The 56941-nt window shown below is 59.8% G+C and carries 55 protein-coding genes and 1 tRNA gene (2 of these 56 only partly in view); 29 read left to right on the top strand and 27 right to left on the bottom strand.

Annotated features, from left to right (window positions below):
- Positions 1-550 carry the end of a DNA topoisomerase IV subunit A gene (gene parC, locus BCF11_RS21870; RefSeq protein ID WP_098496609.1) on the top strand. The gene continues 1772 nt to the left of window position 1, outside the view, so only the last 550 of its 2322 coding nucleotides appear in the window; the start codon falls outside the window, past its left edge; its stop codon occupies positions 548-550.
- Positions 551-709: 159 nt separating this feature from the next.
- On the opposite strand, the gene BCF11_RS21865 is transcribed toward parC, so the two are convergent.
- The 6 genes from BCF11_RS21865 to BCF11_RS21840 form a co-directional block, all read right to left on the bottom strand.
- Complete coding sequence (locus BCF11_RS21865; protein ID WP_098497639.1) at positions 710-1738, bottom strand: low specificity L-threonine aldolase; 1029 nt, start codon at positions 1736-1738, stop codon at positions 710-712.
- Positions 1739-1788: 50 nt separating this feature from the next.
- Positions 1789-2982 carry a PLP-dependent aminotransferase family protein gene (locus BCF11_RS21860; protein ID WP_098496608.1) on the bottom strand — a complete coding sequence of 398 codons (1194 nt, stop codon included), beginning with the start codon at positions 2980-2982 and terminating at the stop codon, positions 1789-1791.
- Between the two features lie 164 nt (positions 2983-3146).
- Positions 3147-3605 (bottom strand): RidA family protein, encoded by a 459-nt coding sequence (locus BCF11_RS21855; protein ID WP_038488171.1) that lies wholly within the window; start codon positions 3603-3605, stop codon positions 3147-3149.
- A gap of 186 nt (positions 3606-3791) precedes the next feature.
- Positions 3792-4670, bottom strand: coding sequence for a DMT family transporter (locus BCF11_RS21850; RefSeq protein WP_098496607.1), 879 nt, complete (start codon positions 4668-4670; stop codon positions 3792-3794).
- Positions 4671-4723: 53 nt separating this feature from the next.
- On the bottom strand, positions 4724-5317 hold the full coding sequence (locus BCF11_RS21845; RefSeq protein ID WP_098497638.1) for a LysE family translocator: 594 nt from the start codon (positions 5315-5317) through the stop codon (positions 4724-4726).
- Positions 5317-5637, bottom strand: coding sequence for a DUF2917 domain-containing protein (locus tag BCF11_RS21840; protein WP_098496606.1), 321 nt, complete (start codon positions 5635-5637; stop codon positions 5317-5319). Before BCF11_RS21840 ends, BCF11_RS21845 begins: the two co-directional genes overlap by 1 nt.
- A gap of 137 nt (positions 5638-5774) precedes the next feature.
- Between BCF11_RS21840 and BCF11_RS21835 the strand changes: the two genes are divergently transcribed.
- The gene (locus BCF11_RS21835) at positions 5775-7250 is read left to right on the top strand and encodes a PLP-dependent aminotransferase family protein (protein WP_199110989.1); all 1476 of its coding nucleotides are present in this window, start codon (positions 5775-5777) and stop codon (positions 7248-7250) included.
- Between the two features lie 192 nt (positions 7251-7442).
- On the top strand, positions 7443-9356 hold the full coding sequence (gene htpG / locus BCF11_RS21830) for a molecular chaperone HtpG (RefSeq protein WP_098496604.1): 1914 nt from the start codon (positions 7443-7445) through the stop codon (positions 9354-9356).
- 103 nt (positions 9357-9459) lie between these two features.
- Here htpG and BCF11_RS21825 read toward each other — a convergent pair whose 3' ends face one another.
- A complete protein-coding gene (locus BCF11_RS21825; RefSeq protein ID WP_233212588.1) occupies positions 9460-12348 on the bottom strand; it encodes a VIT domain-containing protein in 2889 nt (962 codons plus the stop codon).
- A gap of 277 nt (positions 12349-12625) precedes the next feature.
- On the opposite strand from BCF11_RS21825, the gene BCF11_RS21820 reads away from it, so the two are divergent.
- Positions 12626-13225, top strand: a complete 600-nt coding sequence (locus BCF11_RS21820; RefSeq protein WP_098496602.1) for a sigma-70 family RNA polymerase sigma factor — start codon at positions 12626-12628, stop codon at positions 13223-13225.
- Positions 13222-14253 (top strand): hypothetical protein, encoded by a 1032-nt coding sequence (locus BCF11_RS21815; protein ID WP_098496601.1) that lies wholly within the window; start codon positions 13222-13224, stop codon positions 14251-14253. The genes BCF11_RS21820 and BCF11_RS21815 overlap by 4 nt, the downstream gene beginning before the upstream one ends.
- 37 nt (positions 14254-14290) lie before the next feature.
- On the opposite strand, the gene BCF11_RS21810 is transcribed toward BCF11_RS21815, so the two are convergent.
- The 4 genes from BCF11_RS21810 to kbl form a co-directional block, all read right to left on the bottom strand.
- Positions 14291-14701 (bottom strand): type II toxin-antitoxin system VapC family toxin, encoded by a 411-nt coding sequence (locus BCF11_RS21810; protein WP_098496600.1) that lies wholly within the window; start codon positions 14699-14701, stop codon positions 14291-14293.
- A 15-nt stretch (positions 14702-14716) separates the two neighbouring features.
- Positions 14717-14935, bottom strand: coding sequence for a DNA-binding protein (locus BCF11_RS21805; protein ID WP_098496599.1), 219 nt, complete (start codon positions 14933-14935; stop codon positions 14717-14719).
- Between the two features lie 308 nt (positions 14936-15243).
- A complete protein-coding gene (locus BCF11_RS21800; RefSeq protein ID WP_098496598.1) occupies positions 15244-16209 on the bottom strand; it encodes an NAD-dependent epimerase/dehydratase family protein in 966 nt (321 codons plus the stop codon).
- 23 nt (positions 16210-16232) lie between these two features.
- The gene (gene kbl, locus BCF11_RS21795) at positions 16233-17462 is read right to left on the bottom strand and encodes a glycine C-acetyltransferase (protein WP_098496597.1); all 1230 of its coding nucleotides are present in this window, start codon (positions 17460-17462) and stop codon (positions 16233-16235) included.
- A gap of 144 nt (positions 17463-17606) precedes the next feature.
- Between kbl and BCF11_RS21790 the strand changes: the two genes are divergently transcribed.
- Positions 17607-18188 (top strand): helix-turn-helix domain-containing protein, encoded by a 582-nt coding sequence (locus BCF11_RS21790; protein ID WP_098496596.1) that lies wholly within the window; start codon positions 17607-17609, stop codon positions 18186-18188.
- Between the two features lie 124 nt (positions 18189-18312).
- Here the strand turns inward: BCF11_RS21790 and BCF11_RS21785 are convergent, their stop codons facing one another.
- Together BCF11_RS21785 and BCF11_RS21780 are read right to left on the bottom strand one after the other, a co-directional pair.
- Positions 18313-18768: a glycine zipper 2TM domain-containing protein gene (locus BCF11_RS21785; RefSeq protein ID WP_098496595.1), complete on the bottom strand. Its 456-nt coding sequence runs from the start codon at positions 18766-18768 to the stop codon at positions 18313-18315.
- A gap of 237 nt (positions 18769-19005) precedes the next feature.
- The gene (locus BCF11_RS21780; RefSeq protein WP_098496594.1) at positions 19006-19755 is read right to left on the bottom strand and encodes an SDR family oxidoreductase; all 750 of its coding nucleotides are present in this window, start codon (positions 19753-19755) and stop codon (positions 19006-19008) included.
- 189 nt (positions 19756-19944) lie between these two features.
- On the opposite strand from BCF11_RS21780, the gene BCF11_RS21775 reads away from it, so the two are divergent.
- The 6 genes from BCF11_RS21775 (at position 19945) to BCF11_RS21750 (ending at position 26637) form a co-directional block, all read left to right on the top strand.
- Entirely contained in the window at positions 19945-20433 is a 489-nt protein-coding gene (locus BCF11_RS21775) for a DNA-deoxyinosine glycosylase (RefSeq protein WP_098496593.1), read from the top strand.
- 213 nt (positions 20434-20646) lie between these two features.
- Complete coding sequence (locus BCF11_RS21770) at positions 20647-20955, top strand: hypothetical protein (RefSeq protein ID WP_143751406.1); 309 nt, start codon at positions 20647-20649, stop codon at positions 20953-20955.
- 143 nt (positions 20956-21098) lie between these two features.
- Entirely contained in the window at positions 21099-21935 is an 837-nt protein-coding gene (locus tag BCF11_RS21765) for a spermidine synthase (RefSeq protein ID WP_098497637.1), read from the top strand.
- A gap of 73 nt (positions 21936-22008) precedes the next feature.
- On the top strand, positions 22009-23790 hold the full coding sequence (locus BCF11_RS21760) for a GspE/PulE family protein (RefSeq protein WP_369827810.1): 1782 nt from the start codon (positions 22009-22011) through the stop codon (positions 23788-23790).
- A gap of 504 nt (positions 23791-24294) precedes the next feature.
- Positions 24295-25317: a substrate-binding domain-containing protein gene (locus tag BCF11_RS21755; RefSeq protein WP_158229254.1), complete on the top strand. Its 1023-nt coding sequence runs from the start codon at positions 24295-24297 to the stop codon at positions 25315-25317.
- A 99-nt stretch (positions 25318-25416) separates the two neighbouring features.
- The gene (locus tag BCF11_RS21750; protein ID WP_098496589.1) at positions 25417-26637 is read left to right on the top strand and encodes a 6-phosphofructokinase; all 1221 of its coding nucleotides are present in this window, start codon (positions 25417-25419) and stop codon (positions 26635-26637) included.
- Between the two features lie 72 nt (positions 26638-26709).
- On the opposite strand, the gene BCF11_RS21745 is transcribed toward BCF11_RS21750, so the two are convergent.
- A complete protein-coding gene (locus tag BCF11_RS21745; RefSeq protein WP_098496588.1) occupies positions 26710-27732 on the bottom strand; it encodes a class I fructose-bisphosphate aldolase in 1023 nt (340 codons plus the stop codon).
- A gap of 252 nt (positions 27733-27984) precedes the next feature.
- On the opposite strand from BCF11_RS21745, the gene BCF11_RS21740 reads away from it, so the two are divergent.
- A complete protein-coding gene (locus BCF11_RS21740) occupies positions 27985-28203 on the top strand; it encodes a glycine zipper 2TM domain-containing protein (RefSeq protein WP_098496587.1) in 219 nt (72 codons plus the stop codon).
- Between the two features lie 115 nt (positions 28204-28318).
- Here BCF11_RS21740 and BCF11_RS21735 read toward each other — a convergent pair whose 3' ends face one another.
- Positions 28319-29011, bottom strand: a complete 693-nt coding sequence (locus BCF11_RS21735) for a Crp/Fnr family transcriptional regulator (RefSeq protein ID WP_098496586.1) — start codon at positions 29009-29011, stop codon at positions 28319-28321.
- 320 nt (positions 29012-29331) lie between these two features.
- Between BCF11_RS21735 and BCF11_RS21730 the strand changes: the two genes are divergently transcribed.
- Positions 29332-31206 (top strand): C13 family peptidase, encoded by a 1875-nt coding sequence (locus BCF11_RS21730; protein WP_098496585.1) that lies wholly within the window; start codon positions 29332-29334, stop codon positions 31204-31206.
- A 64-nt stretch (positions 31207-31270) separates the two neighbouring features.
- Here the strand turns inward: BCF11_RS21730 and BCF11_RS21725 are convergent, their stop codons facing one another.
- From BCF11_RS21725 to BCF11_RS21710, 4 genes are all read right to left on the bottom strand, one after another.
- Positions 31271-31744 (bottom strand): VOC family protein, encoded by a 474-nt coding sequence (locus BCF11_RS21725; RefSeq protein WP_098496584.1) that lies wholly within the window; start codon positions 31742-31744, stop codon positions 31271-31273.
- Between the two features lie 70 nt (positions 31745-31814).
- A complete protein-coding gene (locus BCF11_RS21720; RefSeq protein ID WP_098496583.1) occupies positions 31815-32258 on the bottom strand; it encodes a VOC family protein in 444 nt (147 codons plus the stop codon).
- A gap of 30 nt (positions 32259-32288) precedes the next feature.
- Complete coding sequence (locus tag BCF11_RS21715; RefSeq protein ID WP_098496582.1) at positions 32289-32651, bottom strand: YciI family protein; 363 nt, start codon at positions 32649-32651, stop codon at positions 32289-32291.
- A gap of 151 nt (positions 32652-32802) precedes the next feature.
- On the bottom strand, positions 32803-34050 hold the full coding sequence (locus BCF11_RS21710; RefSeq protein ID WP_233212587.1) for an RNA polymerase sigma factor: 1248 nt from the start codon (positions 34048-34050) through the stop codon (positions 32803-32805).
- Between the two features lie 196 nt (positions 34051-34246).
- On the opposite strand from BCF11_RS21710, the gene BCF11_RS21705 reads away from it, so the two are divergent.
- Both BCF11_RS21705 and BCF11_RS21700 read left to right on the top strand, forming a co-directional pair.
- Positions 34247-34813, top strand: a complete 567-nt coding sequence (locus tag BCF11_RS21705; RefSeq protein ID WP_098496580.1) for a helix-turn-helix domain-containing protein — start codon at positions 34247-34249, stop codon at positions 34811-34813.
- Positions 34814-34826: 13 nt separating this feature from the next.
- Entirely contained in the window at positions 34827-35378 is a 552-nt protein-coding gene (locus BCF11_RS21700) for a GNAT family N-acetyltransferase (RefSeq protein ID WP_098496579.1), read from the top strand.
- On the opposite strand, the gene BCF11_RS21695 is transcribed toward BCF11_RS21700, so the two are convergent.
- Entirely contained in the window at positions 35375-36556 is a 1182-nt protein-coding gene (locus tag BCF11_RS21695; RefSeq protein ID WP_098496578.1) for an acyltransferase, read from the bottom strand. The two genes, BCF11_RS21700 and BCF11_RS21695, sit on opposite strands and share 4 nt — an antisense overlap.
- Before the next feature lie 93 nt (positions 36557-36649).
- Here BCF11_RS21695 and BCF11_RS21690 point away from each other — a divergent pair, with 93 nt between their 5' ends.
- From BCF11_RS21690 to BCF11_RS21680, 3 genes are read left to right on the top strand one after another with little or no spacing between them, the layout of a single operon-like run.
- Positions 36650-37024 (top strand): hypothetical protein, encoded by a 375-nt coding sequence (locus tag BCF11_RS21690; protein ID WP_098496577.1) that lies wholly within the window; start codon positions 36650-36652, stop codon positions 37022-37024.
- Positions 37025-37051: 27 nt separating this feature from the next.
- A complete protein-coding gene (locus tag BCF11_RS21685) occupies positions 37052-37375 on the top strand; it encodes a helix-turn-helix transcriptional regulator (protein ID WP_233212586.1) in 324 nt (107 codons plus the stop codon).
- The gene (locus tag BCF11_RS21680) at positions 37372-38568 is read left to right on the top strand and encodes a type II toxin-antitoxin system HipA family toxin (protein WP_098496576.1); all 1197 of its coding nucleotides are present in this window, start codon (positions 37372-37374) and stop codon (positions 38566-38568) included. The genes BCF11_RS21685 and BCF11_RS21680 overlap by 4 nt, the downstream gene beginning before the upstream one ends.
- Before the next feature lie 200 nt (positions 38569-38768).
- On the opposite strand, the gene BCF11_RS21675 is transcribed toward BCF11_RS21680, so the two are convergent.
- The 3 genes from BCF11_RS21675 to BCF11_RS21665 all read right to left on the bottom strand — a co-directional run bounded on the left by BCF11_RS21675 (position 38769) and on the right by BCF11_RS21665 (position 40500).
- A tRNA-Lys gene (locus BCF11_RS21675) sits at positions 38769-38844 on the bottom strand.
- 173 nt (positions 38845-39017) lie between these two features.
- Entirely contained in the window at positions 39018-39494 is a 477-nt protein-coding gene (locus BCF11_RS21670) for a transposase (RefSeq protein ID WP_098496575.1), read from the bottom strand.
- A gap of 382 nt (positions 39495-39876) precedes the next feature.
- A complete protein-coding gene (locus BCF11_RS21665; RefSeq protein WP_098496574.1) occupies positions 39877-40500 on the bottom strand; it encodes a TetR/AcrR family transcriptional regulator in 624 nt (207 codons plus the stop codon).
- Between the two features lie 449 nt (positions 40501-40949).
- Here BCF11_RS21665 and BCF11_RS21660 point away from each other — a divergent pair, with 449 nt between their 5' ends.
- From BCF11_RS21660 to BCF11_RS21645, 4 genes are all read left to right on the top strand, one after another.
- On the top strand, positions 40950-42161 hold the full coding sequence (locus tag BCF11_RS21660) for an efflux RND transporter periplasmic adaptor subunit (protein ID WP_098496573.1): 1212 nt from the start codon (positions 40950-40952) through the stop codon (positions 42159-42161).
- A 60-nt stretch (positions 42162-42221) separates the two neighbouring features.
- Positions 42222-45455: an efflux RND transporter permease subunit gene (locus BCF11_RS21655; RefSeq protein ID WP_098496572.1), complete on the top strand. Its 3234-nt coding sequence runs from the start codon at positions 42222-42224 to the stop codon at positions 45453-45455.
- 2 nt (positions 45456-45457) lie between these two features.
- Complete coding sequence (locus BCF11_RS21650) at positions 45458-46954, top strand: efflux transporter outer membrane subunit (RefSeq protein WP_098496571.1); 1497 nt, start codon at positions 45458-45460, stop codon at positions 46952-46954.
- A gap of 132 nt (positions 46955-47086) precedes the next feature.
- Entirely contained in the window at positions 47087-47551 is a 465-nt protein-coding gene (locus BCF11_RS21645) for a nuclear transport factor 2 family protein (RefSeq protein WP_098496570.1), read from the top strand.
- A 26-nt stretch (positions 47552-47577) separates the two neighbouring features.
- On the opposite strand, the gene BCF11_RS21640 is transcribed toward BCF11_RS21645, so the two are convergent.
- Positions 47578-48822 carry an MFS transporter gene (locus BCF11_RS21640; RefSeq protein WP_233212585.1) on the bottom strand — a complete coding sequence of 415 codons (1245 nt, stop codon included), beginning with the start codon at positions 48820-48822 and terminating at the stop codon, positions 47578-47580.
- A 310-nt stretch (positions 48823-49132) separates the two neighbouring features.
- Here BCF11_RS21640 and BCF11_RS21635 point away from each other — a divergent pair, with 310 nt between their 5' ends.
- The 3 genes from BCF11_RS21635 to BCF11_RS27730 all read left to right on the top strand — a co-directional run bounded on the left by BCF11_RS21635 (position 49133) and on the right by BCF11_RS27730 (position 51445).
- Positions 49133-49732 carry a TetR/AcrR family transcriptional regulator gene (locus tag BCF11_RS21635; RefSeq protein ID WP_098496569.1) on the top strand — a complete coding sequence of 200 codons (600 nt, stop codon included), beginning with the start codon at positions 49133-49135 and terminating at the stop codon, positions 49730-49732.
- Positions 49733-49897: 165 nt separating this feature from the next.
- Positions 49898-51013, top strand: a complete 1116-nt coding sequence (locus BCF11_RS21630) for an alkene reductase (RefSeq protein WP_098496568.1) — start codon at positions 49898-49900, stop codon at positions 51011-51013.
- A 78-nt stretch (positions 51014-51091) separates the two neighbouring features.
- On the top strand, positions 51092-51445 hold the full coding sequence (locus tag BCF11_RS27730) for a hypothetical protein (RefSeq protein WP_143751405.1): 354 nt from the start codon (positions 51092-51094) through the stop codon (positions 51443-51445).
- Positions 51446-51646: 201 nt separating this feature from the next.
- Here the strand turns inward: BCF11_RS27730 and BCF11_RS21620 are convergent, their stop codons facing one another.
- Positions 51647-51979, bottom strand: coding sequence for a hypothetical protein (locus tag BCF11_RS21620; RefSeq protein WP_143751404.1), 333 nt, complete (start codon positions 51977-51979; stop codon positions 51647-51649).
- A 9-nt stretch (positions 51980-51988) separates the two neighbouring features.
- The gene (locus BCF11_RS21615) at positions 51989-53215 is read right to left on the bottom strand and encodes a molybdopterin-dependent oxidoreductase (RefSeq protein WP_098496566.1); all 1227 of its coding nucleotides are present in this window, start codon (positions 53213-53215) and stop codon (positions 51989-51991) included.
- 206 nt (positions 53216-53421) lie between these two features.
- On the opposite strand from BCF11_RS21615, the gene BCF11_RS21610 reads away from it, so the two are divergent.
- Complete coding sequence (locus tag BCF11_RS21610; protein ID WP_098496565.1) at positions 53422-54609, top strand: acyl-CoA dehydrogenase; 1188 nt, start codon at positions 53422-53424, stop codon at positions 54607-54609.
- Positions 54610-54621: 12 nt separating this feature from the next.
- On the opposite strand, the gene BCF11_RS21605 is transcribed toward BCF11_RS21610, so the two are convergent.
- Entirely contained in the window at positions 54622-55944 is a 1323-nt protein-coding gene (locus BCF11_RS21605; protein ID WP_098496564.1) for an Nramp family divalent metal transporter, read from the bottom strand.
- Positions 55945-56255: 311 nt separating this feature from the next.
- Here BCF11_RS21605 and BCF11_RS21600 point away from each other — a divergent pair, with 311 nt between their 5' ends.
- On the top strand, positions 56256-56549 hold the full coding sequence (locus BCF11_RS21600) for a hypothetical protein (protein WP_098496563.1): 294 nt from the start codon (positions 56256-56258) through the stop codon (positions 56547-56549).
- Positions 56549-56941: the 5' end (the start) of a PA domain-containing protein gene (locus BCF11_RS21595; RefSeq protein WP_098496562.1), read on the top strand. It continues 1281 nt past the right edge of the window; the window shows 393 of its 1674 coding nt (coding positions 1-393); its start codon is at positions 56549-56551; its stop codon lies off the right edge, out of view. Before BCF11_RS21600 ends, BCF11_RS21595 begins: the two co-directional genes overlap by 1 nt.

The raw sequence follows: 56941 nt of genomic DNA, 5'->3' as shown, positions 1-56941 counted from the left end.
CTTGCCTAATGCACGCGGCGACGGCGTCCCGATCACTACCCTGATCGACCTCGCCAACGGCAGCAGCATCCTGCACTACTTCGCCGGTCCGCTGGACACCGTTTTGCTGCTGGCTAGCGCCGGCGGTTACGGCTTCACCGCCAAGCTCGGCGACATGCTGAGCCGGGTCAAAGCCGGCAAAGCCTACGTCACGCTGGACGAAGGTGATCTCCCGCTGCCGCCGCAAGCGCTGGGCAGTACGGCCAGCGCGATCGCCTGCCTGTCGGAAAAAGGCCGTTTACTGGTGTTCGGGCTGGATGAATGCAAGTCGCTCAGCAACGGCGGCCGCGGCGTGATCCTGATGGAGCTGGAGGCCAACGAAAAACTACTGGCGGCACAGCCGATCAGCCAGCGCGGCGTACTGGTAACCGGCGTCGGCCGCGGCGGCAAAGCCCAGCAGGTAGCATTGTCGGCATCGGGTCTGGCGCCGCACATCGGCAAGCGGGCGCGCAAAGGGAAAATGCTGGAGTCGAAACTGAAACCGGCAACCCTCACGCCAGTGGCGCCATAGCCCAATCCTGACAAGGCAGCCGATTTCAGGCTGCCACACAAATAAAATGGGGTCAGAATAAAATGGGGTCAGAGAATAAAATGGGGTCAGAGTCGAATTATTAAATTCGACTCTGACCCCATTTTATTTGTGCGTGATATCGAGATTTGGATTAGATACTCAGACGCACAAGCTGCGCAGTTCAGCGGCAAACCGCTCTACCGTCTCTTGCTGCGTGTCCCAGGCGCACATCAGGCGGCAGCCGCCGGCGCCGATGAACTGATAGAACTTCCAGCCGCGCGCCCGCATGGCCTTGGCGGCGTGATCCGGCAGCTCGGCAAAGACGGCATTCGCCTGCGGTGCAAACAGCACTTTTATTCCGGCGATATCCAGCAAACGCTGGTGCAGCAGCGCGGCCATGGCGTTGGCATGGCGCGCATTCCGCAGCCAGACGTCGTTGTCGAGCAAGCCCAGCCACGGTGCGGATATGAACCGCATCTTGGAAGCCAGCTGGCCGGCCTGCTTGACGCGATAGGCGAAATCCTCGGCCAGCTTCTTATCGAAGAACACCACCACCTCGCCCACCGGCAAACCGTTCTTGGTGCCGCCGAAGCACAGCACGTCGACGCCGGCGCGCCAGGTGATTTCTGAGGGATGCACATCGAGGGATGCCACGGCATTGGCAAAACGCGCGCCGTCCATATGCACCCGCAGCTGGCGGCGCTTGGCGATCGCGGCGATGGCGCGCACTTCTTCAACCGTGTAGACGGTGCCGACTTCAGTCGATTGCGTAATGCTGACCACTTTCGGCCGCGGATAGTGGATATCGGCGCGCTTGGTCACCAGCGCCTCGATCGCATCCGGCGTCAGCTTGCCGTTTTCGCCCTTGGCCGTCAGCAGCTTCGAGCCGTTGGAAAAGAACTCAGGGCCGCCGCATTCATCGGTTTCGATATGCGCCAGCTCATGGCAGATCACTGAGTGATAAGACTGGCACAAGGACGCCAGCGCCAGCGAGTTGGCGGCAGTGCCGTTGAACACGAAGAAGACGTCGCAATCGGTCTGGAACAGATCGCGCATGCGGTCGCATACGCGCTGGGTCCAGCTGTCGTCGCCATATGAAGGCTCGTGGCCGCTACCGTTGCTCTTGAGCAGATATTCAAGCGCTTCGGGGCAGATGCCGGCCTGGTTATCGGAGGCAAAATGCTGCAAAGACGGCTGCAAAGACGACGACACGAGCGGTTCCATAGGCAATCGGGTTCCTAGAGTTTCGAAGCAATCAGCTTGCCCAGTTTCTCGATGCCGTCGCGGATCTTGGCTGGCGGCACGGTGACGAAGCTCAGGCGCAGGGTATGCTGTTCCGGCGTATTGCCATAGAACGGGCCGCCCGGCACGAAGGCCACGTGCTGCTCCACTGCTTCCGCCAGCAGCTTGGTGCTGTCGATATGCTTAGGCAGGGTCACCCAGATGAACATGCCGCCTTCCGGCCGGGTCCAGCTGACGCCGCTCGGGAAATAGGTTTGCAACGCATCCAGCATGGCGTCGCACTGGTCCGAATACAGCTTGCGGATGGTCGGGATATGCTGGTCGAGGAAACCGTCCTTGATGGTTTCGTACACCACCATCTGCGTCAGCTGCGAAGTGTGCAGATCGGTGGCTTGCTTGGCCTGTTCCATCTTCTCGATCAACGCGCGCGGAGCGACGACGTAACCGAGGCGTATGCCTGGCGTCAGGATCTTGGAGAAGGAGCCCATGTAGATCACGCCGCCCGGATTCATGCTGAGCATCTTCGGCAGCGGCTCGGCGCGATAGCTGAGGGCGCCGTAGGGATCGTCTTCGATCAGCGGCAAGCCGAGCTGGGCGCAGATATTCACCAAGGCCTGGCGGCGCTCGACCGACAAGGTGCGGCCGGTAGGATTCTGGAAATTCGGCAAGGCGTACAGCATGCGCGCGTCTTGCCCCAGGGTCGCTACGCTTTCCGGGATCAAGCCGCCGTCATCGCTAGGCAGCGAAACGAATTCCGGACCGTACAGCGAAAACGCCTGCAAGGCGCCCAGGTAGCTTGGGGTTTCAACCAGCACTTTGCTGCCTTCGTCGATCAGCACCTTGCCTAGCAGGTCCAGGCCTTGCTGCGAACCGGAGGTCATCATGACCTGGTTGGCCATGATCTTGGCGCCGTCGGTCGACAGTGAATTAGCCACCCACTCGCGCAACGGACCATAACCGTCGGTCGGCCCGTATTGCAGCGCGACCTTGCCCTGATTCGACAACACCTTGTCGAAAGCGATCTTCAGGCGCTCGACCGGGAAAGTCGCCGGCGACGGCAGGCCACCGGCGAAGGAAATGATTTCCGGACGCATGGTGATCTTGAGGATTTCACGGATAGCCGAGCTTTGCAGCTTCTGTGCACGTTCCGAGAAACGCCATTGCAGCGGGGTTGGGTTTTCGATTTTCATACAATTCTCTTCAAGTGATCTTATTTTAAAAGGCTGCTGTCGATCGCCGCGACTTGTGAACTGTCATAGCCGGATCCGATTCGCAACAGCTCAAGGTTTTTATGATCTGCCGTCTCCTGGGCCGGTAGCGGTAAATGCGGTTAGCGCTACCAGAACTGCGAGGTTTATTCGATTTCAGCAATCATTTCGATTTCTACGCAGGCGCCCAACGGCAGCTGTGCCACACCGAATGCGGAACGGGCATGCTTGCCCTGCTCGCCAAACACTTCGCCGATCAGTTCGGAGGCACCGTTGGTGACCAGATGCTGCTCCGTAAAGTCAGGCGTCGAATTCACCAGGCTCATCAGCTTGACGACCCGTTTGACGCGCAACAGATCGCCGCCGCAAGCGGCTTGCAAGGTAGCGATCAGGTCAACCGCAATGCCGCGTGCGGCTTGCTTGGCTTCTTCGGTCGTGATGTCCTTGCCGAGCTGCCCGACCCAGATCTTGCCGTCTTTCTTGGACAGATGGCCGGACAGGTAGACCGTATTGCCGCTTTGGGCATACATCACATAGGCAGCCGCAGGCGCAGCGACCGCAGGCAAAGTGATATTCAGGGCTTGCAACTTTTCATATACAGACATCAGATACTCCGAAAAATATAATCATTTGCCAACGCTTGTGACGCCAGCAGCAATGACAGGGTAAATGGGATAACGCCGGGCCATGGCCATTCTTCCAGGCCCGGGAAGCCAACAATTATCTCACCCCAGCGCCGAGTTGGCGACCAGTGCGGCGTTATATTTTGCCATCCTATTTTTGCGGGAATATCAGGCCGGCTGACGCCGTACCGCCGTTTTGCGGCCAAAGCCAACGACCACCAGCACTGCCAGGGCAAACAACATGTTGCTGGCTACCAGAGCCTCTCCCAGCAGCAGAGCAGCTCCCAGCAGGGTCATAAACGGCTGCAATAGTTGCACCTGACCAACACGAGCGATGCCACCCAGGGCCAGCCCCTTGTACCAGAAGAAGAAGCCGATAAACATGGAGAATAGCGAGACGTAGGCAAAGCCGAGCCAGGCCCTGGGCGAGGCGTTCACGCCGTAGCGCCAGCCCAGCCAGACGGTGATCGGCAGCAGGACGGGCAACGACAGCAGCAAGGCCCAGGCGATCACCTGCTGGCCGCCCATGGTTTGCGACAGGCGCCCGCCTTCGGCATAACCCATGGCGGCGGCCACTACGGCCGCCAACAGCGCCAGGTCAGCCAACTGCAGGCCGCCGCCACCTTGACTGAGTGCAAAAACAATAACAATGCCGCTACCCGCCAAGGCTGCGATCCAGAAATCGGCCGATGGCCGCTCGCCAAAGCGCAATGCGCCGAACATCGCGGTCGCCAGAGGCAAGATGCCGAGCACGATGGCGCCGTGCGAAGCCGGCACGTAGCGCATCGCCACCGAAGAGAACAAAGGAAAGCCGACCACCACGCCGAGCGCCGTCAGCGCCAGCGCTTTCCATTGCGCGCCGCGCGGCCGGGCGGCCTTCAGCTTCCACAGCAGCGGTATCGAACATAAGGCCGCTACCACCGCCCGACCGAAGGCGACCAGCACCGGATTCAGCTCGGCCACTGCCATCCGCGTGAACGGCAAGGTCAGGCTGAATATCGCCACCCCGGCCAGCCCCAGCCACATGCCCTTCGATTCATCTGTCATGTCGCCAGTCTTCCATTATTTATTGATTGAATTGAATCGGAGTAGTCCCGCCCTCACAGCCAGATCGAGACCGCTGAATAGATGGTCAGCAGCACCATTACCGCGCAAAACACGCGCTGCCACAGCGGTTGCGCCAGATACCGCCGCAACCCCGAACCGGCAGCGGCCCAGACGCTGACGCATGGCAGGTTGATCACCGAGAAAATCAGGCAATACAGGCCAATCGACAGCCAGATCGGCTGCAGCGGCGGCAGGAACGCCGAGGCGCTGGTGATGGCCATGATCCAGGCCTTGGGATTGGCAGCCTGAAAAGCCGCCGCGCCAAGGAAAGTCATCGGCTTATGTCCGCTCTCCAGCTCGGACTTGAAGGACATCTTGCGCAGTTTCCAAGCCAGGTACAGCAGATAAGCCGAGCCGAGGGTTTTGAGAATCACGTGGATAGACGGCAAAGCCAGCACCAGGCTGCCGATACCGGCCGCGCACAGCACCAGCATCACGCCAAAACCGAAGGTAACGCCCAGCATGTGCGGAATCGTGCGGTTGAAGCCGAACATGATGCCGGACGAGGTCAGCATGATGTTGTTCGGCCCCGGCGTGATCGACGACACGAAAGCAAAGACAGCGAGCGGCAGCAAGGAGGCCAGCATCATGACACGCTGGTGGCTGGATGGAAGCCAGGGCCGCGCAAGCGTGCCAGCAGCGCTCGCAGGATGCTTGGCGTACCGCGTTGCGGCAAGCCGCTCAGGCTGATGCGGCTGTTGCCTGGATCCGCCTCGACCACCACCATCCGCCCCGGCAGCAAGGTCAGCGAACGGCCGGCGTGCAGCCAATGATCTTCCGGCTGCCCTTCGAAAGTCACCCAGACGCGGCCGCTGACCACCTTCAGGATCACGTGCTGTTCGGTCACGCCGGACAGCACGCTGCCGCCCGACAAGGTATGAGACTGTTGTTTGAATAGTGTTTGCATGGCGCACTCTCTTCCGGATTTGCAGCATTAAGGATTTAGGTCTATGCTAAGCCAATAAACCAATACAGTACCAATACAGTTAAACAAGTAGTTTCTGACATTGTCCCGGCTGAATTACCAATACAGTAACCATCACAGTGACCAACACAGTCCCGCCCCGCAAGCTGAGCAACAGCCAGCTGCCCCAGCTACCATCTGCCCCGCAACTGCTGTCGCGCGACAGCGATACCTCGCTGGTCGAGCAGATTGTGCGCAGCATCGAAACCCGCATCAGCGACCGCCTGCTGCGCAGCGGCGCCCGCATGCCGTCGATCCGCCAGTTCGCCGACAGCCACAGCGTGTCGCGCTTCACGGTGGTGGAAGCCTACGACCGGCTGGTGGCCAAGGGCTGCCTGGAATCGCGCCGCGGCTCCGGCTTTTACGTGCGCGAACGCTCGCCGCTGCTGGCCGAGCGCGGCAGTAATGCCGCTAGCGACAAGCAGCCGCAACTGATCGACGTGGTCTGGTTGGTGCGCAATATGCATCAGCAGGCGCCGAACAAGAAAATGCCCGGCTCCGGCATGTTTCCCAGCGAATGGCTGGATGCCGACCTGATCGCCAACGCCCTGCGCAGCATCAGCCGGCAGAATCCGGCGCAATTGCTTTCCTATGGGATTCCGCAAGGCTTCTTGCCGCTGCGCCAGCAACTGCAGCTGAAAATGGCTGAGCTGGAAATCGCCGCCACGCCGGAACAGTTCGTCACCACCACCGGCGTCACCCAGGCGCTGGACTTGGTGGCGCGCCACTTTACCCAGCCCGGCGACGTCATCCTGGTGGACGACCCTTCCTGGTTCCTGATGTTCGCTTCCTTTGCGGCGCTGGGCGCCAAGGTGGTCGGCGTGCCGCGTCTGGCCGACGGCCCCGACATGGCCAAGCTGGCAGAACTGGTGGCGCTGCACAAGCCCAAGCTGTATGTGCTGGTGTCGGTGCTGCACAATCCGACCTCGACCTCGCTGTCGGCAGCCAAGGCGTTCCAGATCCTCAAGCTGGCCGAAGAACACGACTTCATGATTGTCGAAGACGATATTTATTGCGACATGCATCCGGGCTCGGCGATCCAGCCCGCGACCCGCATTGCATCGCTCGACCAGCTCAACCGCGTGATCTACATGGGCGGATTTTCGAAGACGCTGTCGCCCAACCTGCGCTCTGGCTTCATCGCCACCTCGGCCGAACTGGCCCAGCATTTTGCCGACCGCAAGATGCTGACCAACCTGACCAGCGCCGAAGTGGGCGAACGGGTGGTCTATAAAATCCTGTCCGAAGGCCACTATCGCAAGCATCTCGACCGCCTGCGCAACAAGCTCGACAGCGTGCGCGACCGCACCATACGGCAGATGGAAAGGATAGGCATGACGGTCGACATCAGTACCCCCGCCGGCATCTTTGTCTGGGCCGACACTGGTCACGACACCAATGTAATGGCGGAAAAGGCCTTGGCCGAGGGCTTCCTGCTGGCGCCCGGCGCCCTGTTCTCGCCCAGCCAGCTACCCTCCTCGCGCATGCGGATCAACGTGGCGGCAATGTCGGACCCGGCCATCTGGCGCTTCCTGGAACAGGAATGTGGCAAATGAGTGTGACAAATAAGTGTGACAAATAAGCAAGTCAAGTAGCTCCCACGCAATCCGCTCTTGTAAAATCCGGATTGCTCCCCATTTTTTGACCAATACAGAGGACTAAAGCGGCGCTATGCTGGCCGCTTTGCCGTTTTTATCGCGCTCGTATCATTTTCACATCACTTTTTCTACGTTTATATAGAGGAAACAATGGCCGTATCCGAAAAGCAAACCCTTGGTTTTCAGGCAGAAGTAAAGCAGCTGCTGCAATTGATGATCCACTCGTTGTACTCCAACAAGGAAATTTTCCTGCGCGAGCTGGTTTCCAATGCATCCGATGCCGCCGACAAGCTGCGCTTTGAAGCGATCAACAACGGCGCCTTGTTCGAGAACGATCCAGAGCTGAAGATCAAGGTCGCATTCGACAAGGCTGCGCGCACCATCACGATTTCAGACAACGGCATCGGCATGAGCCGCGATGAAGCTATCTCGCACCTCGGCACCATCGCCAAGTCCGGCACCAAGGAATTCTTCTCGAAACTGTCCGGCGACCAGCAAAAGGATGCAGCGCTGATCGGCCAGTTCGGCGTCGGCTTCTACTCTGCTTTCATCATCGCCGACAAGATCACGGTTGATACCCGCCGTGCAGGCGCCAGCGCCACCGAAGGCGTGCGCTGGGAATCCACCGGCGCCGGCGATTTCAGCATCGAAGCGATCGACAAGGCCTCACGCGGCACCGACATCACCTTGCATCTGCGCGAAGGCGAAGACGAGTACCTGTCGGCCTGGAAGCTGAAATCCATCATCCGCAAGTACTCCGACCATATCTCGCTGCCGATCGTGATGCAGAAAGAAGAATGGGACGAAGAAAAGAAAGAAACCGTGGTGAAGGACGAGTTCGAAACCGTCAACCAGGCCAGTGCACTGTGGGCCCGCAGCAAGTCCGATATCACGGAAGAACAGTACGTCGAGTTCTACAAGCATGTCTCGCACGATTTTGAAGCGCCGCTGACCTACACCCACAACCGGGTCGAAGGCCGCAGCGAATACACCCAGCTGCTGTACGTGCCGAGCCGCGCCCCGTTCGACCTGTGGGACCGCAACAAGCGCGGCGGCATCAAGCTGTACGTCAAGCGCGTCTTCATCATGGACGATGCCGAGCAGCTGATGCCGGTCTACCTGCGCTTCGTCAAGGGCGTGATCGATTCCAGCGACTTGCCGCTCAACGTCTCGCGTGAAATCCTGCAGGAATCGCGCGACGTACGCGTGATCCGTGAAGGCTCCACCAAGCGCGTGCTGGGCTTGCTGGAAGAACTGGCCAACAGCGACGACCAGGCGCAAAAAGACAAGTACGCCAGCTTCTGGAAGGAATTCGGCCAGGTCTTGAAGGAAGGCATAGGCGAAGATGCGACCAACAAGGACCGCATCGCCAAGCTGCTGCGCTTTGCTTCCACCAGCAATGACGGCGATGTCCAGACCGTGTCTTTCGCCGACTACATTGGCCGCATGAAAGAAGGCCAGGACAAGATCTATTACGCCACCGGTGAAACCTTTGCCGCCGCCAAGAACAGCCCGCACCTGGAAATCTTCCGCAAGAAAGGCGTGGAAGTCCTGCTGCTGACCGACCGCGTCGACGAATGGATGCTGTCCTTCCTGCAGGATTTCGAAGGCAAGGAACTGGCGTCGGTAGCCAAGGGCGGCCTCGATCTCGGCACCCTGGAAGACGAAGCCGAGAAGAAGCAGCACGAAGAAACCGAAACCCAGTTCAAGGATCTGGTCGAAAAGATGAAAACTGCCCTGGCCGACAAAGCCAAGGATGTGCGCGTCACCTTCCGCCTGACCGATTCGCCAGCCTGCCTGGTGGCCGATGAAAACGAACTGTCGGGCAACCTGTTGCGCATGCTCAAGGCTGCCGGCCAGGAAGCGCCGGATTCCAAGCCTATCCTTGAAATCAATCCGGACCACCCACTGGTGCAGCGCCTGAAGTACGAAGAAGCCAAGTTCGGCGACTGGTCGCACATCCTGTTCGACCAGGCCCTGCTGGCGGAAGGCGGCGCCCTGACGGATCCGGCCGGCTTCGTCAAGCGCTTGAATGAAATGCTGCTGGGCATGACCGGCAAGTAATACCAGGACTAGACCGGTTTGCCGCCCGCGCCACCGGGCAATGAATAAAGGGCTGCAAGACAGATTGTCTTGCAGCCCTTTTCTTTGCGGCCGGCGACCTGCCTTACGGCGCCACTTCGAATTCGCCGACGAAGACCGTATCCTGCCGGTCCTTCAGGCGCAGCGTCACCATCTGCTCCTTCTGCTGGGAGGTGCCGAAAGCGGTCGTCAGCTTGACCTGCAAGGTCGTGTCGCCGGCAATCAGCTGCTGGCTGTTGCCATAGTAATTGGCTTCGATCTTGTACTTACCCGGCTTCGCCTTGCGCAGCGAAAATTCCTCCGGGCCGTATCCCTGCGTGAAATCGCGCGACATGCGGCCGCCCTGATGCGTCAGCGGATAACCGTAGAAGCATTTCTCGCCATTTGGATCGGTCACCCACAGATCCATATCGGAATTATCCGCATCCCAGGTCATCACAATGCGCAAATCGAGCGGCATGTTTTTCAGAAAACGTGGATCGATCCGGCTGGTGTCGAGCGGAACGCCGGCGGTCGCCACGATCTGGTTCAGTTCAGCCAGGACGATGGTTTCGATTTCCGGAAAGCGTACATCCCATGGCCGCAACACTACTTCGTACAACTGTTCGATAGCTTGCTGGTACTGCTTGTTGGCGGCATAAGCCAGGCCGAGATCGCGGAACGATTGCGGCTCTTCCTCGGCCAGCTGTTTTACCTTTTCAAAGACCGGGATGGCCAGCACCGGCGCTCCGGCCTGCAGCAGGCGGTAGCCCAATATGCGCAACACGGCGCGGTTTTCCAGATCCATCTCCGCCAGGTTGGACAATACACGCAGAGCCAGGTCGCGCTGCCCTTTCTCCAGCAGGATATCGGCGGCATCGAGGAAGAAGGCGCTGCTGTTTGCGTAACCCGGCTTTTCGTCAAGATAGATGGCATACACCTTGTCCGCCGTCGCCGCCTTGAGACGGTCGATATAGGGCGCATTGGCGCTCCATTTCTGCAGCGCTACGCTGATCTCCGGCGTTGCGGGCGCGGCATCGCTTGTTACCGCGGATTTTGCCGAGTAATTTGCACTTCCCTCAGAGAAGCGCTGGCGGCTGGCAACCGAGGCCGGAGACGGCGTCGGCGGTGGTTCCGCTGCGGCGGGAGGCGCTATTACCGGCGCTGCCGGAGCTGCCGCTACCGAAACAGGAGCAGGCGCCGCCAATTCCTGGGTAGGCATGGCCGGCGGCGCAATGATCGCACGTACCCGGCCGGCGCTGCCGAGGACATCAGGCATGGCTTTTTTAGGCTTCGGCACGTCGCCTTTAGAGAAATCCTTCTCCCACCAGGCAATCTTGCCCTGAAACTGCTGCAGCACATTTTCCATATGCCGGCTACGCGTCTGCCTGAGATCGCCGTCACGCAGTTTCTTCAGCTGGTTGAATGCTGCCTGATATTCCTGCGGCGGGGCGACGTCATAGCGTACGTAATCGTCAAGGCGTTCAAGCACGATCAGCGAGGTCTCGCGGGTCGCCAGGCCGAATTGCTGTCCGATGCGGCGGATCTCGGCGCGATGCAGGTCGCGGTTCGCTTCCAGTTCATGCAAGCGATATCCGGCCCACAGATAGGCTGCCAGCGGATGCGCGGGTGCCGCTGCCGCAACCGGAATCGTCGTCGTTGCCAGCCGGCCGTTTTGCCGCGTGGTGAGCGTGAGCTGGGCATCGGGGTCGCGCAAGCGCCCGGCAATGCGGAGGATGCCGTTTTTGGCATCACGCGATTCGATCTGCAGATCGCTGGCGCCCGCCGCGGTCAATGTTTCTACATGGGTCGCTTCGGTCAGCAAGGCTTGCGCCGCTGCCGCCACCGATTGCGCTGAAATCTGTATCAAACGGCCGCCGGTGTTTTCCGCCCAGGCGGACAGCAGGCTGGCATCCGCCGCCAATGCCGAGTTCAAGGCATACAGGCGCTGGGCTGCCGCAAGCTTGGGGAAAGCTGCATTGCCGTAATTGCTCAGGCCATCGCTCACCAGCAGGTATTCACCGACGCCGGCCTCCGGCTGCCAGTCGCCCAGCGCGCTGGCGCCGTCATAGGCAGTGTTTTGCAAGGCCTGGCGCAAGGCGTTCCAGTTGCCGTTAGCAACGTGGAATGACTGGCCCTGCTCCGGCCTGTCGCGCAAGCGGGTCAAACGTACTTCTGCGTTGCCGGCCGCCTTGAAATAGCGATCGAGAACGGCAAATTCAGCGTCATGGTCGCGTCCGGCTCCCGAACCCGAACTGTCCCACAGCAAACCGATCACCTTAGGCAGGCTACGCGCGGTACGTGCCTCAGCCACCGGAATTTCAGTGACAAACCAGGTGCCGTCATCGCGCACCTGGGTGTAAGTCTGCGACTTCTCATTGGCAGGTATCAGCAGACTGAGCATGCCGGCCGCGGCAAATCCGCTTTTATTTACATGCATCTGGTACTGTTCGCCAGTCCGTACCAGGCCGATGGCGCCCAGCGTGCCGCTGAGCTGCGGCGTGGCAGCGGCGCCATGCACGTTCAGCGCCAGATCGAAGTCGCGCATGCGGTCACCGTAAGCCAGCGGCAAACGGTACAGCCAGTTCCGGCCCTGGCGCGCCAGCGGCTCCACATATTTGATTTCCACGGTGCGCGTGCCGTTGGCCGGAATCGGGTAGATCCTCAGCTTGAAATTGTTGCCCTGGGTGGCTTCCAGCAAGCCGGGATCGACCTGGCGCCGTTCGATTGCTTCGAATATCTGGCGTCCCTTGGCTTTTTCTACCGGCACGGCGGGCCGCTGCCGCCCTTCTATATCCAGCGAGAATGCGATGATCTGCTGGTCGTCCAGCAAAGGAAATTGCAACTGTCCCTCAAGCAAGCGCCGGTTGGGATTGAAGAACACCATCTGCACCGTAGTCTGCGCCATGCCGCCGCTGATCTCGCCGCTGACGTGCAGGCTTTGCAGCACGATCGGCTCTTCGGCGCCATTAGCGATAATCAATCTCGGCGGCATCACCGTCCTTGCTTCTGCGGCGGGAAGCAACAGGAGCAGCGCGCAAAGTGCGCCAAACAAGCCTCGTAACATATTATTCTCCGTTTATGCCGATACGCTGGCTTGTGATATGAAACGGAGCGGCTTCGGATACGGGGTTAAATTTGCAAAAAAAATTTCTGATCCAGTACGAATTGGCTGACAGGCAAGCATTCATCGGCTTATTGCTTTCTTGCACGGCAGGCGTCACAATCGCCGCTACCGCCCTGCCGGGCAAAGAAGCAACCACCAATCCGCCATGCCCGCTGAACCCTCCGATGAATCGCTGATGCTCAATTACCGTGACGGCGATCTTGGCGCGTTCAGGGAGCTGTACCGGCGCCATAGCCAAGGCTTATACAGGTTCATCGCCTGGCGCTCGCCGCGCCGCGACTGGGTCGATGAGATCGCGCAAGACAGCTGGGCCGGCCTGCATCATGCACGCGCCCGCTATCAGCCGGAATCGCTGTTCCGGACTTATCTGTTCCAGATTGCGCGCAATCGTCTGATTGATCTGCTGCGCCAGCAGCAGACTTTGCTGGCCAGCGAGATCGGCCAGGGAGATGAAGGGCAAGCGAAGTTCGACTACCTGGCCGAAACAGCGCAGGAAACGCTGTCGCCCGAAGCCGCGCTGGAAAACCGCCAACGCATCGCCAGGCTGCACGCGGCGATACGGCTGCTGCCCGGGGAACAAAAAGAGGCTTTGATTTTGCAGCAATTTAACGGAATGAGTCTTGCAGAGATCGCCCTGATCGTCGCTGTGCCGGAAGAAACCATCAAGAGCCGGCTGCGCTACGCCATGCGCAAGCTGCGGCAGCACCTGACACAAGACCTGGATTCCAGCGAGGAGGCGGCATGACTTCCGAAGACAGCAATCGTCTGGACGACGCTGAATTTGAGGCCTTCCTGCAAGGCGAAGGCGAACTGGCGCGCCAATTGCAGGGACTGCCCCAGCCATCTCCTTCGGCTGCGCTGGACGCCGCCATCCTGGCGCAGGCCGACGCCTTGGCCAAAGCCGAGGCGCCTGTGCAGCAGGCCGCCAACGACGCGTTATCGGGTAAAGCCGCAAAGCCCGGCAAGCCACATTTCTTGATACGCTGGTCCACCCAGCTGGCAATGGCCGCCTGCACGGTGCTGGCGGTTCTGGTGACGCTGCGCTGGCAGGCGGAGCCGGCAGTGCAAGCGTACGATGCAGCACCCCAGGCTGAACCGGCAGCGCAGCCTGCTGCGCCAATTGCGGCGCCACCACCAGCAGCAGTTGAAATGGAACCGCAGGCAAAGCCGGAATTGCCGCGGCCAAAAGCCGCCAGTCACAAGGCGCCGTCTCCAACAACAACGACAGCTGAAGCGAAATCGTCGGTGCCGGTCAATATTCAGGATATGCAAGCTACATCTGCATATGCTCCGGCACCTACACCTGCGCCACCTCCCGCTCCAACAAGACAAAACTATGCAGGTTCACCATCGCAGCCGGCAAGCCCGGAAAACTCCGCGTCGAGAGTACGGGCAATCATCATGCCGGCCGCCCCGGTTGCCGCGGTTCCTGCACCGGTAGTTCCGGCACCCGAGTCAAACTATTCGCCTCCCCCGGCACCGGCAGTTGCCGCCCCCGCACCGGTGTACTCGCCCGCCCCAGCTCCGGCGCTTGCTTCCGGCGCCGTTGCAACGACATTACCAACGCAATCGGAATTGGCGCCCGTCGTCGCATCGTCAGGGAAATCAGAATCACCGGCAAGAGCTGAAGCCTGGCTGTCAGCGATCGATGAAATGCTGAAGGCCGGCCTGCGCCAGGATGCATTGGAAGAATGGGAGAAATTCAAGCGCGCCTATCCGGACTATCCGGTACCGGAAAAATTGCGCACGCAAATCAGGTTATTGCAGAAATAGGGACGAAGCTGAGCATGTATGCCGAGCTCGCCGACCTTCAGGAAAATGGATTTATCAGACCTACGCCTGTATCAATGAAATCGCTGGTGTTGCGCGTAACGACTGTCATATCGTGGATCAAGGCGATTGCGGCAATTTGCTTGTCGATGGGATGTTGATTGCCAGCCGACATCAGCGCCCCCCACACCTGGGCACAGTCGCTGTCAAAAGACAGGATGCGATCCGCATATTCCGTCGTCAGCGTCTGCAGCCATGCCTCCAGTACTTTAGCCTGCGCTGAATCGCCGCGGCGCTTGACGCTTTCAACGCCGCGGCGTATCTCGCCCAAGCATTGGACCGGCAGATAAATCGCATCGGGATCGACCGATCGCCAGAACTCCTGCGTTCCACGGTTGGCCTTTTCCCCTTTGCGGGACTCGCTGATTACATTGGTATCCAACAGATACACGCTTTACTCCTGAATTTACTCTTGAATGTTGCGTGCATCGAAGTCCTTGTCTTCCCCGACATTCGGCATGCTCAATAAAAAGTCCAGCAGCGAACGCCGCTTCGGACGCTGCAGCGCCGCCCGCAAGATTTCCCGGTGCTCGGCTTCGGCGCTACGTCCATGCGACGCCGCCTGTTGCTTGAGCGCCAGAGTAAGTTCTTCTTCCACGTTTCTCACCACCAGGTTTGTAGCCATTGCAGCTCTCCAGGATTGATTGCAATGCTATCACTCTAGCGAAATTCTGCAATCAATGCAAGCATCCTGCCCGGCCAATAGTTAATTTTTTGAAAATAATACATCTTTACCGGACAGCACATCCATGCGCTAGGGAAAAACTGGTTGAATTCTTATAAAAAAAGGCTGGGAGACAAATTGTCTCCCAGCCTTTTCAACTGACTTGGCCTGTCTTACCGACCGCTCATGCCCGAAGACGCTTCACTCCAGCGTTTTCCGGAAAATGCCTGATCTAAACAATTGAAACGAAAGCCACCTTAATCAAAACCTCAGGCAACCTGCTTTTCCTGGCTCACCGATTTGCGCCCGACCAGGTGCTTCAACATGTCGTCAACCATCTCGCTCAGGCTATACGCAGGACGCCATGCCCAGTCTTCACGCGCACTGGAATCGTCGATCGAGCGCGGCCACGCATCAGCGATCGCCTGGCGGAAATCCGGCTTGTAAGCGGCCTGGAAAGATGGGCAGCGCTGCTGGATAATGGCCACCAGCTCACGCGGCGAAAAGCTCCATGCCGCCAGATTGTATGAACCGGCCGTCTTGAGATTTTCTTTCGGTGCACTCATCAGCTCGATGGTGGCGCGCACTGCGTCAGGCATGTACATCATCGGCAATGTGCTTTCTTCACCCAGGAAACTGGTGAAAGCGCCGCCATCAGCCGCCGCGAACAACGCCTGGATGGCGTAATCGGTAGTGCCACCGCCGGGTTCCGCCGAGTAGCTGATCAGACCCGGATAGCGCAGGCTGCGGATATCCATGCCGTACTTCTCGGCATACCAGGTGCACCAATGCTCGCCCGCCAGCTTCGAGATGCCGTAGACAGTCTTCGGATCCATGGGACCGATCTGCGGCGCATTGTCGCGCGGGGTCGAAGGGCCAAATGCTGCAATCGAGCTAGGCCAGAACACCTTGGACAGCTTGGCTTGGCGCGCCACTTCCAGCACGTTCAGCAAGCCCGTCATGTTGAGATTCCAGGCCCACTCGGGGTGCTCTTCGCCTTTTGCCGAGAGCGCTGCCGCCAGGTGGTAGATTTCACCGATGTCGTGCCGGCTGACCACCTCGGCCAGACGCTTCGCATCCGTGACGTCCAGTGTTTCATACGCCAGCTCCGGATGCTTGCCGGCGGGCTGGATATCGCTCGTGACAACCTGCTTGGCGCCATGCAATTTGACGAGCGCCGTCGCTAGTTCGGTGCCGATCTGCCCGTTTGCGCCGATTACCAATACTTTTTTCATCTTAGTCTCTTTACCGTTCTTCTTTAGTTCTTCACCAGGCCGAGCTCGTCGCCGGCTTGCCGGAAAATGGCCACTGCGCGCTGCAAGGTTGCTTCATCGTGGACGGCCGACATCTGCACCCGGATCCGCGCCTGGCCTTGCGGCACCACCGGATAGAAGAAGCCGACCGCATATACGCCCAGCTCATACAGGCGGCGCGACAATTTTTGCGCGACCACGGCGTCGTACACCATCAGTGGCACGATCGGATGGGTGCCCGGCTTGATTTCAAAGCCGGCGTCAGTGATCGCCTTGCGGAAGTAGACAGTGTTGCGCTCCAGGCGGTCGCGCAGTTCAGTCGATGCTTCCAGCAGATCGAGCGCGGCGATCGAGGCGCCGACAATCGCCGGCATCAAGGTATTCGAGAACAGGTAAGGCCGCGAGCGTTGCCGCAACAGGTCGATCACCTCGCGCCGCCCGGCTGTAAAGCCGCCGCTGGCGCCGCCCAGGGCTTTGCCCAGCGTGCCGGTAATGACGTCGACCTTGCCGAAGATGCCGCGCGCTTCATGCGTGCCGCGTCCTTTTGCGCCCATGAAGCCGGTGGCGTGGCAATCGTCGACGCCCAGCAGCGCGCCGTACTTGTCGCACAACTGACGGATGACATCCAGCTGCGCCACCGTGCCGTCCATCGAAAACACGCCATCGGTAAACACCATGGAAAAACGGGCGTTGTCGGCCTTGGCCTGCTTCAGGCAGCGCTCCAGGTCTTCCATGTCGTTATGCGCATAGCGATAGCGCTTCGCCTTGCACAAGCGCACGCCGTCGATGATCGAAGCATGGTTGAGGGCGTCGCTGATGATCGCGTCCTGCTCGCCCAGCAAAGGTTCGAACAAGCCGCCGTTGGCATCGAAGGCAGCCGCATACAGGATGCAATCCTCGGTGCCGAGGAAGGCTGACAGGCGCTGCTCCAGTTGGCGGTGGATATCCTGCGTGCCGCAGATGAAGCGCACCGAGCTCAGGCCGAAGCCGTGCGAATCCAAGGCATCATGCGCGGCCTTGATCAAGGCCGGATGGGAAGACAATCCCAGGTAGTTGTTGGCGCACAAATTGATCAGTTCGCCGCTTTCGGTGCTGATCTTGCCGCCCTGCGGGCCAAGGATCAGGCGCTCCGACTTCAGCAGGCCGGCAGCTTCGATTGCGCTCAATTCGTCGCGCAGGTGGCTGTAGAACTGCGGAGCGCCATGGTTTTGGGTATTCTCTTGCGTCACGGTCATTGCGAGCCTCGATCTTATATAATATATTGTTTTAATTCGATATATCGAACACAAATTCCACGATAATGCACAATAACCAGACTGTCAACCGGATGCACAGCAATTCAGCGAAAAAAAACAGCGGGAATAACATGGTAAATAAGCATGGCAGATAAGATGCTGGAAGACGCGCCGCCAAAAGTCGGCGATACACTGGTCAGGCTGCGCCAGGCCGACGGTCTGTCGCTGGACGCCCTGTCCAAGCGCGCCGGCGTATCGAAGTCGATGCTGTCGCAAATCGAGCGCAACCAGGCCAATCCGACGGTCGCCGTGGTGTGGCGGCTGGCCAATGCGCTGGGTGTGCCTATCTCTTTGCTGGTGGATGGCAATCAGGTAGTACCGGCCTCGATTGAAACCGTGGCCAGCCACGCCACGCCATCGCTGCGTTCACGGGACGGCCATTGCGAGTTGCGCATCCTCGGCCCGATCGAGCTGGCCGGCCAGTTCGAGTGGTATGAACTGTCGCTGCAGCCGGGCGGTTGCCTCGATTCAGAAGCGCATGAGCCGGCTTCGCGCGAACACCTGACAGTCCTGTCCGGTACATTGGAAGTCCAGAGTGGCAGCAACCTGAGTAAAATCAAGGTTGGCGAAACGGCAAGATATGCCGCCGACCGCCCTCATTACATCAAGAATGTCGGCAAAAGCACCGCCACCGCCTTGCTGGTGGTGATCCATAACGGACCATAAGCGCCCAGCCGTTCAATCGTTCAATAAAAAATGGCTGATAAAAAAGGGGTGAAACAGCGATCGCGATCGCTGTTTCACCCCTTGGCTTTTGCAGCGGCAGCCAGGCTACCAGCCACTTCGGCAATTAATGCGTAACGCGGGTGACGCCGCCGGAAGACAGCAGGCGAACGCGGTCGCCGACGTTAAAGCGCTCGTCGGCATCCTGGGTAATCGCACGCAATTCGCCGTTGCTCAGGCGCACGGTAATTTCCAGGCCTGGACGCTGGTTCAGATTGTTTTCCACCTGGTTGCCGACGATGCCGCCCAGCACGGCGCCGACGACGCCGGCGGCCAGCGAGCCATTGCCCTTGCCGATGGTCGAGCCGGCCGCAACCGCGCCGAGCGCGCCGCCAGCCAGGGTACCGGCGCCGTTGCCGCCGCGATTTTTGTCGATGGTCACCGGACGCACTGAATCCACTACCGCCATGCGCACCGATTGCTCGCCCTGCGCCTGGCCGCTGCTATACACGTTTGCAGAGTTCGGGGTCACGGCGCAACCGCCCAATGCCACCAAGGCGGCGACAATAATCAGATTCTTCATTCTTGATAACTCCATCGTAAATTGCTCATACATTAAAATTGCCGCACCCGGATAACTCGGTCAGCGCACCAGCAGAGGGGTTGCCAAATCAATTATAGTGCAACACGGAAACTTTTTACATGCGCGATACTTGTCACACTTATTCGCCAGTAACGCGCATTCTAGCAATGTTTTCAAAACCGCCGTTTTTTTGCTAAAAAGACCAGCTTGCTTGCCTGTTTAACCATTGATCAGATCTCAGCGGCCGCCGGAGACGTCAATAAAGGTCCCGGTGCAATACGACGCTTCCTCCGATAACAGCCACAGCACTGCGCGCGCCACCTCGTCGGCGCTGCCGCCGCGCCGCATCGGCACGCTGTCTTTGACCCGCTCGACCCGGCCCGGCTCGCCGCCGCTGGCATGTATCTCAGTGTAAATGACGCCGGGACGGACGGCGTTGACGCGGATGCCCTGGTCGGCCACTTCCTTCGCCAGGCCAATGGTCATGGCGTCGATCGCACCCTTGGAGGCGGCGTAATCGACATATTCACCCGGACCGCCCAGCTTGGCCGCCATCGACGACAGATTGACGATGGCGCCGCCCTGGCCGCCGAAGCGGGTCGACATACGCCGCACCGCTTCGCGCGCGCACAGGAAACTGCCGATGACATTGGTGTTCAGCACCCGCTGCAAACGCGCCACGTCCATTTCTTCCACGCGCATCTGGCGCTCCAGAATGCCGGCGTTGTTGACCAGCGCCGTCACTTTGCCCAGCTGACCGTCGACGGTCTGGAACAGGGCCATGACATCGGCTTCGACGGCGACATCGCCGGCCACCGCCAGCGCTTCGCCGCCGCTGCCGCGGATAGCCGCCACCACCGACTCGGCAGCGCTGCGGCTGTGGACATAGTTGACGCAAACAGCATAGCCGCGCGCAGCGGCCAATAACGCGGTGGCGGCGCCGATGCCGCGGCCGCCGCCGGTAACGATCATGACTGGTTTCGACATGCTTGCTTCCTCATTTTTTACGCTTCAAGGCAGGGGCAGCGCACTTGCCCTCCCGGCCCGCCGATTACCGCCAATCCAGGCACATTATAATCAGGCTGCGATTAAGGGCATTTGACTAACGAGCAATGCCAAAGTTGCACATTTCAGATCAATATCACGAAAATATCAGAGCGGATTTTGCAAGAAAAAATGAATCGCAAGCGCAGCTTCCCACCGGTCGTCGATCAGCAAGTCCACACGCTGATCCTCGGCAGCCTGCCTGGCGTCCAGTCGCTGGCCCACAGCCAGTATTACGCCCATCCGCAAAACCGTTTCTGGAAACTGCTGGCGGAAGTCGTCGGCATCGATTTGCCGGCGCTGCCCTATGCCGAGCGGCTGCCGGTGCTGCTGGCGCATGGCATCGGCTTGTGGGACGTGGTCGCCGAAGCGCGCCGCGACGGCAGCCTGGACAGCAATATCCGCGATCACGCGCATAACGACCTGACCGGCCTGATCGCCACGCTGCCGCAATTGCACACTATCGCTTTCAACGGCGGCACCGCCGCCAGACTGGGATTGAAGGCATTGGGAGAACTGGCCAGCCGTTATCGCATCATCCTGCTGCCTTCCAGCAGCCCGGCCTATACCCGGCCTTACGCGGAAAAACTGGCGGCCTGGATCGTGCTGCAAGAGCGCTGACAGCCGATTACAAAATACTCACACTTTCGCCACAAATCGACAAACCTTGAGCGGCGCCGGCTCCCTAGAATGAGCGACTCCCATCTCTCAAGGAATGAACATGTCGTCACTGCCGAAGAATTTTTTACGCTATACCGTCGCACTGGCTTTGCTGGCGTCGCTGTCGGCATGCGTTTCTCTTGGCCTCAGTCTTTAAGCCGGAGCAGAAGCCATATGAAGACACTCCCTCTGCCGCGGCGCTTGCCACATCGTTACCTGCTCGCGCTGAGCCTGCCTGTGCTGCTGGCGCTCGGCGCCTGCGTCACCGCCGAAAGCATACCCGGCCCTGATGGCCGCGACGCCTTCCTGGTCGAATGCAGCGATGCCGAACAATCCTGGCGCGCCTGCTACAAGAAAGCCGCCGAACTGTGCGGCCGTGACGGCTATTTCGTCTACGACCAGGAGCGCGGCCCAAGCTCCGGCCCCGGCCGCGATAGCCGCAAAAAATCAATGTTCATAGGCTGCCGCTACACCTACGAATAACAGCAACGATCAGGAGAAGCAGGAGTTGGCGGGCGGGAGCAGCAAGCGGAGTTCAACAATATTTAGGCCAAATCTGCCGCTGTGGCGCGGTATCATTGCTGCACATCCTTTTCTACCTGCTTTTTGCCCAATTAATTCACCTGATGCTGATCAAACGCAAATCCATAGAAGCCGACGCCAACCGCATGGAAGGCCCGCGCAAGCGCGCCGCCGTTGCAAAAAAAGACACTCCCAAACCTGTCCGCAAACCGAAATTCGCCCCCGTCACCCTGTCGGAGCAGGACGGGGTGCGCTATCTGCACTTCGGCACTGAATGGGTGCAAGGCGCCATGCGGCTGCGCAAGCCGGACTGGCCGGAGCTGGAGTACGCCCAGCAAATGATGGCGTGGATGCTGTTCAATCCGGCGCCGCAGCACATTGTCCAGCTGGGTCTGGGCACTGCGGCGCTGACCAAGTTCAGCTACCGCCAGTTTCCTGAGGCGCGGGTTACCGCGATCGAGCTGAATCCTTCGGTGCTGGCGATCTGCGCTTCCATGTTCAAGCTGCCGCCGGAAGATGAGCGGCTGTCGGTGGTCGAGATGGACGCCATGGATTTCGTCCTCGACCCGGTGAACCACGACAGCATCGACGCCCTGCAGGTCGACCTCTACGACGCCACAGCGCGCGGACCGGTGCTGGACACGCCCGAGTTCTACAGCGCCTGCGCGGCTTGCCTGAAGGACGGCGGCATCATGACCGTCAACCTGTTCGGCGACCATCCGAGCTATGCCAAGAACCTGAAGGCCATGCGGTTCGCCTTCGACGACGTCTGGTGCCTGCCGGAAGTCCACGAGGGCAACGTCATCGCCATCGCATTCAAACAAGCGCCGCCAGCCGATTTCAGCGCCTGGTACGAACGCGCTGCGGAAATTACCGCAGCGACCAAGCTGCCCGCCAAATCCTGGGTCAACGGCCTCAAGGCTTGGCATTCGCCGCAATGAACGGCTACGCTGAACATCGTGCCGGCCAGCGCCGGCCTTACCAATCCAACCGCCCATCGCGATGAACAATGCAATGAACAGTGCAGCGCCCAAAACACTCGACCTGCAACAGATCTTTACCTGGCTGCTGAATGACGGCACGGTCGACAAGAATGAAGTAAAGGCTTTCTACACCCAGGCCCAGGGGATATTCCGCAACGCCGCGATCGCGATCCATCCGCTTAGCGCCGTCGCCCAATGCAAGCGGCAGTCGGCGTTGCCGCCGCACCGGGTCCTGACGCTGGAATGGCTGACCGAATGGCTGGCGCGCCAGGTCCACATGCCGTTCTATCGGATCGACCCGCTCAAGATCGACTTCGCCAAGGTCGCCGACGTCATGTCGGCCAGCTACGCCACCCGCTTCAACATCTTGCCGGTCGAGCTGAGCGCGACCGACCTGGTGATCGCCACCGCCGAGCCGTTCCGCACCGAATGGCAAGCGGAAATCTCCAAGATCACGCGCCGTAACATCCGCCTGGTGATTGCCAATCCGCTCGACATCACGCAATACATCACACAGTTCTTCACGCTGGCGAAATCGATCAAGAGCGCGCATAAATCGGGCGGCCAGGACCTGGCGCTGAGGAATAATTTCGAGCAGTTGGTGGAGCTTGGCAAAACCAACAAGCAGGTCGACGCCAACGACCAGCACATCGTCAACATCGTCGACTGGTTGTGGCAATACGCGTTTGAACAGCGCGCCTCGGATATCCATATGGAACCGAAGCGCGATTTCAGCGCGATCCGCTTCCGCATCGACGGCGTGCTGCACCAGGTGTACCAGGTGCCGGCGGTGGTCATGATCGCCATGACCGCGCGCATCAAGCTGCTGGGACGGATGGACGTGATCGAAAAGCGCCGGCCGCAGGATGGCCGCATCAAGACCCGCACCGCCGGCGGCCAGGAAATCGAGCTGCGCCTGTCAACCTTGCCGACCGCTTTCGGCGAAAAGCTGGTGATGCGGATTTTCGATCCGGACGTGGTGGTCAAGACCTTGCCCGAACTCGGCTTTCCAAGCGACGATGCACTGCGCTGGGATGTGCTGACCAAGCGCGCGCACGGCATCATCCTGGTGACCGGCCCGACCGGCTCCGGCAAGACCACCACTTTATATACCACGCTGAAGGCGCTGGCGACTTCCGAAGTGAATGTCTGCTCGGTCGAAGATCCGATCGAAATGGTGGAAGCATCGTTCAACCAGATGCAGGTGAACCATGGCATCGACCTGACCTTCGCCGACGGCGTGCGGGCCTTGATGCGGCAGGACCCGGACATCATCATGGTGGGTGAAATCCGCGACCTGGAAACCGCGGAAATGGCGATCCAGGCAGCCCTCACCGGTCATCTGGTGCTCTCCACGCTGCACACCAACGATGCGCCGTCCGCCGTCATGCGTCTGCTGGAACTGGGCGTGCCTTACTATCTGCTGGAAACCACGCTGATCGGCATCATGGCGCAGCGCCTGGTGCGCACGCTATGCACGCATTGCAAGAGCGCCGACGGCCAGGTCGCCGACGAAGTCTGGGCGACGCTGGTGGAGAACTGGAACCTGCCCAAGCCGGCCGCGGTATACCATCCGGTCGGCTGCCCCGAATGCCGCCAGACCGGCTACCGCGGACGCACCGGCCTGTACGAACTGCTGACCATCACCCAGCCTTTCTCAAAAATGATCCAGGCCGAAACCGACATCCATGCACTGAAAAAGCAAAGCATCGCCGACGGCATGAAACCTTTGCGACTTGCTGGTGCACTGAAAGTCCTGGAAGGCGTCACCACCGTCGAAGAAGTCTTGAAAGTCACTTCCGCGCTGACCTGAGACCACGGCTTCCGCGTATTGCGACAACAATCCGCAGCAACGATGAAAGGGCTACCCGCCGCCATGGCCGGTAGCCCTTTTGTTCGCCTGCACTTTTGCACGGAGAAAGCCCTCGTATGGTGCAGTGCGGCAGAGAAAAAACTTCCTCGGCCTGGCGCAAAAAGTGCTTTACATCAGGTCTGGACTTGATTTCCAATAGACAATTATTTAACCTTTGCGTAAGCTAAGGCGAGCCAATTCCGGGGGCATTTCAGCAGGAGACAGATTTAACGAAAAGCGGCATCGGTACTGGCTAAGGGAGATGGTGGAAGTTGTAGTGCAGGGAGTTGTTGTCAAATAATAATTTGCATTCATTTGCAATAAAAGACAAGCGGGAAATCCGCTCCGACCATACGCAGTCAAAATCCGGATAAAAAAATAATGAAATTTACAAATTTAAATTTTGTAACGGTGGCACTTGTCTTCGGCCTTATCAGTTCAGCATTTGCACAGGAAGATCCGACTTTGTTCTTGAATCGGGCCAACGCCAAAATCGCCAAGGCGATGGCTTTCAAGAACAACTGGGACGGCCCTACCAGCGGCCCCAAGATCGCAGCGCAAAAAAAACTCATCGTCGTCATCGCTTCCAATCTCAAGAACAATAGCGTCCTGCGCGTTTCCAAGGGAGTGCAGGAGGCCGCCGCGGTAGCCGGCTGGGAAGTCTTCGTGATCGATTGCTGGGGCGTCGACAGCAAGCACGCCGAAGCCTTCAGTCGCGCGCTGGCGCTGAAGCCCAACGGCATCGTGCTGGCCGGCATCGACGCCAACGAACAGCCGAAGGAGATGAACGCCGCCAATGCACAGAATGTCCCGGTGGTCGGCTGGCATGCCTCGACCCGGGTCGGCCCAAGCGACGGCCTGTTTTCCAACGTCACTGCCGATCCGAAAGAAGAAGCGCTGATCGCCAGCCTGCTGGGCGTGGTCGACTCCAACGGCAAGGCCGGCGTGGTGGTGTTCACCGATCCGGCCAGCCTGTATTCGCAGGCAAAATCGAATGAAGTGGTGGCGGTGATCAAGCAATGCCGCACTTGCAGCCTGCTTAGCGTCGAAGCCTTGCCTATCACTACCTCGCCCGACAAGATGCCGGCCTTGCTGGCGGCATTGCAGCAGCGTTTCGGCAAGAAATGGACACACATCATCGGCGTCAACGACAGCTATCTCGACCTGCTGACGACGCCGGCCGCGATGACCCTGCTATCCAACGGCAAGATCCAGACGCTGTCGGCCGGCGAAGGTTCTGAATCGGCCTATCAGCGGATCCGCAGCAAGAGCCTGCAGATCGCCACCGTGCCGGAGCCCTTCGGCCAGCAGGGATGGCAGATCATCGACGAACTGAACCGCGCGTTTTCAGGTGAAAAGGCCAGCGCCTACACCACGCCAGCCTATCTGGTGACGGAACAGAACATCGCTTTCCACGGCGGCGACAAGAACACTTTTGAGCCGAACAACGGCTACCGCGCCGAGTATAAAAAAATCTGGGGCAAATAACGCTGTTCGCCGCGGGAATACGGATCGGGCTGGCAGTGCCTGACTATCGGGGTAAAATCAGGCGATGGCCCTTACAACGATGGATCAAGGAGCAGGCAAATGCAAGCGAGACGAATCCTTATTGCACAAGGCGGCGGCCCCACCGCGGTGATCAATCAGTCGCTGGTAGGAGTGGTGCTGGCGGCACGCGGCATACGCGATGTCGAGTTGGTCTACGGCGCCCGCAACGGCGTGCGCGGCATCGTCAATGAAGACTTCCTCGACCTGGCGCAGGAAACCAGCCACAATCTGGAACTGGTGGCGCGCACCCCCTCCTCCGCGCTGGGATCTACACGCGACAAACCCGACCTCAAGTATTGCCAGGAAATCATCCAGGTATTGCAGGCGCACCAGATCAATCACTTCTTTTATATCGGCGGCAACGACTCTTCCGATACGCTGCGCATCCTCAGCCTGGAAGCGGAAAAGCTGGCCTTCCCGCTGCGCTGCATCCACATCCCCAAGACCATCGACAACGACCTGGTCGGCAACGATCACACACCGGGATTTCCATCGGCCGCACGCTTCGTCGCGCAGGCGTTTGCCGGCGCCAACCTGGACAATGCCGCCCTGCCCGGCGTCTATGTCGGCGTGGTGATGGGGCGCCATGCCGGCTTCCTGACGGCGGCTTCGGCGCTGGCCAGGAAATTTTCCGACGACGGACCGCATTTGATCTATCTGCCGGAACGCAGCTTCGTGCTGGAAAAATTCCTGGCCGATGTGAAGGGCGTATATCAACGCCTGGGCCGCTGCGTAATCGCGGTTTCGGAAGGCATACACGATGAATCCGGCACGCCGATCGCCAGCCTGCTGACCGAGACCGTCGAGCGCGATGCACATGGCAATGTGCAGCTGTCCGGCAACGGCGCGCTGGCGGATCTGTTGTGTGAAGAGATCAAGGCTAAGCTGAACATCAAGCGCGTGCGCGGCGATACCTTCGGCTATCTGCAGCGTTCTTTTGCCGGCTGCGTCTCGGATGTCGACCAGCGCGAAGCGCGCGAGGTGGGCGAGAAGGCGCTGCAGTTTGCCGTGCAAAAGGCAAGCAACGGCACGGTCGCCATCAAGCGCAGCGGTGCCTATTCGGTCAATTACGAATTGCTAGCGCTGGATGTGGTGGCAGGCAAAACCCGGGTCATGGAAGATGAACTGATCGCCGCCAGCGGCACCGACGTCAGCGACGCCTTCCACCAGTATCTGCGACCCTTGCTGGGATCCGGCATGCCGGATGGCTTCCGCCTGCGCGCAGAAGCCGTCGCCAAGATACGCAATAAAGCAGGCTGAATCTGCTGCCGCAGGAATCCGTGCCGGGCAAACCAATTTGCCCGGCCTTTTCATGGCAGCGGATGACAGCCGCTAAGCGCCGCTCTCCATGCTGCTGTCGTAATTGCCTGCACAGGCCAGGCTGTTCAGCTGGCAGCGCCGCAAGAAAATCTTTTGCGCTTCCGTCACGTTCTGCTCTACTCCTTTCCAGCTGTCCAGCACCGGCGCCTGCAACGCCCGCCCATAGGAAAAACTCAGCTGCCAGGGAAACGGACCGAGCTGGTTCATGGCGCTCAGATGCGCGGTGGCATCCTCCGCGCCCTGGCCGCCTGACAGGAAGACGATGCCCGGCACGGCCGGCGGCACATGACGCGCCAGGCAACGTATGGTGGCCGCGGCCACCTGCCCAATATCGGCCTGCTGCGGCGATTTCATGCCGGCGATGATCATGTTCGGCTTGAGCAGCATGCCTTCCAGCGCGACGCCATGTGCCGCCAGCTCTTCGAACACCGCTTCCAGCACTTGCGCACTGACTGCTTCGCAGCGTTCCAGGCTGTGCGCGCCATCCATCAGTACTTCGGGTTCGACGATGGGGACGATGCCAGCTTCCTGGCACAAGGCGGCATAACGCGCCAGGGCGTGCGCGTTGGCTCGGATCGCATAGCTGCTCGGCAGCGCGGCGGCGTCGATCTCTATCACCCCGCGCCATTTGGCAAACTTCGCTCCCAGCTGTCCATATTCCTGCAGGCGTTCGCGCAAGCCGTCCAGCCCTTCGGTGATCTTTTCGCCGGCGTGCAGCGCCAGCGGCTTGGCGCCGCCGTCGACCTTGATGCCGGGGATAATGCCGCGGCCGCTCAGCAGCTCGGCGAAGGGAATTCCTTCCTTACTACTCTGGTGCAAGGTTTCATCGTAGAGGATGACGCCGCCCAGATAGCGCTCTGCTCCCACGGTAGTGAACAGGATTTCGCGATAGCGGCGGCGGTTTTCTTCGCTGCATTCCAGCTTGATTGCATCGAAACGTTTCTTGATCGTCGGTCCGCTTTCGTCCGCCGCAAGAATGCCCTTTTGATCCGCCACGATGGCGCGTGCAACCGATTTCAGTTCGTCGATATTCATAGCCTGATACTCCCGGTGATGACTGCGAACGGCGTGAAGTTACGCTGTTTATGCTGCCACGAATGCAAGGCGGTGGCAACCGCCCGGAAATTTGCCGCGCCGACGGCAGTGTTACCGGGGAGATAAGGCAATCGACACAAAGCGGCCTTAGGTGCGCTACCGCACTGACGCGGCCGGCTTTTGAGACTACTTTGGAAGCCAGGGTGCAGGCATTCCCCCTATAACAGGAATTTTTCATAAAGAGGTGTTCCAATGAAAACGACTCAAAAACTGGCAGTCAGTGCGATTACCTTGATGATGGCGCTTGGCTTGAGCGCTTGCGACGGCATGTCCCGGCGCGGCGCGGACACAGCCATCGGCGCCGGCATAGGCGCGGTCGGCGGCGCCGTGTTAACCAACGGCAGCGCCCTGGGCACCGTGGGCGGCGCAGCGGTTGGCGGCGTGATCGGCAACCAGGCTGGCAAGCGCTAAGCTGCCTCCGGCACAGGTTGGAAATAGAAAAAATTCGATGCACCCGCCAGCAGCAGGCGGGCGCGTCAGCGCGTTTCGCTCGCCTGCGAACGACCTGCCCTCTACCCCTCGGCCATCAGCACAATAAGGCGGCATAGGCCTCGCGTTCTGCCGCGTAACAACCGCAGGCAGCCGCTTCCAGCCCCTGCCGGTCAAGCACAGTCAGATTTCCACGCCGATACGCAATCAGCCCGCTCCGTTGCAAGGCGCTCGCAGCAGTCGTGATGCCTTCGCGCCGCACGCCGAGCATGGCGGCCAGGAACTCGTGCGTGACATGGAAACTGTCGGCGTGAATCCGGTCCTGGCTCATCAATAGCCGGCGCGCCAGCCGCGGTCCGATCAAATGAAAACGCAGGCAGGCGGCCGATGTCGCCATCTGCGCCATGCGCACATAAAGATAGTGATTCATGCTGCGCAGTAAGACCGGACTGTGCGCCAGTTCGTTGCGCAATGCGGCGGCGGTGATGCGCAGTGCAGCGCCGGGACTTTGAACCAGCGCATGCACCGACGCGGCCGTCACTCCAAGCACCAATTGCACGCCCAGCATCCCTTCGCGCCCCACCATGGCGATTTCCACCCCTTGGCTGCCGTCAATCAGGGCCAGCAATGAGATCGAAGCCTCCAGCGGAAAATAGGCATGGGTGATTGCCTTGCCGGGTTCGCACAGCACTTCGCCGGGCTCCAGCCGGATGGTCTCGCAGACCGCAAACAAACGCGAGCGCTCCCTGCGCGGAAGCAGCTTGACAAGATGGTTCTCGACGGTGCCCAAAATAGTTCTCCGGTATATAGCCGCTCTATCTGAAACAAGACGGCAGATAGAAATTGCGTTATTGGCGAATGCAATGTCGGGTAACACTGTCAGTGTGCATGAAGCTCTGCAGGCAGACTGTCTGCCAGCGCACATAGCAATAATCCGGCGCGATGCTCGGAAGTTCGGCGAGCCTGCCGCAGACCCGCGATATCAGTCAGGCAAGCGCATGCCAATTCGCTGAGCACATCAAATTTCCCTATATGAAATAGCAACATCTCGTGTTAAATTTCCAAATTGCAACTCATTCCAATTACAAAACCCAGGAAACAGGAAAGTACATGCACAGGACCAAATCCGGACTCGTCCCAGGCGCTTGCGGCCGCACGCTCGCCTTCATGCGCCATGCCGCCATATTTGCTGTCTTTAGCGGACTGGCGATTGGCGCGGCCGGCGCCGCCGCGCCCGCTGCGGACGCGGTGACGCCGGATGGCGGCCAATATTACGGGCCGCTGGTCAATGGCAAACTGCAGGGAAAAGGAAAAGTAGTCTGGGCCAACGGCGATACCTACGAGGGTAATTTTGAACAAGGATTATTTTCCGGGAAAGGAAAATACAAATCCGGCGCCGACTTCCAGTACGAAGGCGATTACAAGGCTGGCAGCAGGACCGGCCAAGGCAGGTCCGTCGATTTCATGGGATCGGTCTACGTCGGCCATTTCCTCGACGGCGAATTCGACGGACAAGGAAAATCCACCAAGTACGACGGCTCCGTTTACGAAGGCTCTTTCGTCAGGGGTCTGTATGAAGGAACAGGAAAATGGACCGACAAGGAACAGGAATATGTCGGTGTATTCAAGCAAGGAAAGTTTTCCGGAAAAGGCGAAATAAAGTACAAGAACGGGCGCAAATACAAGGGCAATTTCGCCAGCGGCCACTTTCAGGGCCAAGGACGATACGAGGTCCGGGCCGGCGAATATTACGAAGGTGAATTCAGCAACAACGATTTCACCGGCCACGGCATTTACCAGGCACAGAACGGCTCGCGCCATGTCGGCACCTTCAAGAAATGGCTGCCCGACGGCCCCGGCCGCTTTTCCGATGCCGCCGGCAATACCTATGAAGGCGCATTTGAGGCCGGCGAGCTGAATCAGCCAGGGCGCTTCGTCGGCAAGGACGGCAGCCGCTACCAAGGTGATTTCAAGGATGGAAAATTCGACGGCATGGGGATTTACCGCAACACCGACGGCGACGAATACAAGGGCAGCTTTGCGTACGACCTGTTTAACGGCGGCGGCATCCTGAGCTACGCGTCGCCGCAGAAAGACGGCCGCAGCACGGATATCGGCGCCTGGCGTTACGGCAAGCTGGTGGACAAGGCCGCAGAACGACAAACAAAAATCAATATCGAAACCGCACTGTACGGCCAGCGCGCATTGCTCGACAAAACCCTGGCGGCGCTTGCGCCGCATGCACCGGGGAAAATCAATCTCTATCTGCTGGCAGTTGCCGGCGACGGCTCGCAAGAGGTATTTCGCCGCGAAACCGAATTTGTCCGCAAACAGTTCGATCGCGATTTCGGCACTCAGGGGCGATCGATGGTGCTGGTTAACAGCCGCAACACCGTGGCCGAGCAACCGATGGCGACGGTGACCAGCATCCGCGAGAGCCTGAATGCGATCGCCGGAAAAATGGATAAGGAAAACGACATCCTCTTTCTCTACCTGAGCAGCCACGGATCGCAAAGCCATGAGTTGTCGCTGGCGCAAAACGGCATGACCCTGCGCTACCTGGAGGCCAAGGAATTGGCGAAACTGCTGGAGGAAACGGGGATACGCTGGAAGGTAGTGGTTGTATCCGCCTGCTATGCCGGCGGCTTCATCGATCCGCTAAAGAATGCGCACACCATGGTGATTGCCGCCGCGCGCCGCGACCGCACCTCCTTCGGCTGCGCCGACGACAATGACTTCACCTATTTCGGCAGAGCGTTTTTCCAGAAGTCCTTGCCGGCCAGCGCTTCGTTCAGCGAAGCCTTCGACAAGGCGAAGGTGCTGGTCACCACCTGGGAAACAGACGATACCAAGCTCAAAGACGACGATGGCGAAATACTGCATTCCGAACCGCAGATGTATCACACGGCAACGATTGACGCTTACCTGAAAAAATGGCGGGAGCAGACGACCACGCCCGCCGGCCAGGCAGCACAAGCCAAATAACCTTGCCGGCAATGCCGTTCAGTCAGGATTTGGACGGCATTCTTCAGGTGAACCGGCCGGCGCCTTACTGCTGTTCGTAAGCTTGGGTCAGCAGCGCGACGTCGATCTTGGTCATTTTCAACATGGCCTGCATGACCCGCTGGGATTTTTGCCGATCCTTGTCCTGCAGCATCCGGCCCAGGACGGTCGGGATGATCTGCCAGCACAGCCCGAATTTATCCCTGATCCAGCCGCAACCCTGCGGCTCGCCGCCGTCCAGGAACTTGTTCCACAACTCATCCACTTCCTCCTGGCTTTCGCAGTTCACAAAGAAGGAGATGGCCGGCGTGAAGCTGAATTGCGGGCCGCCGTTGAGCGCGATGAAATCCTGGCCATGCAGCTGGAACGTGGCCGACATGACCGAGCCCTTCGGCCCCGGGCCCGCATCGCCATAGCGCTGGACGTCGCCAATCTTGGCGTCCTTGAACACCGAGGTATAAAAATTCATGGCCTCTTCGGCGCGACCATCGAACCATAAGAACGGAGAGATTTTTTGCATTTTGGCTTGCTCCTGAGCCCCGGGAAGATTGAAGCATTCCCTCGAAGCCTTCCCGGGAAAATGAAGATGATTACACTGTTGCGCCCTGCTTCTCGCTGCCTGCAGACGCTGCTTGCCCAGCAGCTTCCGGCTCCATGTACATCATTTCCCACGCGTGGCCGTCGAGATCGTGGAAACTGTTGCTATACATGAAGCCATAGTCCTTCGGTTCTTCCATCTGCTGTGCGCCTGCCGCCATGGCAAGCGCCACCAGTTTGTCCACATGATGGCGGCTGTCGCAAGAAACGCAAAGCAGCACTTCAGTCTGCCTGGTGGCATCGCTGACCGGCTTTTTTGCAAAGCCCTCGAAAAATTTTTCCACCAGCAGCATGACATACAGATTCTCGCCCAGCTCCATGCAGGCCGCCTGCTCATTGGTGAATTTTGCATTGAAGGTATAGCCAAGGCTCTTGAAGAAAGCCATGGACCTGGGCAGGTCTTTGACCGGCAGGTTGACATAGATTTGCTTGTGCATGATATTGCCTTTCAGGTAAGCGATATATCTTCAGACAGTGGCGGACATGGATGGCAGGCCGGTGAGCTCAAGCTCTCGCACCGGCCGCACTTCGATGCTGCCAAAACGCGCCGGCGGAATTTTCGACGCCCAGTGGATCGCTTCGTTCAAGTCCTTGGCGTCGATCAGATAGAAGCCCGCCAGCTGCTCTTTGGTTTCGGCAAAGGGGCCGTCGGTCAGCGACATCTGGCCGTTGCGTATGCGCACGGTGGTAGCGCTTTCGACCGGCTTGAGCGCCTGGGCGGCGACATAGTGGCCGCTTTCGCGCAATTCCTGGCCAAAAGCAAAACACACGTTATCCGGACAAGCGTGCAGCTGGTCAGGCGCAAGATAGACGAGGCATAGGTAATTCATGGTGGTCTCCGATAGTGGGTATTGAGTAACGGTTGCCCGACTTACACTAGCTAATCGAACGGCAAACGGCGTAATCGACAGCAGGCTAAAAAATTTTGTGTTGGCGAACCTGGTGTTAACACCTTGCAAACAAAACTGCTTCCCGAGTTTGTTATTGCGGCAAAGCTGCCAGGCGCCGGCTCAGGAAGCGCTGCTCCGGCTCCTGCTGCGTCAACGCCAGCGCCTTGCCATACGCGGCGCGCGCTTCCTCTACATGCCCGAGGCGCCGATGGAAATCGGCTTGCGCCGCATAGGCCAGATGATAGTTTTGCAACTGGCCGCCGGCAATCAGCGCTTCCACCAGGGCCAGCCCGGCTTGCGGTCCCTGATGCATGGCCACGGCTACCGCGCGATTCAGCTCGATCACCGGGGTCGGCTCCAGCCGCAGCAAGGCGTCGTACAGGCCGACGATCTGCCGCCAGTCGGTGGCGTCGGTGCTGGCGGCCTGGGCATGCACAGCGGAGATTGCCGCCTGCAGCGTGTAGGCGCCTATGCGTCCCGACGAAAAAGCGCGCCCCACCAGAGCCGATCCTTCGACAATATACTGCGCATTCCATAAACTCCGGTCCTGTTCATCCAGCGGCACCAGGTCGCCATCCGCGGTGCTGCGCGCGCCGCGGCGTGACTCATGCAGCAGCATCAGGGCCAGCAGGCCCGCCACATCGGGTTCCGGCAGCAGCTCCAGCAGCAGGCGCGCCAGGCGGATCGCTTCCTGCGACAGATCGTGCCGGGTAAGCGACGCTCCCGACGACGCCGAATAACCTTCGTTGAACACCAGGTAGATAACGCGCAGCACACTGTGCAGCCGCACTGCCAATTCATCGCGCTCGGGAACCTGGTAAGGAATGCGGGCGTCGCGTATCTTCGCCTTGGCGCGCACGATGCGCTGCGCCAGCGTCGGCGCCGGAGTGAGGAAAGCGTGGGCGATCTCTTCGGTGCTGAGCCCGCAGACTTCGCGCAAGGTCAGGGCGATCTGGGCATCGGGCGCCAGCGAGGGGTGACAGCAGGTAAAAATCAGGCGCAGGCGGTCATCTTCGAGATGCTCGCTTAGGTCCGGCGCCGGCGCCTCGTCAGCCATCTCATCGACTATCTCGGCGACATCTTCATAGGCGGTAAACCTGGCCCGCCGCCGTATGGTATCGATCGCCTTGAAGCGGCCGGCGGAGACCAGCCAGGCCACCGGCTGTGCCGGAATGCCGTCGCGCGGCCACTGCTCGATCGCTGCCTTGAAGGCCTCTTGCAGGCCTTCTTCAGCCAGGTCGAAGTCGCCCAGCAGGCGCACCAGCGTAGCGAATACGCGGCGCGATTCGCTACGGTAAATACCTTCAATCGAAGCGCTTGTCTGCATCGTATCTGTCAATTAATTTTTGCTGCAATGCTGTCCCTGGCCGCGGCAACCATCCTGCCTGCAAAGCAGTGTTCCTGTTGCGCTTGAATCATACATCGAACATTGTCCAGCTTCGTCATGGCAATTGAGTCCGGCAAGCAGCTTGACTTGTAAATCCAATATATTAGATAATAATTCTAATATCATAGATATCGAAAGACTCACCCAGATGGACATCAATGCCCGCATCGCCGCCCGCGTAAGTTTCCTGCGCCAGCAACGCGGCTTGTCGCTGGACGCGCTGGCGACCCGCTGCGACGTCAGCCGTTCGATGATTTCGCTGATTGAACGCGGCCAGAGCAATGCTACCGCCGTCGTCCTGGAAAAGCTGGCGGCCGGGCTCGGCGTGCTGCTGCTGGCGCTGTTCGAAGAAACCCCGGCCGCCGTCGCCCCGCTGATGCGCCGGGCCGAGCAGCCGGAGTGGCGCGATCCGCAATCGGGATACCTGCGCCGCAATATCTCGCCGCCCAATCCGCAAACACCGATACGGATAGTCGAAGTCGAGTTTCCTGCCGGCGCCCAGGTGACTTATGAAACCGCCGCCCGCGACGCCCGCGTGCATCAGCAAATCTGGATGCTGGAAGGCGGCATCGACATCACCGTCGGCGTCAGCAGGTACGCGCTGGAATCCGGCGACTGCCTGGCGTTTCAGCTGGACTGCCCTACCGCTTTTCATAACCCCCACCGCAAGGCGGCGCGCTACGCGGTGGTCACCAGCACCGAACCCGCACAATGACAAGGACGCAAGCATGCAAACCAATATACAAATCCATCGCGTATCTGCACTCGAAGATATGGCACTGCTTGGCGGCCTGAGCGAGCTGCTGGTCGATTGCGTCGATGGCGGCGCATCCGTCAGCTTCATGCAGCCCCTGTCGCAAGCGCGCGCAGAAAATTTCTGGCGCAGCCTTGCCGCCAGCGTCGCCGCCGGCGAGCGCATATTACTGACGGCGCAAGACCAGCATGGCGCTGTCCTCGGCACCGTACAGGTCGTGCTAAGCCAGCCGGAAAACCAGCCTCACCGGGCCGATGTCGCCAAGCTGCTGGTGCATCGCAAGGCGCGCAAGCAAGGGCTGGGAGAAAAACTGATGATCGCCGCGGAACAAGCCGCCGCCGGCGCTGGCAAGAGCGTGCTGGTGCTGGATACCGCCAGCGACAGCGCGGAACGGCTGTACAAACGCCTAGGCTGGCAAGTGTCCGGCGTGATTCCGGACTATGCCCTGCTGCCGCAAGGCGGCCTGTGTGCAACGACCATCTTCTATAAAAACATCGGGACCGGCGGCCGGGAAAGATCGGCTTAGGCAGCCGCCTTGGCAGTCAAAGAAGGCCCGACGTCCGGTGTGAAATTGCTCGGATAGCGGGCGTCGCGCAGCTTCATGAAAGGCGTTTCAACCAACAGGTAAAGCAGCCACCCGGCGGCGGCGCTCAACGCAATGATCAAACCTGCTTCGGCAACGGCATTGAGGCCGGAGCCAAGCAGCATCTTGTGCGCGATCATGCCCAGAGGCTTGTGCACCAGGTAGATGGCATACGACCAGGCGGCCAGCTGCGCGGCGCCAGGAATCCGCCAGCGATGCAGATAGCTGGCCGGACTAAGCGCCGCTGCCACCAGCAGCGCGAAGGCGACGGCCAGCAGCGAATAGCCGAAGCCAGTCATGAAATAACCGTAGCCATAGCCGTCGATCATGTAATAGTTGACGGCCAGGTAGAACAACAGCGCGGTTGCCGCTACGCCCGCAAGCAACAGCGCTTGTCCGTGGCGCAGGATTTTTTGCCAGGCCCGCGGGTGGAAATTCTTTAGAAGCGCCACGGCAATCCCTGGCAGGAATTCATCAAAGCGGCAGAAGCTTGAGTAGTAGACGTTTGGATAGTAGCCGCCGATCGCCCCGCCCGCTTGCCGCCCATATTGCAGCCATAACAGGGTGCGCAGCGCGATCCCGGCCAGCACCAGCACAAACAGCGCAATCCAGGCCAGCCGGATCGACTTGCCATAGCGCGCCGCAATGATCACCACCGCGGGCAGCAAAAGATAAAACTGCTCCTCGATGCACAACGACCAAGCATGCGAAAACGCCGTGCCCGGCTGCAGCCAGAGATTCTGCGTAAACGTGAGGAAGCGCCAGAGCGGCGGCGGCGTGTTTCCACCCATGAGCACAGGAAAGAGAAAATACAAACCCAGCACGACATAGAAATTAGGCAGCGTCCGCAGGAATCTGCGCGCGTAGAAATTCTTGAGCGACAGCTGCTGCCCTCGGGCGACGCCGGCAAAGATCTGGTTGCTGATCAGGTAGCCGCTCAGCACAAAGAACAGGTCGACCCCGACCCACCCTATCCTGCTGCCCCAGCCGAAGGTCGCTTCCTGGCTGACGAAACACATGTAGTGATACATGAACACCAGGATGATGGCCGCTGCGCGCAGCGTGTCCAGACCGTTGTTTCGATGGGACTTGCCTGGTATGACACGCGTGATTGGCTGCATTGCGGTTTGGCGTAGAGGATTGATCGAAGTTGTCAGTGGCGCGGGTTTTCACGGCAGCGAGGTCAAAACCGCCGGCGCATACAGCCGCTAGCCTTGCAATACGCCAGCATTCCGATGGCCGGCACATTGACGGCCAAACATTACCCGAAAGCAACGCAGTGTACTTTTGCCTGCCGCCATATGTCTACTTATTCCATCAAAAAAATCAACAGCTTATCGCCGCATCATGAAATCGCGGCGGCGCTCCGCTGCCTATCGGGATTCCGGATGGATCAAAAAAAATCCACCGTCAATCCTGCCGTTTGCGAAGCAAGATTGACGGTGGATTTCTCAACGGACTGCAACGGGCCGATGGAACCACCCGGCCACAGGCTGGCTTTAGTGGATAGGGCTTTTGCCGGCGCAGCAAATAACAGCAGTTCCCAAAAGCAACTACAAAACCACAAAACAGAACATATATTTGCATAAATTGCCAATATTTGTAATTATATGTTCATGTCAAAGAATTCAAATGCCAAAATCATGCTACCAGCTGCAGTCGAGCGCAATCTGCGCTCGTTTGGGGAGCATATTCATATTGCACGCAAACGTCGCAAGGAATCCCTTGCATCGTTTGCCAGCAGGATCCAGGTATCGATTCCGACGCTACGCCGCGTCGAGGCCGGCGACCCTTCTGTATCGATGGGGGCATATGCGACTGCACTGTGGGCGCTCGGCGGCGTCCATTTTCTGGGCGAGCTGGCCAATCCCGAAGCGGATGAAATGGCGCTGTTGCAAGAACTGCGAAGCATTAAAAAGGGCAAAAAGGTAGCTGCATGAACGACGACATCCTGTACGTGTGGATTTACCCTGAACACAGCCAAAAGCCGGTGCTTTGCGGGAAGCTGGAGCTGCTGCGCGGCCGGCGTTGCCTTTTCTCGTACGAGGAGGCCTGGCTGCGGCATCCGCAGTCCTTCGCGCTATCCCCAGACATGCCACTGAGATCGGGGATCATGGAGCCGCCGGCGAGCCAGGAAATCCACCCTATTTTTGAAGACGCCGGCCCGGATCGATGGGGACAAGCGGTGATCAACAAAATATTCAATCCACGCCGGCGTTCCCATCTGGAATACCTGGAGCTGGCTGGCGAAGACCGTATCGGCGCACTAGGCTTCTCAAGGTCGCGCGAGGAATACCTGGTAGCAGAAGAGCAGGCCTTCCATACTGCCGATTTACCGGGGCTGATACGCGCCGCCAAGGCGCTGGAGAACCAGAAGCCGATCGACGAGGCCATGAGCCGCCTGCTGCGTCCAGGCGCAAGCGCCGGGGGCGCGCGTCCGAAAGCCATCATCAAGCACAATAATGAAGACTGGTTAGCTAAATTCCCCGCCGAAAGCGATGAAGCCGATGTTTGCGCCCTTGAGCACGCCAGCTTGCGCCTGGCTGCACGCTGCGGCATTCGCGTTCCCGAATCGTCCCTGGTGCAAATCGGCGGACGCAACATACTGCTGGTGAAGCGATTCGATCGGGAAGGCGATAGCCGGCTGCATTTTGCCAGCGCCAGGACCATGCTGATAGCCGAAGGCGTGAGCGAAAACGATATGGGATACGCGGATATCGCCGACCTGGCGCGCCGCTTATCAAAATCACCGCAAGAAGATTGCCATGAACTGTTTCGACGCATGGCGCTGAACGTCTGCCTGGAAAATACCGACGATCATGAAAAGAACCATGCGTTCCTGTTCAAGGAAAAACAGTGGCAGCTAGCACCGGCCTATGATATCCAGCCACAGCTTCAAGGCCTTGGATATCAACAGCTGCGGATCGGCGACGATGGCCATGCGCCTACACTATCCAACGTTCTTTCTGCAAGTAAGAGATTTCTGCTGAAGAAGGAAGCTGCGCAGAATACGGTTGCCGAAATCCTGGTGCAGGTCCGTGATTGGCGGAATGCATTTGCGCAAGAAGGCGTATCGGAACACGATATCGAGATGTGCAGCCAGTATGTAATGCAGCCATCGGTCCTTGGGTAGCACGGCCGGCTCAATAATTAACGAAGGATCGATTTGTACACGGTTGACGCAATGCTTGGGCATAAGTCGCCAAGCGGCACAAGCGATACGCTCATCTTGCGACGAGGTCACTTAGGGAGGTAATTGGGAGGATTGGTCAAAAATCCCCGCCACAATAAGAAAAGGGCTACATAGAAACCTATGTAGCCCTCGTGTTCTGTTGGTGGGGCGTGTGTGATTCGAACACACGACCTACGGATTAAGAGTCCGCTGCTCTACCAGCTGAGCTAACGCCCCAACAGGGGACGAATTATAGCTGCTGTTTATTATTTTTACTAGTTCTTCGTGTAAATTTCTATCGAGGCCGAAAAGTGATGTTGTTTCCGGCCTTGCGGAAGCCCGTTTCAAGCTACCAAATCCAAGACCGCATCACCCCAAAAACCAGCATCCGCGCCAGTCTTGAGCGGTTTCTACGGCGTCACCAGCCCGACCCAATGCAAGGTCGATTCGTCCGACGCAAGCTGCGCGCGCCGGATCGGCTTGATGGCCTTGGCTGCACTGATGGCCGATTTATAAATGGTCTTCTGGGCTTTTCTTACCAGACGCTGTTCGATGCGCTGCGTATACATATCGCCGTACTCGACAATCTGTTCCAGCATCTGCACCAGCTCTTCGTCTTCCAGCTTGCTGCGCGTCAGCTGGCGCCAGAAATCGCATTCGGTCCAGCGCCGGAAGCGCATGTACACCGTACTCGAATTGCCAAACTGCTGCGGCAGATGACGCCACAGGCTTTTGTTCAGCACGATCCAGAGCACCGCTTCGATGAACAGCCGGTTGTTTTTTGCGCGGGCGCCGGGGTCGTTCGGCTTGCCGGTCAGCAGCGGCTCCAGCTTTTGCCATTGATCATCCCGAAGTTTGATTTCATGTCTCTGTACCTGATTCATCATGACAACCTCTAGAAAAATTCTTGCTTGCGCCAAACGCCTCTTCTCGTGGCCGCGTCAATCTGCCGTCGATAGCGACTAGTTCTGCCGCCAAGGAAACAAACTGCATAGCGATACGACTGAGACCCAGGCTTATCATTCTAGCCACCCGTCGTATCAATTAATGTAGGATTTTTCTGAAAATGCAAGCGTCATGTCAGCGCGTGCTGCCGCCAGCATCGGCCGCAAGATCAGGATTCAATTCGAGGTGGGAAGAAATGCCGCTGGCGGGGCCGCCAGGGCTGATGACGCTACGCGTAGCGCAGCGATGTCCTGCCAGGCAAAGCCATGACCGGATGGAAGGAAAAGTACTGAGTCTGCAGTCAAAATCTGGTGCGGACCGCGCTCAAGCCGGATCCGGCCAGGCGCGCATCGCCTGCGCGCCGATCGCCAGCAGCTTCTCGCGGCTGGCGTTGTCGCGCGCCTGGGTCGACATGCCGTGGATGACGGTCACGAAAAAGCTGGCCAGCGCGGCGGTATCGGTATCGGCCCCCAGGTCGCCTTCGCTGATGCCGCGATCCAGGCGCACCTTGATGCCGCTCTCCATCTGCATGCGGTAATCCGCCAGCACTTCCTGCACATGGGACGACGCCGCGGTGCAATTGGTGGCCGAGGTGACCACCATGCAACCGAGTGGCTGATTAGGGTCGCTTTGCGAGATGGCGATCACTTCCAGGTAGCTGCGGATGCTTTCCTTGGCGGTCAGGGCTTCGGCCGCGATCGAGGCGAAAAAGCAGGGTTTCTTCTGCAGATAGTATTTCACCGCTTCCAGGAACAGGCGTTCCTTGTCGCCGAAAGCCGTGTACAGGCTGGGCGGGGTGATTCCCATGGCGCTGGTGAGATCGTTGAGCGAGGTCGCCTCGTAGCCGTAGCGCCAGAAAACCAGCATCGCGCTTTCCAGCGCTTGCTCCCTATCGAAGGATAAAGGGCGGCCGGGCTTCTTGCGCGGCTTGATTTGTGTCATTTCCATAGTGATCGATATTAAACCACTTGACAGCGGAAAACAACCCCGCTAGAGTCACACTCTAATTCGTAGTGATCGCTATTGAATTGTAATTATCCGGCCCTAGATGTGGCCATATGGAAATTTTAGTGTCTCACAGAATCAAGTTTGGCGTATTGACCGGCCGCTTTTTGCCTTTGGGCAGAGATGACAGGATGGATTTGGAGGATCAGACAAGAAGTGTGCAGTAAGCGGCTATCGGCCGATGCCTCGCCACCTCTATATTGCTAATCGTGATTTGCAGCAATTTGATCTGTTTTCCCAAAACACCTCTTCCCGAACCCGGCCGGAACAGCAGTAACAGCCAAGCAAGCTATTACTTCCAAATCGCGGCTCACCTTGCCAGCTTTCTTTACCAGCTTTCTTTTTTGCAATTTATTTCATTTCGTCTCGTTTCTCGTTATCAGGGGTCCCAAATGCACACTTCGACACCATTATTTTCCCGCAAAGCCATTGCCATCGCCGTCGGCATCGTCATCCTCGCCGCTGCCGGCAGCTTCGCCCTCTCTAGCCGCGCCGCCAAGCCGGCCAGCCCGCCGCAGGCAGCGGCATCGGTTTCGGTAGCCTCGGTGCTGGAAAAATCGGTCACCGAATGGGATGATTTTTCCGGACGGGTGGAAGCCATCGAGCGCGTAGAAATACGCCCGCGTATCTCCGGCACCATCGACGCCGTGCACTTCCAGGAAGGCCAGCTGGTCAAGAAAGGCGATTTGCTGTTCACCATCGACCCGCGCCCTTATCAAGCCGAACTGGCGCGTGCGGTGGCGACCCAGGCTGGCGCCCAGGCCGGCTTGTCGTTGGCCAAGACCGAACTGGCGCGCACCAGCCGCCTGATCGAAGAACACGCGGTAGCGCAGCGTGAACTGGACCAGCGCAACAACGCCCTGCTGGAAGCCGACGCCAGCCTGAAGGCGGCAGAAGCGGCAGTGCTGAGCGCGCGCCTGAACCTGCAATACACAGCGATCACGGCGCCGGTCAGCGGCCGCGTCTCGCGTGCCGAGATCACGGTCGGCAACTTGGTCGGGGCCGGCGTCAGCTCCCCTGCCCTGACCACCGTGGTGTCGGTATCGCCGGTATACGTCAACTTTGAAGTCGATGAGCAGACCTATATCCGCTACGCCGCCAACGGCGCGGTCGGCAATTCCGGCGTCAAGAACCTGCCAGTGTCCATTGGCCTGGCCAGTGAAGAAGGCTATCCGCACCAGGGCCAGATCAAGGCTTTCGACAACCGTCTCGATACCGCTTCCGGCACGATGCGGGTGCGCGCAGTGTTCGATAACACAAACGGCACCCTGACGCCCGGCATGTACGCGCGCGTGCGCACCGGCGGCGCGGCAGCCGAGACCGCCGTGCTGATCGACGACAAGGCGGTCGGCACCGACCAGGACAAGAAATACGTCATGGTGCTGGGCGCCGACAACAAGGTCACCTATCGCACCATCAAGCTGGGCCCGATCGTCGACGGTCTGCGGATAGTCCGCTCCGGCCTCAAGAAAGATGAACGGATTGTCGTCAACGGCCTGCAGCGGATCCGGCCGAACGACACAGTCACACCGGTGACGGTGGCCATGGACGGTGAACAGCTCGCGCCAGCGAAGAATGCACTGGCCGTGGCTGCAGCTAAATAACAAGGACGCCGACGACGATTCACATCGCAACGACGCCAAAACACAGCAGAGCTCAATACCATGAATATTTCTAAATTCTTTATCGACCGCCCGATTTTTGCCGGCGTGTTATCTGCAATCATCCTGATCGGCGGCCTGATTTCCATGCTCAGCCTGCCGATCTCCGAGTACCCGGAAGTGATTCCGCCATCCGTCATCGTCAAGGCGCAGTATCCGGGCGCCAATCCGCAAACCATCGCGGAAACCGTCGCCACGCCGATAGAAGAACAGATCAACGGCGTCGAGGGCATGCTCTACATGTCTTCGCAAGCGACTTCCGACGGCCTGATGACGCTGACCATCACCTTCAAGCTCGGCACCTCGCCCGACCTGGCGCAACAACTGGTGCAGAACCGCGTCAACCAGGCGTTGCCGCGCTTGCCGGACGTGGTGCAGCGGCTGGGCGTGACCACCGTCAAAAGCTCGCCCAACCTGACCATGGTGGTGCACTTGCTGTCGCCTAACGACCGCTATGACATGGCCTATCTGCGCAACTACGCGGTGCTGAACGTCAAGGATCGGCTGGCGCGCCTGCCCGGCATCGGTTCGGTCCAGCTGTTCGGTTCCGGCGACTATTCGATGCGGGTCTGGCTCGATCCGCGCAAGGTGGCTGAACGCGGCCTGGCCGCCACCGATGTGGTGAACGCCATCCGCGAACAGAACGTCAATGTCGCCGCCGGCGTGATCGGCGCCTCGCCTGCCGTCCCTGGCGTCAACTACCAGATCTCGGTGAACGCCCGCGGCCGCCTGGCCAATGAGGAAGAGTTCGGCAACATCGTGATCCGCACCTCGTCCGACGGCGTGGTGACCTACCTGAAAGACGTGGCGCGCATCGAACTGGGCGCCAGCGAATACGCCTTGCGCTCGCTGCTGGACAACAAGCAGGCGGTAGCAATTCCGATCTTCCAGGCACCCGGCTCCAACGCGCTGGAAATCTCCGACAACGTGCGCGCCACCATGGCCGAGCTGAAGAAAGACATGCCGGAAGGCGTCGACTACAAGATCGTCTACGATCCGACCCAGTTCGTCCGCTCTTCGATCGAAGCCGTGGTGCATACCCTGCTGGAAGCGATCCTGCTGGTGGTGATCGTGGTGATCATCTTCCTGCAAACCTGGCGCGCCTCGATCATCCCGCTGCTGGCGGTGCCGGTCTCGGTGATCGGTACTTTTGCAGTGATGATGGGCCTGGGCTTTTCGATCAATGCGCTGAGCCTGTTCGGGCTGGTGCTGGCGATCGGGATCGTGGTCGATGACGCTATCGTGGTGGTGGAAAACGTCGAGCGCAATATCGAAAACGGCTTGTCCGCCAAGGAAGCTACCTATAAAGCGATGCGCGAAGTATCGGGACCGATCGTGGCGATCGCCCTGACCCTGTGCGCGGTGTTCGTGCCTTTGGCTTTCGTCAGCGGCCTGACCGGTGAGTTCTTCAAGCAGTTCGCCCTGACCATCGCCATCTCGACCGTGATCTCGGCGTTCAACTCGCTAACCCTCTCGCCTGCCTTGGCCGCACTGCTGCTGAAAGGCCACGGCGCCAAGAAGGACGGCTTCCAGCGAGCCATCGACCGTGTCTTCGGCGGCTTCTTCTCGATTTTCAACCGAGTCTTCCATCGTGGCTCGACCTCGTATGGCGAGGGCGTGACCGGCATCCTGAAACGCAAGACTGCCGCACTCGGCGTGTATGCGGTGCTGATCGGCCTCACCATGCTGCTGTTCCACACCGTGCCGAACGGCTTCATCCCGGCGCAAGACAAGCAGTACCTGGTCGGCTTCGCCCAGCTGCCTGATGCCGCCTCGCTCGACCGCACCGAGGACGTGATGCGCAAGATGTCCGAGATCGCGCTGAAACAGCCTGGCGTGGAATCGGCCGTGGCCTTCCCTGGCCTGTCGATCAACGGCTTCGTCAACAGCCCGAACTCCGGCATCGTATTCACCACATTGAAGCCATTCGACGAGCGTCGCGGCGCCGATCAAAGCGGCGTGGCGATTGCACAACAGCTGAACCAGAAATTCTCGGCGATCCAGGGCGCTTTCATCGCCGTGTTCCCGCCACCGCCGGTACAAGGGCTGGGCACCATCGGCGGCTTCAAGCTGCAGATCGAAGACCGCGGCGCGCTGGGCAACCAGGCCTTGAACGACGCCCTGCAAGCCTTCATGGCGAAAGCGCACCAAGCGCCGGAACTGGCTGGCATGTTCTCCAGCTTCCAGATCAACGTGCCGCAGCTGTACGCCGACGTCGACCGTGTCCGCGCGCAGCAGCTGGGGGTGTCCATCCCTTCGGTGTTCGACACCTTGCAGATCTACCTGGGCTCCTTGTACGTGAACGACTTCAACAAGTTCGGCCGCACCTTCCAGGTGCGGGTCCAGGCGGATGCGCCGTTCCGCGCCCATGCCGAGGATATCGGCTTGCTGAAGGCGCGCAACGACAAGGGCGAGATGGTGCCGCTGTCCTCGCTGCTGAAGATGACGCAAAGCTACGGCCCTGACCAGGCAGTGCGCTACAACGCCTTCCCGTCGGCCGACGTCAACGGCGGCCCGGCGCCGGGCTACAGCACCGGCCAGGCCCAGGCCGTGGTAGAACGCATTGCAGCCGAGACCCTGCCGCGCGGCATTAGCTACGAGTGGACTGAAATCACCTATCAGGACAAGATCGCCGGCAATACGCTGTTCATCATCCTGCCGCTGTCTATCCTGCTGGTGTTCTTCGTGCTGGCTGCGCAGTATGAAAGCCTGACCTTGCCGCTGGCGGTGCTGCTGATCGTGCCGATGGGGATCCTGTCAGCGATCGCCGGGGTCTGGCTGACGCGCGGCGACAACAACATGTTTACTCAGATCAGTCTGATCGTGCTGGTCGGGCTGGCGTGTAAAAACGCCATCCTGATTGTCGAGTTCGCCCACGAGCTGGAGCTGCAAGGCCGCTCCATCTACGCTGCGGCGATCGAAGCTGCCCGCCTGCGCCTGCGGCCTATCCTGATGACCTCGATCGCCTTTATCGCCGGCGTCGTGCCACTCATCCTGTCTTCCGGCGCGGGCGCCGAAATGCGCCATGCGATGGGGGTGGCGGTGTTCTCGGGAATGATCGGGGTGACGGCTTTCGGCCTGTTCCTGACGCCGATCTTTTACGTACTGTTGCGCACCCTGGCATCGCGCTGGACTACCGGCAAGCATGAATCCGAGGCTTACACCGACCCGGTCCCTGCGCCTCACGGCAACGTTGCGCCCGCGATTGCAAGCACCGCGCAAATTGAAGGAATCTGAACATGAAAATCTCTAAGCAGAAATTAACTGCGTTGAAACTGACTGCAATGATGGCGGCGCTAGTGCTGGCCGGCTGCTCTACCACCAAGCCGCCAGAACAGGTGGCAGTCGATACGCCCGCTCAATACAAGGAAGCGGCGGCGCTGGACGGCAGCTGGAAAGTAGCCCAGCCGGCCGACGCCGCCGACCGCGGCGCCTGGTGGTCGGTATTTGGCGACGCCGAGCTCAGCAAGCTGATAACGGACGCCACCCAGTCCAGTCCGACCCTGGTAATGGCTTTGGCGCGCGTCAAGGAAGCGCGCGCCACTGCCGGCCTGGCCGACGCCGACCGCGCCTTCCAGCTGGGCGCGGCCTTCGGCCCGACCCGCCAGGGCACAGCCAGCGCCACCTCCACCCAATGGCAGGCACAGCTAGGCGCCTCCTATGAAGTCGACCTGTTTGGCCGCCTGTCGGACAGCAGCCGCGCCGCCCGCCTCGATGTGGAAGGGCAGGAAGCGGCCTATCGCTCGGTGCTACTGGCCTTGCAGGCCGACGTCGCCCAGCAGTATTTCGCGATCCGTTCGCTCGATTCGGAACTCGACGTGCTGCAGCAAACCATCAAGCTGCGCCAGGAAAACCTGCGTCTGGTGCAGCATCGCTACGATGCCGGGGACACCAGCGAGCTGGATGTGGCGCAAGCCCAGACCGAGCTGTCAGTGACCCAGGCGGAACAGGAAGGCGTCAGCCGCAGCCGCGCCCAGCGCGACCATGCGCTGGCGATCCTGCTGGGCAAGGCGCCAGCCCAGTTCACCCTGGCCACCGCGCCGCTGCAGCCGGTGACGGTCAGCGTGCCGCCCGGCCTGCCATCCGATTTGCTGGAACGGCGCCCGGATATCGCCCAAGCGCAGCGTCAGCTGGCCGCCGCCAGCGCCCGCATCGGCGTCGCCAAGGCCGGCTTCTTCCCAAGCCTGGTGCTGACCGCTTCCGGCGGCTTCGCCTCGGATGCGCTGCACAATCTGTTCCAGTGGTCCAGCCGCAGCTGGCTGCTGGGGCCGCTGGTCGGCAGCGTGCTGAACCTGCCTTTGCTGGATGGCGGCCGCAACAAGGCCAATCTGGCCAAGGCCGACGCCAACTATGAATCGGTGGTGGCCAATTACCGGCAGCAGGTGCTGGTCGGCTTCCAGGATGTGGAAGACAACCTGAGCGCGATGCGCACTCTGGATAACCAGATCCGCTTCCAGGAAGATGCCGTGAAATCGGCGCAGCTGGCCGCGCGCCTGGCCGATTCGCGCTACCGCAACGGCTCGACCAGCTATTTTGAAGTGATCGACGCCCAGCGCTCCAGCCTCTCCGCGCAACGCGCCAAGAGCCAGAGCGTCGGCCAGCGAGCCGTGGCGTCGGTGGGCCTGATCCGCGCGCTGGGCGGCGGCTGGGGCACTCCTGCCGCTGCTACCCCTGCCGCTGCTACCCCTGCCACTGCTTCTGCCGCTACGCCGGCCGCACTGGCGCTAGCCAGGTAAGCAGCTTTGGCAGCAATGGCGATGCCGGCAGCAATGCCAGGGCATCGCCATTTTTTTGTCAATCAAGATAGTGCTTGCGCAACAATTGCAGGCGGCTTAATCTTTTCACTTTATCCACCTGCCGCCGCCAACATGCCGACTCTTGCTCCATCCGCCAGTATTGACCAGTCCGAAATCGACGCGCTGGTGCGCGCCTTCTTTTCCGTGTTTACCAACAAGAACGGCGCCCGGCCGGATGTCGACGCCATCCATCGCATGTTCATTCCCCAGGGCCTGATCATCAGGTGCAACGGCGCCGAGCGCGAGATCTACACGCTGCAGCAATTCATCGCACCGCGCCTGAAGCTGCTGACCGGCGGCCAGCTGGTGGATTTCCAGGAACAGGAAGTGTCGGCGCGCACCGATATCTTCGGCGGCATTGCGCAACGCTACAGCGTCTATGAAAAGAGCGGCGTACTGGACGGCAAGGCGTTTCATGCCTATGGCGTCAAGACCCTGCAGCTGATCCGCATGGAGGATGGCTGGAAGATGGTTTCCCTGGCCTGGGAAGATGAGCGGGACGATCTCGGCATTCCCGCTCAGCTCAAGCATAGCTAGTCACCGAACGCTGCAACGGCTGCAAATCAATCCCGGATATCGCGCAAAGGCGACGCTTTTATCAGCCCGAAAGTGAGCAGGCTGCCGCCCGCCGCGATGGCGATCAGGCCGCTGCGTACGCTCAGATGTTCGGCAATCCAGCCGGCCGACAAGGCGCCCAGCGGCGCCGCCGCCACCGTCATGAAGCGCATGGTCGACACCATGCGGCCGTGAAACGCATCCGGCGTCAGTTTCAGGCGCAAGGCCAGGTAGGGCATGAAATACAGCATGGCGCTGCAATCGAATACAAACACCACTATCCCGTAAGCCAGCGCGCTCAGCAGGGACGAGCCGAAGATGGTGGGCGGAATCGCTGCCAGCAACAGCCACGCGGCCGCGGTGCCGCCGAGGCCGATCAGGATCGTGCGGCCGCTGCCGAAGCGCCGCGACAACGGCTTGAGCAGCATCGAGCTGACCAGCACGCCGAAGCCGCCCAGCGTTTGCGCGGCGCCCAGCACGCCAGGCGACATGCCCAGCTGCCGCGTGGCGAACAGGATCTGCAGCGCCAGATAACCGTTGAACAGTATCTGCCACAGCGCGGTGCCCCAGGCCAGCGCCCACAGCACTTCGTGATTCCTGACCATTTTGATGCCGTCCACCATTTCGCGGAAGGGATGGCGGTTGGACGGCGCCGGATAAGGATCGCGCTTACGCAGATAACGCAGGTTCCACCATGACGACAGAAAGCTGAGGGCGTTGACCAGCACCGCCACTGGCGCCGTCAACACCTGCACCAGCATGCCGGCGATGCCTGGACCGATCAGGCGCGCCATGGAATCGGTAGCGGCGAACTTGCTTTGCGCGTCGAGCAGGTGTTCGCGGCCCACCAGCTGCGCCAGGAATACCTGGGCCGCGCTGCCGCCGACCACGAAGCCGACGCCCATCAGGAAGCCCACTGTATAGAGCACATGCATGGAAAGCAGGCCCAGCCAGTAACTGATAGGGATCATCACCAGCACGCAGCCGAACAGGAATTCTGACCACAGCAGCACCGGATACTTGCTGCGGCGGTCCAGCCAGACCCCGGCCGGCAGCGAAAACAAAGCGAACGGCAAGGTCTGCAGGGCGATCAGGGTGCCCATCTGGGCCGGCGTCGCGTGCAGCAGCAGCACCGCCGTCAGCGGGATGGCCAGGCTGCTGATCTGTTCGCCGAAGCTGGCGATGGTGGTGGTCAGCCAGAAACGGCGGAAATCGTGGTGGCGCAGCATCGGATCGGCCGATAGCTTGCGCATGAAAAATAGACGGAAGGCATTAAAAATGATGGCAACTCTTTGAAGGCGGCAAACTGGGTAAGTGAGCGAAATGAGCGAGTGCAGCGTGGGCAGCTCTGGGTAGAAAGCTTATTCAAATGATACCCGTTTTGCCTGCCGCTTTTGCGTATTTCCATAAATAAATAGACGGATTTTGTCTTGAATGAGACACCCGTCCAGCCCCCGCCCAAAGCCCGATTTTTCAGCGTGGCGCCACAATGCTATTGTTGCCATTGATTTAATCAATCAAAGACTTCAAGCATTTTGAGACGACTGGTCATATAATGGAGGCATGGATAAAGTTCACACCCTCAACGACACCCGCGCGACGCTGCTGGAAACCGGGCTCAAGCTGTTTGCCGAGCAAGGCTACAACGGCACCGGCATCAAGGAAATCGTCGATGCCGCCGGCGTGCCCAAGGGTTCGTTCTACAACTACTTCAAGAGCAAGGAAGATTTCGGCGGCGAAGTCATTTCGCACTACGCCGACGGCTTCGCTACAACCTGGTCGAAGTACTTCGCCGAAGGACCGGAGCAGCCGCTGGCCGCCTTGCGCTACACCTACGAACGCCTCATCAGTTATCACGAGCAGTGCGAAGTGAAAGCCGGCTGCCTGCTGGGCAATTTTGCCGCGGAAATGGCGGAATCCAGCGAAGTGTGCCGGATCACCCTGCAAGAAGTCGTGTGCGGCTGGCGCAAGCGCTTCGTCAGCTATCTGCGCAAAGCCCAGGCGGATGGCACGGTGCGCACCGACCTCAGCGCCGAGCAGCTCGCCGATTTTTTCTGGAATGCCTGGGAAGGCGCTTTGCTGCGCATGAAGATCGAGCGCTCGACAGCGCCGGTGAGGGCCTGCGTCAACTTGATGTTCGATCATTTTTTCTTGCCGCAATAATTACGGCCCCTGCTTCCAGCGTCATGAAGAATGCGGGGGAATTTGAATGGAATTTTTTAAAGCAAATTTGAGACGACCGGTCATTTAAAGCATATTGAATTGTATTGCCTGCTGTAACCCAAACCATCCAGCGCCTCAGCGCTATTTACTGAAGAAGGAAGCAACATGAGCCACACCAAAGAAGCCCGTACCGAAGACAGCCTGTTCCAGCCCGCCCGCATCGGCGACATCGAGCTGGCCAACCGGATTGTCATGGCGCCGCTGACCCGCAACCGCGCTGGCGAGGGCAATGTACCGAACGAACTGAACCTGAAGTATTACGCCCAGCGCGCCTCGGCCGGCCTGATCGTGACCGAAGCGACCCAGGTGTCGGCGCAGGCGCAAGGCTATGCCAACACGCCCGGCCTGCATACGCCGGAACAAGTCGCAGCCTGGAAGAAAATCACCGACGCCGTGCATGAAAAAGGCGGCCGCATCGTGGTGCAGATCTGGCACACCGGGCGCATGTCGCACGTTTCGTTCCAGCCGGACGGCAAGGCGCCGGTAGCGCCATCGGCCATCCGTGCCGACGCCAAGACCTTCGTCGTCGGCGAAGGCTTCGTCGACACCTCGGTGCCGCGCGAATTGACCTTGGCCGAAATCCCGGGTGTGGTGAACGACTTCCGCCAGACTGCAAGACGCGCCCTGGAAGCCGGTTTCGACGGCATTGAAATCCACGGCGCCCACGGCTATCTGCTGGACAGCTTCCTGCGCGACGGCTCCAATCACCGCACCGACAACTACGGCGGCAGCATAGAAAACCGCGCCCGCCTGCTGCTGGAAGTAGTCGCCGCCACCACCGCCGAAATCGGCGGCGGCCGCGTAGGCGTGCGGCTGTCGCCGGTATCGCCGGTCAACGATTCCAGCGAAAGCGCACCGCAGCCGCTGTTCAACTATGTGGTGGAACAGCTGAACAAATTCAGCCTGGCCTACCTGCACGTAGTAGAAGGCCACACCGGCGGCCCGCGCGACAACGCCCCGTTCGACTACGAAGCGCTGCACCAGCGTTTCGACGGCGCCTGGCTGGTCAACAACGGCTACGACCGCATGATGGCGCGCGAAGCCATCGCCAGCGGTCACGGCGACCTGGTAGCCTTCGGCCGCGCTTTCATCACCAACCCAGACCTGGTGCAGCGCCTGCAACACAACCTACCCCTCAACGTCCCCTTCAGCGACGCCCCGCTGTACGGCGGCGTAGGTGAGCACGGCTACACCGACTACCCGGCACTGACCGAAGCATAAGCCAAAGCAAAGTCTTCTCCAATCCCGCTTGCGCACCACCACTTTACGGCGAGCGGGATTTTTTTCGCCTGGAGATTCGTGAAGCTAGCGGGAAAAATGCGAGCCGAGGGTTTTGACTTTGACGTTGTTTTTGAAGTTGGGGTTGCCGTTGCCGTTGCCGTTGCCGTTGCCGTTGCCGTTGCCGTTGCCGTTGCCGTTGCCGTTGCCGTTGCCGTTGCCGTTGCTTTTGACGTGCCCCGCATTGAGACGTTGCCAAATCCGGCGCGTGTCAGCCGGGAATTGTGGGGGACATGTTTGAGCCGAAGGCGAGTTTTGTCCCCCACCCGGCTGACACGCGCCGGATTTGGGGACCCGACCGAAGGGAGGGCAACGGCTTTGCGGTCGCCTTCTTTTTGGTTACTTTTTCTTGGCGAAGCAAGAAAAAGTGACTAGCTGCCGGGCTACCCCCGGCTAGCGTCCACGGAGTAGCAACCGTTTTAATTACGCACTAACCGCTCACAGCATGCCACCGACAGTACTCCGTAGAACGTCAAATGGGGTCAGAGTAATTTTCGCAAAAATCGCGAAAAAAAACTCTGACCCCATTTGACTGCGCGACCTAAATTTGGACAGCAAACCCTGCGCCCGAATTGGCTATTGAGGCGCCGGCTTTTCGCTGCCATACGTGATTGCCAGGTACTCGCCTATTTGCTTCACCTGATCATCGCTCAACGGCGCGCCATACGCATGCTGCATCTTCGTCACCTCCGCCGTCCACTGCGTCAAGGTCATCTTGCCAGGCTGCTGATTGATATAGTCAGCAGAATGGCAGATCGCGCACATCTGCGTAGCAATCACGTAACCCGGATGCGTAGAAGGCCGCAACTGCGCCGTCTCCTGCGGCAAAGCAATCGTCACCGGCGCCGCCGACGCCCCAAGCACAACACCAAGCAAAACCCCGCCCACCATCGAATTCAGATATTTCATGGCCATCCCCTAAGCGACACTGATCTTGGTGGTTTCAATCACATTCCGCGCATAGCCCGCCGGATTCCAGGTGGCCTCCAAAGGCTGCACCTCGCCACCATTAGAGGTCGCCCTCACCATCAACGGCAACTCCCCCTTGCGCAACGGCGTCATGCCAAAGCGCCACTCGCGGAAAGAATACTTGCCGAGATCCTTGCCCAGCACAGCACTCTTCCAGCTCTGCCCGCCATCCGCCGAAATATCCACCGTCCTGATGCCGCTGCCGCCATCAAAGGCAATCCCCTTCAGCTCCAGCCGCCGCCCCGCATGCACCACCGAACCGTCATGCAAGCTGGTGATGAACGAACGCGTCTTCAAACGCGCAATCGGTCGCGTCTTGGCCGCCGTCGTCCCCGGCTCCACGCACATGCAATCGTTATCCGGCACCCGGTACGCCGTCGCCATGAAAAAACCGTCGAAGACATGGTCCAGCACCTCGATCTGGTTCAGGTGCTTGACCCAGTAGGTGCCGAAATAGCCCGGCACAATCAGTTTGAGCGGATAACCGTTCAGGAAAGGAATATCCGTTCCATTCATAGACCAGGCGATGATCGGTTCGCCGCTCAACGCATGGTCGATATCCAGCGCCTTGATGAAATCCGGCGTGGTCGGCAACACCGGCTCGTCGAGGCCGTTGAAGCTGACCTGGCGCGCATCGCCCAGCACGCCCGCATGCTCCAGCACCGCCTTCAAGGGCACGCCGGTCCAGCGCGCATTGCCCATGGAGCCATTGCCCAGCTGCGCGCCAAACACCCGCGGCGTCGAAAACGCCCGGCTGTTGCCGGAACACTGGTTGACCGCCACCACCTCCACCGCCGGCGCCAGCGCCTTCAGTTCAGCCAGCGACAAGGAAAGCTCGCGCGTCACGCGACCGCCGATCTTCAGCCGGTAGCTGTCGGCGTCGATGGAGGTCGGTATATTCGCCAGGTGATAACGCACGAAAAACGCATCGTTGGCGGTAATCGGCCCTTCATTGAAAACGCTGAACGGCGTTTCCAGGTGCGGCGGACGCGTGGTGATGCGCATCAGCGGCCGCTTTTGCGGATACGCGATCAGCTCGCGTTCGCCATTGTCTACCGGAATGCTGGTAGTGGCTGCCGCAAAGCCCTGCATGGGCGCCAGCGCCAGCGAGGTGGCGGCGAATCCGGCCTGTTGCAAAAACCTGCGGCGTGCGTTGCCGCCTTGATTGAATTCCATGCTGGCCTCCTGCCATGTCAATATTGTTGTAATAGTCCGAGCCGGTCTTCTGCCGCAATAACGAGCGACCGCTCGCCCGGTAAGCGTCATCGGTTAACATGAGCGGAACTTTAGTACGATAATGGCAAGCGGTAAAGCGAATTGCAAAGCTAATATCTACCTGCCGGACAGGTAGATCGCAAACAACTGATTTCTGGAGAAAACGCATGTCCTCATCACACGCCAGCTTCCACTGGGACGACCCGCTGCTGCTGGAGCAGCAGCTCAGCAGCGAAGAGCGCATGGTGCGCGACAGCGCCGCCGCCTACGCGCAAGACAAACTGGCGCCGCGGGTGCTGCTGTCCTTCCGCAATGAACGCACAGACGTCGAAATCTTCCGCGAGATGGGCGCGCTCGGCCTGCTCGGCGCGACTATTCCCGAAGAGTACGGCGGCGCCGGCCTCAACTACGTCAGCTACGGCCTGATCGCGCGCGAAATCGAGCGCATCGACTCCGGCTACCGCTCCATGATGAGCGTGCAAAGCTCGCTGGTGATGTTGCCGATCTTCGAATTCGGCAACCTGGCCACCAAGCAGAAATACCTGCCCAAGTTGGCCAGCGGCGAATTCATCGGCTGTTTCGGCCTGACCGAGCCTGACCACGGCTCCGACCCTGGCAGCATGGTCACGCGCGCGCGCAAGGTCGACGGCGGCTACGCGCTGAGCGGCAGCAAGATGTGGATCACCAACAGTCCGATCGCCGACGTCTTCGTGGTCTGGGCCAAGGACGACGAGGGCGCGATCCGCGGCTTCGTGCTGGAGAAAGGCTGGCCAGGCCTGTCGACGCCGGCGATCCACGGGAAGGTCGGCCTGCGCACCTCGATCACCGGCGAGATCGTCATGGACCAGGTGTTCTGCCCGGAAGAAAACGCCTTCCCCGACGTCCGTGGTTTGAAGGGTCCGTTCACCTGTCTCAATTCGGCGCGTTTCGGGATTGCCTGGGGCGCGCTCGGCGCCGCCGAATTCTGCTGGCATGCGGCGCGCCGCTACACCATGGAGCGCAAGCAGTTCGGCCGGCCGCTGGCCGCCAACCAGCTGGTGCAGCTCAAGCTGGTCAACATGCAGACCGAGATCACCATGGCGCTGCAAGGCTGTCTGCGGCTGGGCCGCATGAAGGAAGAAGGCAGCGCCTCGGTGGAAATCACCTCCATCATGAAGCGCAATTCCTGCGGCAAGGCGCTTGATATTTCCCGCATGGCGCGCGACATGTTGGGCGGCAACGGCATTTCCGACGAGTTCGGTGTGATCCGTCACCTGGTGAACCTGGAAGTGGTGAATACCTATGAGGGTACGCATGATGTGCATGCCTTGATCCTGGGCCGGGCCCAGACCGGGATCGCGGCCTTCGCCAACTAGGAAGAAAACGTCTTAGCCGACGCCGAACGCCTGCAGCACCAGCCAGATATTCGCCGCTGAAATCAGCGCGAACAATATCCACGATATGCCCGCCGTCAGCTGCGAATTGGCAAACACGCCCATGACGTCGCGGCGGCTGGTGAGACGGATCAGCGGATACATGGCGAACGGCAGCTGCAGGCTGAGCACCACCTGGCTCAGCACCAGCAAACGGCCGACCGAGTGCTCGCCCCAGGTCAGCACGCCGATCAGGGCCGGCGCCAGCGCCAAGCGGCGGGTCAGCAGGCGGCGCTGCCAGCACGGGATTTTCAGCTTGAGAAAACCTTCCATGATGACCTGGCCGGCAATCGTGCCGGTAAACGTCGAACTCTGGCCGGAAGCCAACAGCGCCACGCCGAACAGGATGCCGGCGGCGGCAGTGCCGGTAATCGGATCGAGCAGATGGTAGGCCTGATCGATCTCGATCACTGCGCTATTGCCGGTGGCATTGAACGCGCTCGCCGCCAGCACCAGGATCGCGGCGTTGATCAGCAGCGCCAGCAGCAAGGACACGATGGTATCCAGCCGCGACAGCTGTATCGCCTGCTGCCGGCTGCGGTCGTTGTCGGCCACCACCCGTGTCTGCACGATCGACGAATGCAGGTAGAGATTGTGCGGCATCACCGTCGCCCCCAGGATGCCGATTGCCAGATACAAGGGCTCGCGGCCGGCCAGCGCGCCCAGCGACGGCAGCATGCCGGCCGCCACCGCCTGCCAGTCCGGCTTTAAAAACACCAACTCGACGAACAGGCAAGCCGCTATGGTCGTCACCAGCCCCAGGATGATGGCCTCGATCTGACGGAAGCCCTTACCCTTCAAATCCAGCACCAGCAGCGTATCGAAGGCGGTCAGGAGGACGCCGACCGGCAGCGAGACTCCGAGCAGCAGTTTGAACGCCAGCGCACAGCCCAGCACTTCGGCCAGGTCGCAGGCGATGATCGAGATTTCCGCGAAAAACCACATGCATTTTCCGGCAGCCGGGCTGTAGCGCTCACGCGAATGCACCGCCAGATCCTTGCCGGTGGCGATGCCCAGCCGCATGCTCAGGCATTGCAGGACGATAGCGGCCAGGCTGGACAACAGCACCACGAACAGCAGCTGATAACCGAATTGGGAACCGGCCTGTATCGAGGTCGCCCAGTTGCCGGGATCCATGTAGCCGACCGAGATCAGCAAGCCCGGGCCGACGAAGCGCAGTATCTTTTTCCAGAACGGGCCACTGCTTGGGACGGCGACGGTGCCGGCCACCTCGGATGGGCAGAATGGTGCGGTGGCGGTGGTCGGCAGACGATACATGCAAGCTTCCTGAGGATGTTGCCGTAATTCTATAACGGCTGCACCGGCAGCAGTAATCGCGGCAATTTTTGCAGCATCGCCAATCTCAATCTGTCGCCAACTTCTCCCTTTCTTCCATCAACGGCAAAAATTTGTATAAATAATTGCCCGCTTCGTGTCCCCTTTTTCCATCTCGCCGGGCATAACAGATAAGACTCCATGCATGAGGGTCGTGTCGCTGTAGCTGCTGTCCAGTATGAAATCCGTCCGTTCAATCCCATACCAATAACGATCCGCTGCAACCGGCAGTGTGTCACAGAGGAGCTTAAACCGTGAACAACCATATCAGGAATTTGCGCAAGGGCGTGCGCGCCTTGTCGCTGGCCCTTGGCGTAGCAGCGCCGATGGCCGCCTCTGCAGTCGAACCGTCTCCTCCGCCAAACAAAACTCCCCAGCCCACTGCCAGCGATAGCGCTGCCCGCCAGGGCACGCGCCCGGGCGACGGTGTGGCGATGAAAGCTGAGGCCATGCCGCCGCTGGTCGCGGTAAAGGCTGCGGACGGTACTATTGTGGTGCAGCACTCGGCCGAGATCTCGGCGCCTCAGAAGAAAGCAGAGGTGCGCTGATGAAACGCATCGTTCATTGCGCCGGCATACTGGCCCTGCTGTGCGGCATACAGGCAGCACAATCCGCCGAACTGGTCCTGGTCAACCAGGATCCCGCCGGAGCAGGCCTGAATGACCTCACCGCTGCCGCGCCGGTGGGCGGTAATCCAGGCGCAACCCTGGGCGAGCAGCGCCGCCTGGTCTATCAGTTCGCACTCAATATGTATGGTGCGCTGCTGAACAGCGCGGTGCCGATCAGAGTCCAGGCATCCTTCAAATCGCTGGGCAAAAACTCGGCCGGCAATGATATCCTGGGCCAGGCCTACGCGATCTATACCTTTCGCGATTTCGCCAACGCCCCGCTCGCCAACACCTGGTACAGCAAGGCGCTGGCCAATTCACTGCGTGGCGTG

Source organism: Collimonas sp. PA-H2 (assembly GCF_002564105.1).
Taxonomy (GTDB): Bacteria; Pseudomonadota; Gammaproteobacteria; order Burkholderiales; family Burkholderiaceae_D; genus Collimonas.
This window is presented reverse-complemented; position numbering and strand designations above follow the sequence as displayed.

Coding starts and splice junctions, on each gene's coding strand:
- BCF11_RS21860 (WP_098496608.1), bottom strand. CDS start 2,982: ATGAAAATCGAAAACCCAACCCCGCTGCAATGGCGTTTCTCGGAACGT.
- BCF11_RS21855 (WP_038488171.1), bottom strand. CDS start 3,605: ATGTCTGTATATGAAAAGTTGCAAGCCCTGAATATCACTTTGCCTGCG.
- BCF11_RS21850 (WP_098496607.1), bottom strand. CDS start 4,670: ATGACAGATGAATCGAAGGGCATGTGGCTGGGGCTGGCCGGGGTGGCG.
- BCF11_RS21845 (WP_098497638.1), bottom strand. CDS start 5,317: ATGCTGGCCTCCTTGCTGCCGCTCGCTGTCTTTGCTTTCGTGTCGTCG.
- BCF11_RS21840 (WP_098496606.1), bottom strand. CDS start 5,637: ATGCAAACACTATTCAAACAACAGTCTCATACCTTGTCGGGCGGCAGC.
- htpG (WP_098496604.1), top strand. CDS start 7,443: ATGGCCGTATCCGAAAAGCAAACCCTTGGTTTTCAGGCAGAAGTAAAG.
- BCF11_RS21825 (WP_233212588.1), bottom strand. CDS start 12,348: ATGCCGCCGAGATTGATTATCGCTAATGGCGCCGAAGAGCCGATCGTG.
- BCF11_RS21820 (WP_098496602.1), top strand. CDS start 12,626: ATGCCCGCTGAACCCTCCGATGAATCGCTGATGCTCAATTACCGTGAC.
- BCF11_RS21815 (WP_098496601.1), top strand. CDS start 13,222: ATGACTTCCGAAGACAGCAATCGTCTGGACGACGCTGAATTTGAGGCC.
- BCF11_RS21805 (WP_098496599.1), bottom strand. CDS start 14,935: ATGGCTACAAACCTGGTGGTGAGAAACGTGGAAGAAGAACTTACTCTG.
- BCF11_RS21800 (WP_098496598.1), bottom strand. CDS start 16,209: ATGAAAAAAGTATTGGTAATCGGCGCAAACGGGCAGATCGGCACCGAA.
- kbl (WP_098496597.1), bottom strand. CDS start 17,462: ATGACCGTGACGCAAGAGAATACCCAAAACCATGGCGCTCCGCAGTTC.
- BCF11_RS21790 (WP_098496596.1), top strand. CDS start 17,607: ATGGCAGATAAGATGCTGGAAGACGCGCCGCCAAAAGTCGGCGATACA.
- BCF11_RS21785 (WP_098496595.1), bottom strand. CDS start 18,768: ATGAAGAATCTGATTATTGTCGCCGCCTTGGTGGCATTGGGCGGTTGC.
- BCF11_RS21780 (WP_098496594.1), bottom strand. CDS start 19,755: ATGTCGAAACCAGTCATGATCGTTACCGGCGGCGGCCGCGGCATCGGC.
- BCF11_RS21775 (WP_098496593.1), top strand. CDS start 19,945: ATGAATCGCAAGCGCAGCTTCCCACCGGTCGTCGATCAGCAAGTCCAC.
- BCF11_RS21770 (WP_143751406.1), top strand. CDS start 20,647: ATGAAGACACTCCCTCTGCCGCGGCGCTTGCCACATCGTTACCTGCTC.
- BCF11_RS21765 (WP_098497637.1), top strand. CDS start 21,099: ATGCTGATCAAACGCAAATCCATAGAAGCCGACGCCAACCGCATGGAA.
- BCF11_RS21760 (WP_369827810.1), top strand. CDS start 22,009: ATGAACAGTGCAGCGCCCAAAACACTCGACCTGCAACAGATCTTTACC.
- BCF11_RS21750 (WP_098496589.1), top strand. CDS start 25,417: ATGCAAGCGAGACGAATCCTTATTGCACAAGGCGGCGGCCCCACCGCG.
- BCF11_RS21745 (WP_098496588.1), bottom strand. CDS start 27,732: ATGAATATCGACGAACTGAAATCGGTTGCACGCGCCATCGTGGCGGAT.
- BCF11_RS21740 (WP_098496587.1), top strand. CDS start 27,985: ATGAAAACGACTCAAAAACTGGCAGTCAGTGCGATTACCTTGATGATG.
- BCF11_RS21730 (WP_098496585.1), top strand. CDS start 29,332: ATGCACAGGACCAAATCCGGACTCGTCCCAGGCGCTTGCGGCCGCACG.
- BCF11_RS21725 (WP_098496584.1), bottom strand. CDS start 31,744: ATGCAAAAAATCTCTCCGTTCTTATGGTTCGATGGTCGCGCCGAAGAG.
- BCF11_RS21720 (WP_098496583.1), bottom strand. CDS start 32,258: ATGCACAAGCAAATCTATGTCAACCTGCCGGTCAAAGACCTGCCCAGG.
- BCF11_RS21715 (WP_098496582.1), bottom strand. CDS start 32,651: ATGAATTACCTATGCCTCGTCTATCTTGCGCCTGACCAGCTGCACGCT.
- BCF11_RS21705 (WP_098496580.1), top strand. CDS start 34,247: ATGGACATCAATGCCCGCATCGCCGCCCGCGTAAGTTTCCTGCGCCAG.
- BCF11_RS21700 (WP_098496579.1), top strand. CDS start 34,827: ATGCAAACCAATATACAAATCCATCGCGTATCTGCACTCGAAGATATG.
- BCF11_RS21695 (WP_098496578.1), bottom strand. CDS start 36,556: ATGCAGCCAATCACGCGTGTCATACCAGGCAAGTCCCATCGAAACAAC.
- BCF11_RS21685 (WP_233212586.1), top strand. CDS start 37,052: ATGTCAAAGAATTCAAATGCCAAAATCATGCTACCAGCTGCAGTCGAG.
- BCF11_RS21680 (WP_098496576.1), top strand. CDS start 37,372: ATGAACGACGACATCCTGTACGTGTGGATTTACCCTGAACACAGCCAA.
- BCF11_RS21670 (WP_098496575.1), bottom strand. CDS start 39,494: ATGATGAATCAGGTACAGAGACATGAAATCAAACTTCGGGATGATCAA.
- BCF11_RS21665 (WP_098496574.1), bottom strand. CDS start 40,500: ATGGAAATGACACAAATCAAGCCGCGCAAGAAGCCCGGCCGCCCTTTA.
- BCF11_RS21660 (WP_098496573.1), top strand. CDS start 40,950: ATGCACACTTCGACACCATTATTTTCCCGCAAAGCCATTGCCATCGCC.
- BCF11_RS21655 (WP_098496572.1), top strand. CDS start 42,222: ATGAATATTTCTAAATTCTTTATCGACCGCCCGATTTTTGCCGGCGTG.
- BCF11_RS21650 (WP_098496571.1), top strand. CDS start 45,458: ATGAAAATCTCTAAGCAGAAATTAACTGCGTTGAAACTGACTGCAATG.
- BCF11_RS21645 (WP_098496570.1), top strand. CDS start 47,087: ATGCCGACTCTTGCTCCATCCGCCAGTATTGACCAGTCCGAAATCGAC.
- BCF11_RS21640 (WP_233212585.1), bottom strand. CDS start 48,822: ATGCGCAAGCTATCGGCCGATCCGATGCTGCGCCACCACGATTTCCGC.
- BCF11_RS21635 (WP_098496569.1), top strand. CDS start 49,133: ATGGATAAAGTTCACACCCTCAACGACACCCGCGCGACGCTGCTGGAA.
- BCF11_RS21630 (WP_098496568.1), top strand. CDS start 49,898: ATGAGCCACACCAAAGAAGCCCGTACCGAAGACAGCCTGTTCCAGCCC.
- BCF11_RS21620 (WP_143751404.1), bottom strand. CDS start 51,979: ATGAAATATCTGAATTCGATGGTGGGCGGGGTTTTGCTTGGTGTTGTG.
- BCF11_RS21615 (WP_098496566.1), bottom strand. CDS start 53,215: ATGGAATTCAATCAAGGCGGCAACGCACGCCGCAGGTTTTTGCAACAG.
- BCF11_RS21610 (WP_098496565.1), top strand. CDS start 53,422: ATGTCCTCATCACACGCCAGCTTCCACTGGGACGACCCGCTGCTGCTG.
- BCF11_RS21605 (WP_098496564.1), bottom strand. CDS start 55,944: ATGTATCGTCTGCCGACCACCGCCACCGCACCATTCTGCCCATCCGAG.